General features: G+C 53.6%; 54 protein-coding genes, 1 tRNA gene and 1 pseudogene (1 of these 56 running past the window's edge). 29 read left to right on the forward strand and 27 right to left on the reverse strand.

Annotated elements, in window-relative coordinates; all coding sequences use genetic code 11:
* Positions 1 to 147: 147 nt before the first annotated feature.
* From FCS96_RS16240 to FCS96_RS16260, 5 genes are all read right to left on the reverse strand, one after another.
* Positions 148 to 1116 (reverse strand): PIN domain-containing protein, encoded by a 969-nt coding sequence (locus FCS96_RS16240; RefSeq protein WP_323053716.1) that lies wholly within the window; start codon positions 1114 to 1116, stop codon positions 148 to 150.
* A complete protein-coding gene (locus FCS96_RS16245; RefSeq protein ID WP_138437829.1) occupies positions 1091 to 3499 on the reverse strand; it encodes a hypothetical protein in 2409 nt (802 codons plus the stop codon). Before FCS96_RS16245 ends, FCS96_RS16240 begins: the two co-directional genes overlap by 26 nt.
* Positions 3492 to 3821 carry a GapS6a family protein gene (gene gapS6a / locus FCS96_RS16250; protein ID WP_138437830.1) on the reverse strand — a complete coding sequence of 110 codons (330 nt, stop codon included), beginning with the start codon at positions 3819 to 3821 and terminating at the stop codon, positions 3492 to 3494. Before gapS6a ends, FCS96_RS16245 begins: the two co-directional genes overlap by 8 nt.
* 485 nt (positions 3822 to 4306) lie before the next feature.
* Positions 4307 to 4921: a tyrosine-type recombinase/integrase gene (locus tag FCS96_RS16255; protein WP_138437831.1), complete on the reverse strand. Its 615-nt coding sequence runs from the start codon at positions 4919 to 4921 to the stop codon at positions 4307 to 4309.
* A gap of 244 nt (positions 4922 to 5165) precedes the next feature.
* Entirely contained in the window at positions 5166 to 7049 is a 1884-nt protein-coding gene (locus tag FCS96_RS16260) for a sigma-54-dependent Fis family transcriptional regulator (RefSeq protein WP_069183785.1), read from the reverse strand.
* A gap of 209 nt (positions 7050 to 7258) precedes the next feature.
* Here FCS96_RS16260 and FCS96_RS16265 point away from each other — a divergent pair, with 209 nt between their 5' ends.
* The 4 genes from FCS96_RS16265 (at position 7259) to FCS96_RS16280 (ending at position 12890) form a co-directional block, all read left to right on the forward strand.
* On the forward strand, positions 7259 to 8182 hold the full coding sequence (locus FCS96_RS16265; RefSeq protein ID WP_069183784.1) for a transporter: 924 nt from the start codon (positions 7259 to 7261) through the stop codon (positions 8180 to 8182).
* 39 nt (positions 8183 to 8221) lie between these two features.
* Positions 8222 to 10333 carry a PQQ-dependent dehydrogenase, methanol/ethanol family gene (locus FCS96_RS16270; RefSeq protein ID WP_069183783.1) on the forward strand — a complete coding sequence of 704 codons (2112 nt, stop codon included), beginning with the start codon at positions 8222 to 8224 and terminating at the stop codon, positions 10331 to 10333.
* Between the two features lie 14 nt (positions 10334 to 10347).
* Complete coding sequence (locus FCS96_RS16275; protein ID WP_069183782.1) at positions 10348 to 11862, forward strand: aldehyde dehydrogenase family protein; 1515 nt, start codon at positions 10348 to 10350, stop codon at positions 11860 to 11862.
* A 251-nt stretch (positions 11863 to 12113) separates the two neighbouring features.
* Positions 12114 to 12890, forward strand: a complete 777-nt coding sequence (locus FCS96_RS16280) for a LuxR C-terminal-related transcriptional regulator (protein WP_083231811.1) — start codon at positions 12114 to 12116, stop codon at positions 12888 to 12890.
* Positions 12891 to 13408: 518 nt separating this feature from the next.
* Here FCS96_RS16280 and FCS96_RS16285 read toward each other — a convergent pair.
* The 10 genes and pseudogenes from FCS96_RS16285 to FCS96_RS16330 all read right to left on the reverse strand — a co-directional run bounded on the left by FCS96_RS16285 (position 13409) and on the right by FCS96_RS16330 (position 24908).
* The gene (locus FCS96_RS16285; RefSeq protein WP_138437832.1) at positions 13409 to 15586 is read right to left on the reverse strand and encodes an AAA family ATPase; all 2178 of its coding nucleotides are present in this window, start codon (positions 15584 to 15586) and stop codon (positions 13409 to 13411) included.
* On the reverse strand, positions 15579 to 16019 hold the full coding sequence (locus FCS96_RS16290; RefSeq protein ID WP_127332576.1) for a VPA1267 family protein: 441 nt from the start codon (positions 16017 to 16019) through the stop codon (positions 15579 to 15581). Before FCS96_RS16290 ends, FCS96_RS16285 begins: the two co-directional genes overlap by 8 nt.
* Complete coding sequence (gene gmtX / locus FCS96_RS16295; protein ID WP_138437833.1) at positions 16012 to 16647, reverse strand: gamma-mobile-trio protein GmtX; 636 nt, start codon at positions 16645 to 16647, stop codon at positions 16012 to 16014. The genes FCS96_RS16290 and gmtX overlap by 8 nt, the downstream gene beginning before the upstream one ends.
* Positions 16640 to 19927, reverse strand: coding sequence for a gamma-mobile-trio integrase GmtZ (gmtZ, locus tag FCS96_RS16300; protein WP_138437834.1), 3288 nt, complete (start codon positions 19925 to 19927; stop codon positions 16640 to 16642). The genes gmtX and gmtZ overlap by 8 nt, the downstream gene beginning before the upstream one ends.
* Positions 19917 to 21332, reverse strand: a complete 1416-nt coding sequence (gene gmtY / locus FCS96_RS16305; RefSeq protein WP_323053715.1) for a gamma-mobile-trio recombinase GmtY — start codon at positions 21330 to 21332, stop codon at positions 19917 to 19919. Before gmtY ends, gmtZ begins: the two co-directional genes overlap by 11 nt.
* Before the next feature lie 90 nt (positions 21333 to 21422).
* A pseudogene (locus FCS96_RS20150) lies at positions 21423 to 21539 on the reverse strand (radical SAM protein); the annotation flags it as partial.
* 42 nt (positions 21540 to 21581) lie between these two features.
* Positions 21582 to 22031: a SixA phosphatase family protein gene (locus FCS96_RS16315; protein ID WP_138441445.1), complete on the reverse strand. Its 450-nt coding sequence runs from the start codon at positions 22029 to 22031 to the stop codon at positions 21582 to 21584.
* A gap of 24 nt (positions 22032 to 22055) precedes the next feature.
* Entirely contained in the window at positions 22056 to 23123 is a 1068-nt protein-coding gene (locus FCS96_RS16320) for an NAD(P)H-dependent glycerol-3-phosphate dehydrogenase (protein ID WP_138441446.1), read from the reverse strand.
* Between the two features lie 70 nt (positions 23124 to 23193).
* Positions 23194 to 23685 carry an STAS domain-containing protein gene (locus tag FCS96_RS16325; protein ID WP_138441447.1) on the reverse strand — a complete coding sequence of 164 codons (492 nt, stop codon included), beginning with the start codon at positions 23683 to 23685 and terminating at the stop codon, positions 23194 to 23196.
* 14 nt (positions 23686 to 23699) lie between these two features.
* Positions 23700 to 24908: a PP2C family protein-serine/threonine phosphatase gene (locus FCS96_RS16330; RefSeq protein WP_138441448.1), complete on the reverse strand. Its 1209-nt coding sequence runs from the start codon at positions 24906 to 24908 to the stop codon at positions 23700 to 23702.
* 115 nt (positions 24909 to 25023) lie between these two features.
* Between FCS96_RS16330 and FCS96_RS16335 the strand changes: the two genes are divergently transcribed.
* Positions 25024 to 26517, forward strand: a complete 1494-nt coding sequence (locus FCS96_RS16335; protein WP_138441449.1) for an HD domain-containing protein — start codon at positions 25024 to 25026, stop codon at positions 26515 to 26517.
* On the opposite strand, the gene FCS96_RS16340 is transcribed toward FCS96_RS16335, so the two are convergent.
* Positions 26514 to 27533, reverse strand: a complete 1020-nt coding sequence (locus FCS96_RS16340; protein ID WP_138441450.1) for an NAD(P)/FAD-dependent oxidoreductase — start codon at positions 27531 to 27533, stop codon at positions 26514 to 26516. The two genes, FCS96_RS16335 and FCS96_RS16340, sit on opposite strands and share 4 nt — an antisense overlap.
* Positions 27534 to 27663: 130 nt before the next feature.
* Between FCS96_RS16340 and FCS96_RS16345 the strand changes: the two genes are divergently transcribed.
* From FCS96_RS16345 to FCS96_RS16390, 10 genes are all read left to right on the forward strand, one after another.
* A complete protein-coding gene (locus tag FCS96_RS16345; protein WP_138441451.1) occupies positions 27664 to 28620 on the forward strand; it encodes an acyl-CoA desaturase in 957 nt (318 codons plus the stop codon).
* Positions 28617 to 29084 carry a nuclear transport factor 2 family protein gene (locus tag FCS96_RS16350; protein ID WP_138441452.1) on the forward strand — a complete coding sequence of 156 codons (468 nt, stop codon included), beginning with the start codon at positions 28617 to 28619 and terminating at the stop codon, positions 29082 to 29084. The genes FCS96_RS16345 and FCS96_RS16350 overlap by 4 nt, the downstream gene beginning before the upstream one ends.
* The gene (locus FCS96_RS16355) at positions 29081 to 29866 is read left to right on the forward strand and encodes an SDR family NAD(P)-dependent oxidoreductase (protein WP_138441453.1); all 786 of its coding nucleotides are present in this window, start codon (positions 29081 to 29083) and stop codon (positions 29864 to 29866) included. Before FCS96_RS16350 ends, FCS96_RS16355 begins: the two co-directional genes overlap by 4 nt.
* Positions 29867 to 29881: 15 nt before the next feature.
* Positions 29882 to 31147, forward strand: coding sequence for an NAD(P)/FAD-dependent oxidoreductase (locus FCS96_RS16360; protein WP_138441454.1), 1266 nt, complete (start codon positions 29882 to 29884; stop codon positions 31145 to 31147).
* A gap of 2 nt (positions 31148 to 31149) precedes the next feature.
* The gene (locus FCS96_RS16365; RefSeq protein WP_138441455.1) at positions 31150 to 32034 is read left to right on the forward strand and encodes a DUF1365 domain-containing protein; all 885 of its coding nucleotides are present in this window, start codon (positions 31150 to 31152) and stop codon (positions 32032 to 32034) included.
* Positions 32022 to 33296 carry an SAM-dependent methyltransferase gene (locus FCS96_RS16370; RefSeq protein ID WP_138441456.1) on the forward strand — a complete coding sequence of 425 codons (1275 nt, stop codon included), beginning with the start codon at positions 32022 to 32024 and terminating at the stop codon, positions 33294 to 33296. Before FCS96_RS16365 ends, FCS96_RS16370 begins: the two co-directional genes overlap by 13 nt.
* The gene (locus FCS96_RS16375; protein WP_138441457.1) at positions 33293 to 33814 is read left to right on the forward strand and encodes a DUF2878 domain-containing protein; all 522 of its coding nucleotides are present in this window, start codon (positions 33293 to 33295) and stop codon (positions 33812 to 33814) included. The genes FCS96_RS16370 and FCS96_RS16375 overlap by 4 nt, the downstream gene beginning before the upstream one ends.
* On the forward strand, positions 33811 to 34557 hold the full coding sequence (locus tag FCS96_RS16380) for a hypothetical protein (RefSeq protein WP_138441458.1): 747 nt from the start codon (positions 33811 to 33813) through the stop codon (positions 34555 to 34557). The genes FCS96_RS16375 and FCS96_RS16380 overlap by 4 nt, the downstream gene beginning before the upstream one ends.
* 81 nt (positions 34558 to 34638) lie before the next feature.
* The gene (xthA, locus tag FCS96_RS16385) at positions 34639 to 35451 is read left to right on the forward strand and encodes an exodeoxyribonuclease III (RefSeq protein ID WP_138441816.1); all 813 of its coding nucleotides are present in this window, start codon (positions 34639 to 34641) and stop codon (positions 35449 to 35451) included.
* Positions 35452 to 35469: 18 nt separating this feature from the next.
* On the forward strand, positions 35470 to 36099 hold the full coding sequence (locus tag FCS96_RS16390; protein WP_138441459.1) for a TetR/AcrR family transcriptional regulator: 630 nt from the start codon (positions 35470 to 35472) through the stop codon (positions 36097 to 36099).
* A 50-nt stretch (positions 36100 to 36149) separates the two neighbouring features.
* Here FCS96_RS16390 and FCS96_RS16395 read toward each other — a convergent pair whose 3' ends face one another.
* Positions 36150 to 36560 (reverse strand): phasin family protein, encoded by a 411-nt coding sequence (locus FCS96_RS16395; RefSeq protein ID WP_138441460.1) that lies wholly within the window; start codon positions 36558 to 36560, stop codon positions 36150 to 36152.
* A gap of 342 nt (positions 36561 to 36902) precedes the next feature.
* On the opposite strand from FCS96_RS16395, the gene FCS96_RS16400 reads away from it, so the two are divergent.
* From FCS96_RS16400 to hemH, 4 genes are all read left to right on the forward strand, one after another.
* Entirely contained in the window at positions 36903 to 37340 is a 438-nt protein-coding gene (locus FCS96_RS16400; RefSeq protein ID WP_138441461.1) for a YeeE/YedE family protein, read from the forward strand.
* 4 nt (positions 37341 to 37344) lie between these two features.
* Complete coding sequence (locus tag FCS96_RS16405) at positions 37345 to 37770, forward strand: DUF6691 family protein (protein ID WP_138441462.1); 426 nt, start codon at positions 37345 to 37347, stop codon at positions 37768 to 37770.
* Between the two features lie 97 nt (positions 37771 to 37867).
* Positions 37868 to 38296: a TIGR01244 family sulfur transferase gene (locus FCS96_RS16410; protein ID WP_138441463.1), complete on the forward strand. Its 429-nt coding sequence runs from the start codon at positions 37868 to 37870 to the stop codon at positions 38294 to 38296.
* A gap of 41 nt (positions 38297 to 38337) precedes the next feature.
* Entirely contained in the window at positions 38338 to 39447 is a 1110-nt protein-coding gene (hemH, locus tag FCS96_RS16415) for a ferrochelatase (RefSeq protein WP_138441464.1), read from the forward strand.
* A gap of 154 nt (positions 39448 to 39601) precedes the next feature.
* On the opposite strand, the gene FCS96_RS16420 is transcribed toward hemH, so the two are convergent.
* Positions 39602 to 39692 (reverse strand) — tRNA-Ser (locus tag FCS96_RS16420).
* A 208-nt stretch (positions 39693 to 39900) separates the two neighbouring features.
* On the opposite strand from FCS96_RS16420, the gene FCS96_RS16425 reads away from it, so the two are divergent.
* The 5 genes from FCS96_RS16425 (at position 39901) to FCS96_RS16445 (ending at position 42128) form a co-directional block, all read left to right on the forward strand.
* Positions 39901 to 40599, forward strand: a complete 699-nt coding sequence (locus tag FCS96_RS16425) for a Bax inhibitor-1/YccA family protein (RefSeq protein ID WP_041338365.1) — start codon at positions 39901 to 39903, stop codon at positions 40597 to 40599.
* A 92-nt stretch (positions 40600 to 40691) separates the two neighbouring features.
* Positions 40692 to 41132: a sulfurtransferase complex subunit TusD gene (gene tusD, locus FCS96_RS16430; protein WP_138441465.1), complete on the forward strand. Its 441-nt coding sequence runs from the start codon at positions 40692 to 40694 to the stop codon at positions 41130 to 41132.
* A 2-nt stretch (positions 41133 to 41134) separates the two neighbouring features.
* Positions 41135 to 41485, forward strand: coding sequence for a DsrE family protein (locus FCS96_RS16435; protein ID WP_138441466.1), 351 nt, complete (start codon positions 41135 to 41137; stop codon positions 41483 to 41485).
* A 34-nt stretch (positions 41486 to 41519) separates the two neighbouring features.
* The gene (gene tusB / locus FCS96_RS16440) at positions 41520 to 41801 is read left to right on the forward strand and encodes a sulfurtransferase complex subunit TusB (protein ID WP_138441467.1); all 282 of its coding nucleotides are present in this window, start codon (positions 41520 to 41522) and stop codon (positions 41799 to 41801) included.
* A 3-nt stretch (positions 41802 to 41804) separates the two neighbouring features.
* Positions 41805 to 42128, forward strand: coding sequence for a TusE/DsrC/DsvC family sulfur relay protein (locus FCS96_RS16445; protein WP_138441468.1), 324 nt, complete (start codon positions 41805 to 41807; stop codon positions 42126 to 42128).
* A 3-nt stretch (positions 42129 to 42131) separates the two neighbouring features.
* Here the strand turns inward: FCS96_RS16445 and FCS96_RS16450 are convergent, their stop codons facing one another.
* From FCS96_RS16450 to nfuA, 3 genes are all read right to left on the reverse strand, one after another.
* Positions 42132 to 42506 (reverse strand): hypothetical protein, encoded by a 375-nt coding sequence (locus FCS96_RS16450; RefSeq protein WP_138441469.1) that lies wholly within the window; start codon positions 42504 to 42506, stop codon positions 42132 to 42134.
* A 23-nt stretch (positions 42507 to 42529) separates the two neighbouring features.
* Positions 42530 to 43741, reverse strand: a complete 1212-nt coding sequence (locus FCS96_RS16455; RefSeq protein WP_212747101.1) for a hypothetical protein — start codon at positions 43739 to 43741, stop codon at positions 42530 to 42532.
* A gap of 279 nt (positions 43742 to 44020) precedes the next feature.
* A complete protein-coding gene (gene nfuA, locus FCS96_RS16460) occupies positions 44021 to 44608 on the reverse strand; it encodes a Fe-S biogenesis protein NfuA (protein ID WP_138441470.1) in 588 nt (195 codons plus the stop codon).
* A 242-nt stretch (positions 44609 to 44850) separates the two neighbouring features.
* Here nfuA and metH point away from each other — a divergent pair, with 242 nt between their 5' ends.
* The 4 genes from metH (at position 44851) to FCS96_RS16480 (ending at position 51421) form a co-directional block, all read left to right on the forward strand.
* Positions 44851 to 48549, forward strand: a complete 3699-nt coding sequence (gene metH / locus FCS96_RS16465) for a methionine synthase (protein WP_138441471.1) — start codon at positions 44851 to 44853, stop codon at positions 48547 to 48549.
* Positions 48550 to 48630: 81 nt separating this feature from the next.
* The gene (locus FCS96_RS16470) at positions 48631 to 48885 is read left to right on the forward strand and encodes a DUF2970 domain-containing protein (protein WP_138441472.1); all 255 of its coding nucleotides are present in this window, start codon (positions 48631 to 48633) and stop codon (positions 48883 to 48885) included.
* Positions 48886 to 49269: 384 nt separating this feature from the next.
* The gene (locus FCS96_RS16475) at positions 49270 to 50922 is read left to right on the forward strand and encodes a nitrite/sulfite reductase (RefSeq protein ID WP_138441473.1); all 1653 of its coding nucleotides are present in this window, start codon (positions 49270 to 49272) and stop codon (positions 50920 to 50922) included.
* A complete protein-coding gene (locus tag FCS96_RS16480; RefSeq protein ID WP_138441474.1) occupies positions 50915 to 51421 on the forward strand; it encodes a DUF934 domain-containing protein in 507 nt (168 codons plus the stop codon). The genes FCS96_RS16475 and FCS96_RS16480 overlap by 8 nt, the downstream gene beginning before the upstream one ends.
* A 73-nt stretch (positions 51422 to 51494) precedes the next feature.
* Here the strand turns inward: FCS96_RS16480 and FCS96_RS16485 are convergent, their stop codons facing one another.
* Both FCS96_RS16485 and sohB read right to left on the reverse strand, forming a co-directional pair.
* Complete coding sequence (locus FCS96_RS16485) at positions 51495 to 52493, reverse strand: YhdH/YhfP family quinone oxidoreductase (protein WP_138441475.1); 999 nt, start codon at positions 52491 to 52493, stop codon at positions 51495 to 51497.
* A gap of 35 nt (positions 52494 to 52528) precedes the next feature.
* Complete coding sequence (sohB, locus tag FCS96_RS16490; RefSeq protein ID WP_138441476.1) at positions 52529 to 53593, reverse strand: protease SohB; 1065 nt, start codon at positions 53591 to 53593, stop codon at positions 52529 to 52531.
* Between the two features lie 227 nt (positions 53594 to 53820).
* On the opposite strand from sohB, the gene FCS96_RS16495 reads away from it, so the two are divergent.
* Positions 53821 to 54135, forward strand: a complete 315-nt coding sequence (locus FCS96_RS16495) for an SCP2 sterol-binding domain-containing protein (protein ID WP_138441477.1) — start codon at positions 53821 to 53823, stop codon at positions 54133 to 54135.
* Positions 54136 to 54201: 66 nt separating this feature from the next.
* Here FCS96_RS16495 and FCS96_RS16500 read toward each other — a convergent pair whose 3' ends face one another.
* The 4 genes from FCS96_RS16500 to rnhA all read right to left on the reverse strand — a co-directional run.
* On the reverse strand, positions 54202 to 54849 hold the full coding sequence (locus FCS96_RS16500; protein ID WP_138441478.1) for a multidrug transporter: 648 nt from the start codon (positions 54847 to 54849) through the stop codon (positions 54202 to 54204).
* A 3-nt stretch (positions 54850 to 54852) separates the two neighbouring features.
* Positions 54853 to 56559 carry a chemotaxis protein gene (locus FCS96_RS16505; RefSeq protein WP_138441479.1) on the reverse strand — a complete coding sequence of 569 codons (1707 nt, stop codon included), beginning with the start codon at positions 56557 to 56559 and terminating at the stop codon, positions 54853 to 54855.
* A gap of 230 nt (positions 56560 to 56789) precedes the next feature.
* Entirely contained in the window at positions 56790 to 57500 is a 711-nt protein-coding gene (gene dnaQ / locus FCS96_RS16510; protein WP_138441480.1) for a DNA polymerase III subunit epsilon, read from the reverse strand.
* 26 nt (positions 57501 to 57526) lie between these two features.
* Positions 57527 to 57671: the 3' portion of a ribonuclease HI gene (gene rnhA, locus FCS96_RS16515; RefSeq protein ID WP_138441481.1), read on the reverse strand. The gene runs 299 nt beyond the window's last position; the window shows 145 of its 444 coding nt (coding positions 300–444); its start codon lies beyond the right edge, outside the window; the stop codon is at positions 57527 to 57529.

Raw genomic sequence — 57671 nt, forward strand, 5'->3', positions numbered from 1 at the left:
AAAGGGGGGCGTGTGTCCGGACAACAGAAATTGATCAGTTATTAGTCAATCTCGGCCGCAAATGAGCGGTAATGGCGGTATCCTGCACAGTCTGCGAGACTTGCCGGGGACCTATGAGAAATCCGGGCTAAGAACGGGGGATTACTATTACTCGCCTTTAGCACCAGATTGAAGATCGCCTAGACAACTATTGATCTCAGTAATTGATAAGAAATGTCCTTTGGCATACACACTTCCAGCTCTTCTTACTAGGTTGATTAAAGACGGCATTTCGTGAATTGTGTCGAACAACTCAAGGAAAAATCGTGCAAGACGCTCTTCACGGGAAAGTTTTTCATCATTTAGTTGGATAGTAGACGCGATAAGACAGCATGTATAAAAAACGGACAGGGTACCACTACCGTGCCGGAGTTTTAGCCGGCCTTCAGAATCGATGACCTCCCCGGCGCGCATCGCACCTATTAAGTTTGCGATACAAATTTTCTTGATTATTGAAAGCGCGTTTGGAATGCAACTAAGTTCGTCCTGATACCTTATTAAGGCATCTTTCAAAATCTCGTCATGAGCGACTTCTTGACTGAAAGCAAGTTGGATTAAGTGCTCAATAGTTATCGAACAGGGAAAGTCATGGAACAAATGAAGTTGAATTGCAGTGGCCATAGCTTCAATTTCGCGATTTGCACCAAGCTGCACCGAAAAACGAGAGACATTGACTGAACGCCCGCCTTTCCCACCCAGCAATCTTGCAAAAAAAGGATCGATCGACATCCAATCTAAATCGTTTGAAAACGCGAGAATAATACTCGATTCAACGGACTCATCGATTAAATCTCGACACTCATTAATTTCCTCTGGAAGGTCAACTGAATTAGGCGATTGGATTTCGGATGATTCGATAATAAATTTCATCCACTCCTGAAGATCAACGGTACCGTTATAGATTTCTGTACTACCTGACCGGATCAATTCCCCGTCGTCGGTCAAATCAATCGTCAAGTAATCGTCGCGATTAACATCATCAATCCAATTCTCTATGATAGCCTTAGTTTCTCGTGTAATAATCGTCGATATTCCGCTTGACCTAAACGTCTCAGAGAGTCCAGAATAAAAAAATATAAGTTATTGACCATATATCTAGAATTATTTCTGTAGGATTTTCAGAACCAAAACTTGGGATGCCCGAGTTTTTGTATTTACGATCGAAAAGTATTGCGATCATACCCTTAATAGGATTAGAGAGGTCGAACCGCTTACCTCTCATGTATATTGGAATGTCTGAATTTTCTAAGATAGGATCAGCATCTTTCTTAAGAAACTGCATCTTCTTCTTTATACTGCTTATAAACTCCTCAGGGTCCGCTGGCATCGTGAAACTTTGAAATGAATCGGTACCATCATTGATTGAACTCCTAATCTTCGTAGAAATACGAAAAACACCAACATATGGAGGAAGGAATTCGTTTACCTCATACTCACTCATACCAATATTAAATTTGCTGCCTTTGCTTGAGTTGAGCAGGGCATCACCTAAAGGAGTACGAGAGTCTATGAACGCTGAGTGTTTGTATTCTGGATTTTTAACTATGAGTTTCAGCTGTTGTTCACCATCGACTGTATAACTGACGGCCAACACGCAATCGTCAACAGTATCACGAAGATCAAGATTCTGCCCCTTCATTTCTATTACAGAAAGATGGAAGTCAGTGATAAGCCTTGCCGACCCTTCTGGGTCTTCAAGAAACCATTTGATCAACTTGGTTTCCATCAGTTCAACGTGCCCTTGGGCAAGGAATTCAGATAAAAGCCTAGCCGCATTTTCTGAAGGCTTGTCCAAAATATCGGTAGATATTAAATCAAGTATACCGGCAATCTGTGAATCATCAGCACCTTGTCGTCTATTTAAATAAATCAAATTAAACCATGATTCGATCGACGTTGGTTTAAAGTGTAAGGCATTTTTTATAGCACCCACTGCATCTGGTAAATGGTTAAGAGTCTCCTGCTTTTTCGCCTCAATTCTCCATACATTATAATTCCAATATTTTTTTGGAATTCGATCCAGTGTCACACTTAAAGTATCCAGTTGAGTACTGTGTAAGAGCGCGTGCAAATACAATTCGACGAGTGGTGAGAGCCAGAGGTTACCCGTTGGTATAAAATGACTCAGTATCTTGCATGCAGGCGTACTTAAGTTCGCTTTCAGGAGATGGTGACAAAGTGCGTGAATTCTGAAAGGATTAATATCTTTTAGGGAATCTTTGTGATCGTCCAAGAATCGATCACTTTTCTCTCGTAACTGCAATCTCTCTTTTGGGTTGCTTTCCAGCACAAATGCATGCAACTCAAGCTCGACAAAGTCTTTAAGTAAAGCGCTATCTTCAGTAACGCCCCCGCCACTGTTAATCCACTCCTTTATTTTCTCCTTATCGCCAACATTAAGAAGAATCGCAGATTCATCAATGCTAATATAATTGCTTTTCAGTATCTCTGAAACTTTGTTTCTTCGAAAAATCTCATCTCTTTCGCACTTCCCAATCAAAAATGGTAGGCCATCTGAGTAATCAAAGTTTCCCGAGTTAAAGCCACGAATTGCCTTAGCTATATTTGGAGTTGTTTTCTCAATGGTGGCAATGAAATCAGTACAAATATCTAATAAATCAGAAATTTCACCGGCAGAAAATTCTAGGAGGTTGGCCGACCAAATAAATAGGCGATGCTCCTTCCCTTCAGTAAAATTTATTAAATCAATGATCTCATTGCAAATCCCAAGAAGGATTTGGTAGTTGTCATGATTTAATGTCCAAAAATTTTGAACGCCCTCAGTTTTAAAAAAGGATTGTATTCTACATGCAATATTAATCGTTTTACTATTGACACTATCATATTGATCTACCAGGTGGTCAGATAACTCCTCAGCAACTTCTGGCTCACCAACTCGTAGCAACCCCCTAATGAGCCCGCAAAGCACAGGCTCAGAAAATTCAAACCGCGTCCTCTCTGCTTCTTCACTGAGGCGGTCGATGTCTGCGACATATTCAAGATAGGCTTCCTTGCTTAGAAATTCTTCTTCAAGGGGGATTCTGATACCTGAAAAGTCCGGGGAATCCCTTGTAGCAATCGCTCTGATCAAAGTAGCGTTCGCTAAATCCTTTGCGAACGTACTCTTACACCCCGTCCTTAGCTCATTTAGTTTCTTGAAAGATGCCTTGGTATCTTTACCTACGGCAAAGTCCGTCAGGATCTTTATTAACTCCAGCAATTTCCTGGCCTCGCCCTCTAAACGCGACGAACCCTCTAGAGCTTCTACTGCCGCTTCGGCAGAATCGGTGATCCGATGCCGGATAAAAACTAAGATCTGTACCACTGAGCCTTCGATATCATCTACCGAAATACCGGGGGAATATATTTTATCCCCAGCTACATTGTCCCCTTGCCCTTTATGCTCTTGAGTTACTTGTGCTTGGCAACCGGAAGAAGTATGGGGTTCACGCTCAATCATCCTTCACCACTTTATCTCGACCCACGTTGTCACCAGTTCCATTGTGTATTTGGTTAATATTTGTTTGATTTGAAGGCTGTATTTCTTTCATTAATTGGGTCAAACGATCTGAATTCTGAATTTTCCTCTTGATAGCAGCTTCACTCATGTCCTGATTTATACCTATTCCATTGATCTCATTGGCAATTTCGTCAGCCGAGTCATCATCGAGAACCCACTCTTTGAGGCGGCTTTTAAGTGCTTGCCCTGTGACCTTCGCCTGGTATTTAAGAACATCATAGATTACGCCGGATAACACTGCTGCTGACATTAAATCCAACATTTTACTTTGTACTCCAGTTCGTGGTGTCTTGATTTATATGGCACGGGTTTCGTTCATATTGACAGGTTATTGGGCGGACAGATTTTAGCATCGGTATTGGATCGACCCTTTCCCGCAGACTGGTTCGATGTCTTTAGCAGAATCTCGTACCCAAAAGATGGTGTGAGAAGAATTCTAGTCTACATAACCGGTCTTTCTAGCCCAAGTTTTGACAGGCAGCTCAAATCCGGTCGGACGGGAGATAACTTTGGACTTACCGCAACAACCTGGATACGCACCATCAGTTAACCCTCTCGAACTCTGGCTGATTCTGCACCCCTTTTCGTGGCCACGTTGAGAAGGAGCTTTTCAGGATATCTTTCTAAAGGCAAATGTTCGCTTTTGTTTAACGACTGGAGAAGCCTGATCGAAACCCGAGGGTGATCATCGACCGGGGCTGGCAGCGTCTGCGGCATCCACAGTGACCAAGGAAACAAGTTACGCAGCTAGATCTCAATACTCTCAGCTATCTCCAGAGCATCCTCGACCTCGACACCAAGGTACCGCACGGTGCTCGACATATTTGTGCGTCCCAACAGCAACTGGACGGCTCGAAGATTCTTGGTCTTCTTGTAGATCAATGTCGCTTTGCTACGTCTCATTGAATGGGTTGCGTAGACTGAAGGATCAAGTCCAATGCTGGTAATCCACTTTTTGACAAGACGGGCGTATTGATGAGTGGTGATATGGTCATACTTTCGCATCCGGCTCGGCCACAAATAATCCATACCCGACAGTCCGCGCAACTCGATCCATGCTTCGACCGATTCGCGAGTCTTTTTGGTTATCTCAAACTGAACAGGCTGACTAGTCTTCTGCTGGATGACTTGCGCCCGATCCAGAACCTCACCGTTTCTGGAAATATCTCGAACCAAAAGCTTTACCAGATCGCAGGATCGAAGTTTGCAGTCAATAGCCATGTTAAACATCGCCAGCTCGCGGATGTTCTTCGCTATCTCTAGACGAATACGGACAGCCCATATTTGTTCGAGTTTGAGCGGTAGCTTCTGGCCGACGAGCTTCCCTTTGTTCCAGGGAGCTTTGCTGGTAGGAACCGTCATGACGTGGCCCTCTTCGGAGGGTAAGGGCCTTTAAGTATGGTTCAGAAAATTGTTCCCTGCTGGCCAGCCTGGTCGCAAAGCGGACATTTAGAATGGGCGGACAACGACCGGCACAGCCAAGCTAATGCCCCACAACTAAAAGCCGGATACACCTGACAAACTGTAATGCCCAGGCGCTTACTCGCTGAAAAGAGCGGCGCGTTTTATCCCCTCATGAGAAATTCGGGCTAGTCCACGAATTACCTCAGAGGACAAAATGTTTAATTTTCCGATAGAGAGTGGCTCGTGTTATTCCTAATTCTCGAGCCGCGGCACTGACGTTGTGATTGTGTTTCTCGAGCACACATCGCACCGCTTGGCGCTCCGCAGCGGCGAGTGTGCCGCCCTCGCCTACGTCCACATCCGCAGTATCATTTTTGGCCTTGATGTCCTCGGGCAAGTGCTCAACATCGATAATTCCCTGAGTAGAAAGCGCCTGGCCAAGATTCAGTGCCTGCTGGAGCTCTCTAATATTGCCTCTCCACGAATGGTGCCTTAAGAGATTGCGAGCCTCAGCTGTCAGAATTGGCGGGGAATCTTCCTGTGACATTGATGCCAGCAAGTGATCAATTAAAGCATCGAGGTCTTCACGCTCCCGCAGAGCAGGGAGCTGCACCCTGAGGCCATTGATTCGGTAGTAAAGATCGCTCCGAAAGTCCCCACTCTCCATAAGCTCATCAAGGTTCCGATGTGTCGCACAGACCAGAGAAAACGAGACGGGCCGAGACTTCTCTTCTCCAAGCTTGGTGACAATGCGTTCTTGCAAAACACGTAACAACCGTGCTTGAAATTCTACCGGCATATCGCCTATTTCATCCAGGAAGAGCGTACCGCCGTTCGCTTCCTCAAATTTCCCCTTGGCACCCCCACGTCGGGCACCAGTAAAAGCGCCGTCTGCATAGCCAAACAACTCTGATTCTATCAGGCCGGCAGGAATAGCCGAGCAGTTCACGGCAACAAACGCGCCTTTTGAAGAAGGCCCATTGGCATGTAGCGAGCGCGCTAAAACCTCTTTGCCTGTTCCGGTTTCCCCAGTCACCAGAACCGGAACTCCAAACTGAAAGGCCCGATGCGCCTTGTCAAAAAGTGGTTTTGTTGGCTCGCCCACATAAAAAGACTGACTGATGTCCGGCCGTCTTTGCGGTGGCGTCGATTTGACGCTCACGAGCCCTTTCCGAAGACTTTCAACCTTAAGAAAAAGCCTTGCCCCATTGTGACATTCCACCTCAACAGGGCTTTGTTGTGATCCCTCGATCTCGGCAGCGCGACATGAAAATAAGTCTTTGAAACAGACCTGACTCTGCGTCTTCTCGAGAGACTCGAGATCCAGCATCTGTCTGGCCGAGGGGTTTGCACCTAAAACTTCACCATCCTCGCCGAAATGTATCAACCCACGCATGGGTGACTGTGTAAGCTCCGGGCGATAGTGAAGGGCGAGGACCAAGGCGCCACGCAAATCGTCGACCATTCGATTCTCAACAGACCGAGTTGCGAGCGCAACTGCTTCAAGAATCCCGACCGGTCGGCCATCATAAGGTTTCGAAGCATTCAAAGCCCCGACCAGCGTCCCTGCAGGGTCAAAAATGGGCACTGCCACGCAGGATAGATCGCGGAAAGAATGCAAGAAATGCTCACTTCCACACACAAGCGAAGGCCTGCCTTCTATCAAAGCGCAACCGGGAGCATTGGTTCCAGCTATATCCTCTGAAAGGTCCATACCAGGATTCAAAGCGGCTCCCAGCAATTCGTAGCAGGGACTGTCATTGCCGAAATATTTAATGCTGCGGCCTTCTCTTTCCAGACACGCCAAAACCCAACCTGCAGAACTGATTGCACGAAACAACCGATGCATTTCAGGCTCGGCAAATGTCATGAGACGCTGATGTTGATTGCGGATATAAGAAATCTGGTCGAATTGCGCGGCCTCAAGTAAGAACTGACCAGAGGGGGACACGCCATGTTTTCTGCATCTTAGCCAAGAGCGCAAAACCTCATCCCGCACCCACTGGGACGGTACAACATGCCCTTCGTCAAACAACTCACGGGCTTGCTGGACCTGAGTGTTCAGATCAACGATCTTTTTATGCATAAGGACACCCACCACTCTGTATTTTTTTTATTCAACCATCCAATTTTAGTGTATTGAAACGATCCACTTTTTTCCAAAAACTAAAACATAGATGCTATAAAGCCGCATAAGTAATTGTTTCATAATAATTTCCTAAGGAGCAATCGATCTGGCATATTGATTGCTTCACGTCGAGTGCAATACCAACAAAACTAATAAGAGGCTGCACTATGTCATCTGTATCAAACTATAAGCAAAAAAGTTTACTCGGTTCCAGAAAGGGGAATTTCAGCGTCGCTTCTGTTGGATTAACCACCATGTTGCTGACTTCCGGTAATGCAGTAGCTATTGACGTTGATGCCGGGGATTACACGGCACTGCCCGCCGGAACCAATCTTGGAATGGTCTACTATCAATACGCCACTGCAGACTCACTCTACTCGGATGGCGACAAAGCGCCCATTAATGCTGGATTAGACTCACAGGTAGGAATCCTGCGTGGGGTGCATTTCACTGAAATTGGCGGTTACACAGTAGACCCTCAATTTCTCCTCCCATTTGGCAAGGTGGAAGGAAAAGACGATACCTCTTCCCTTGGTGACACCAGTGGCATCGGCGACCTGATACTTGCGGCGACAGTTTGGCTTGTAAACGAGCCCGAAAGTAACACCTATTTCGGCATTACTCCGTTCCTGTATGTTCCGGTAGGGAGTTACGATCGAAATGACACATTAAATCTTGGCGAAAACCGGTGGAAACATACATTACAGGCGGGTTACATAACTGGCCTCACTTCTAACATCTCATTAGACCTGGTTGGTGACGTCACTTTTTTCGGCAAGAATGACGAACTCGGTGCCTCCAAGGCCACTCTGGAACAGGACCCCTTGTATCAGCTCCAAGGCTTCCTGCGTTATAACGTAACGCCGCAATGGGACCTTCGCACCGGTATTTCTCATACTTTCGGCGGTGAGACACAGATAAATGATATTAACCAGGACAATGACCTTGCCACCACCAAAATGACAATCGGTACGGCATGGTTTGCGAATCCGGGACTGCAACTAATCGCAAATTATGGAAGCGATTTGTCCGTAGAAAATGGATTTAAAGAACAACATCGACTCAACTTTCGGATTCTAAAGGCGTTTTAAAATCTTATAAAACAGTAATAAAAACGAAAGGACATAGAAATGAAGCTGATTAATAGTCACTACAAAAACCGTTTCACAAAAAAAGCGATAAGTAGGGTATTAGTTCCATTTTTAGTAATCGGAGCCAGCACCGTTATTGCCGCCGATCAGGTTAACCAAAGCTATATCATTGAAAATGCCAAAACCGGCAAGGACTGGCCCACCCATGGTTTTGATTATGCGGAGACGCGCTTTAGCCCTCTTTCCCAAATTTCGGCGGACAATGTCGAAAACCTCGGGCTTGCATGGTCCTACAACCTTGGGTCTGAGCGAGGTGTCGAGGCCACTCCACTTGTTGTGGATGGCGTGATGTATGTCTCTGCCTCCTGGAGCATTGTACATGCACTTGATGCAAAGACCGGCAAAAAACTCTGGACCTACGACCCTGAAGTACCTGGGGAGGCGGGCTCCAGGGGTTGCTGTGATGTTGTAAACCGTGGCGTGGCAGTGCACTACGGAAATGTCTATGTTGCATCCTACGATGGTCGACTGATCGCCATTGATGCAAAAACCGGCGAAAAAGTTTGGGAAACGAATACTCTGCCCGACAACGGCATGAGCTACACGATTACCGGCGCACCTCGGATTGTTAATGGCAACGTGATCATAGGCAATGGTGGGGCCGAATTTGGAGTCAGGGGCTACATCACAGCTTACGACGCCAAAACCGGGGCACAGAAATGGCGTTGGTATACTGTGCCGGGAAATCCGGACGAACCGTTTGAAAACGAGGCCATGGCTCGCGCCGCAAAAACCTGGGACCCGAGTGGAAAATACTGGGAGGCCGGTGGCGGTGGCACTGTATGGGACTCTATCGTTTTTGATCCGGACCTGAATCTCTTATATATCGGCACGGGTAACGGATCTCCATGGTCACACAAGAAGCGTAGTCCGGAAGGTGGGGATAACCTCTATCTCTCCTCGATTGTTGCTCTCAATGCCGACACTGGTGAGTACGTATGGCATTACCAAGCAACGCCCGGGGACAACTGGGACTATACTTCAACGCAGGACATGATTCTCAGCGAGCTCACGATTGATGGAGAGCGTCGCAAAGTTATCATGCAAGCTCCCAAAAACGGCTTCTTTTTTGTTCTCGACCGGACAAACGGTGAATTCATATCGGCCGACAATTATGTCGATGTTAATTGGGCCACGGGATACGACAGCAATGGTCGTCCAATAGAAGTTCCTGAAGCACGATCCATGGACGAACCCTTCGATATCGTCCCTGGGCCTTTTGGTGGCCATAATTGGCACTCAATGTCTTTTAATCACCAAACCGGCCTGGCCTACTTCCCGTCTCAGCACATCCCTATCACAATGGTCGAGGACCCCTCCTGGGAAAGCATAGAAAGCAATGAGCCGGGACAACCCATGAGTGGCATAGGTTGGAACACCGCTTTCCAACTCAACGTAGCGCCACCATCAAGCAAGCCATTCGGGCGACTTACAGCCTGGGATCCCGTTACGCAGCAGGAAGCCTGGCGTTACGAGCACGTCTCTCCCTGGAACGGCGGAACCCTGACAACGGCCGGCGATCTGGTATTTCAGGGAACCGCAGACGCTCGCTTTATGGCGTTCAACGCGCAAACGGGTGACCACCTATGGGAATCCCCAATGGGTACCGGCGTCATTGCAGCGCCCATAACCTATGAAGTAGACGGCACTCAGTATGTCTCTATTGCAGCAGGCTGGGGCGGTGTTTTTGGACAATCCCAGAGAGCCTCCGACCTCAAGACCGCCGGTACTGTTTATACGTTTGTCCTGAACGGTGATGCCGAGATGCCTGAGTTCACCAAGTATCAGCTGAACTCACTGGTTTCCGGCGTTGACTATAATCCCGACTTTATTGGAGAAGGCACGGCTCTCTACGTCAGTAATTGCGTGTTCTGTCATGGTGTTCCTGGTGTAGACAAGGGCGGTAATATTCCAAACCTGGGCTACTCAAAGAAATCAGTTATTGAAAACCTGGACGCCTTCCTGTTTCACGGTCCATTCGTTTCCCGTGGCATGCCTGATTTTACCGAAACGCTGAATGAGATAGATGTCGAGAAAATAAAAGCGTTTATTCAGGGTACTGCAGATGCTATCCGTCCGAAAAGTCAGTGATTTGAGGGAAACCAATGAATACGTTCACAAAACATCCACATGATTTAGAGAATAAAACCCGGGCGTTCCTGGCTCGTCAAAATCACCGTATGCTGATAGGCGGACAATGGGTTGATGCTCTGGAAAACAAACGTATAGAGGTAGAAAACCCAGCTGAAGAAACGGTTATAGGAAGCATACCCCTTGCACATCCTGATGACGTTAACAAGGCCGTTAGCTGTGCAAAAAGTGCGTTCAATGGTGATGACTGGGGCCGAATGAGACCCTCCGCCCGTCAGAACATGCTTCTCAAACTTGCAGATCTGATTGAGCGAGATGCCAGAATCATTGCTGAGCTGGAAGCTATCGACAACGGCAAGTCTGCTGCTATTGCCGAAGCTGTTGACATAAGCCTGGGTCTGGAATTCTTTCGCTACATGGCCGGGTGGGCAACAAAAATTGAGGGCTCGACTCTTGATGTGTCCATGCCCTTTGCCCCGGCTGACTCTGACTTTTCTGCATATACCCGACGCGAACCCGTCGGTGTTGTTGCCGCAATCATACCGTGGAACTTTCCTTTTCTGATGGCCTGCTGGAAGCTGGCTCCGGCACTTGCAGCGGGTTGCACGGTTGTGTTGAAGCCTGCGGAACAAACTTCCCTTTCTGCCCTCTATCTGGGCGAGCTGATCGGAGAGGCAAATTTTCCTGACGGGGTTGTCAATATCATTACTGGCGAGGGCCAGAGCACTGGGTCGGCACTGATAACTCATCCTGACATCAACAAGATTAGTTTTACGGGATCCACTGAGGTGGGTCAGATCATAGGCCGTGCTGCGATGGATAATATGGCGCGAGTTACCTTAGAGCTGGGGGGCAAGTCTCCAATGATTGTCCTGGCTGACTGTGATCCGGAGAAGGCTGCGCAAGGGGCAGCGGCAGCAATCTTTTTCAACCATGGACAAACCTGCAGTGCAGGCTCGCGACTTTACGTTCACCGAAGCATTTCTGACAAGGTCCTGGATCGGCTCGCCGAGTTAGCAGAGGCAATCCCCCTGGGGCCTGGCCTGGATCCAGCTGCGCAAATGGGACCACTCGTGTCCAGGGTTCAGCTAGACCGGGTCTGTCGCTACATTGAGACGGGCCGCCAGGAAGGTGCCCGCCTGGTTACCGGTGGCGAACGTGCTGACCGCAAAGGTTATTACGTCAAGCCCACCATATTTGCGACCGAAGACGACTCTATGGTCATAGCCAAAGACGAGATCTTTGGTCCCGTTCTGGTGGTCATCCCGTTTGATGATATCGAGGATGTCGTAGACCGGGCCAATGATAGTCGCTATGGCCTGGCAGCGAGTATCTGGTCAAACAATCTTTCTCAAGTGCAACGCTTAATCCCGAAATTAAAGGCAGGCACTGTGTGGGTAAACGGGCACAACATGCTTGATGCAAACATCCCATTCGGGGGCTATAAACTCTCCGGGGTTGGACGTGATATGGGTAAACAGTCACTCGATTCATATCTTGAAACAAAGTCGGTTGTCATTGCCCTCTAGGACGAATGCTAAACCCCAGCTCTGAGAAGCAGGGGTTTAGCCTAGATAGGTCAACCATTCAATTTCCGAGAGTCGAATAACACCTTCCTCACAGGTGAGCCACAAAGCTTCACCGATATGGGGATGAAGAGAATGACGCAGGTCTGCTTTAAGGCTCCTTGCGCGATGCCGCTCGAAATAGTCAATCCATGCGGCGAGGAGTGCGGGCGGAGCACCGGTCAATGTATGTACAGTTTGGCGAGGAATAACAAATGCTAAAAGAAGCCAATAACTTCAGAAGCTTGGCAAAGAGCCAAGCTACGCTGCACTCGCTTCCAGTTCCTGACATTGGGCAGGACGAAGTTGAAATGGCGCGATTGCCCAAGGTCATGATTGCTGATCATCAGCCGCTTTTTCGCGACGCCATACGCGACATTATTTTAGTAAATCATCTTTGTGAACATGTCTTCGAGGTATCCAGCTTGAAAGATGCCATGGAAATCGTGAGTGAGCATGGCAGCCTTGGTCTCATCTTCTTCGATCTCGACATGCCGGAAATGCAGGGGCTTGGCGGTCTCGCTAGCTTAAATGAGATCGCACCTTCGCTACCCATCATAGTTATGTCGGTTAGAGTAAATAGGTATATCACTTCTCAGGCGATTGGCCGGGGGGCCATGGGAGTCGTAGCGAAAAATGCATCAAAAAATGAAATTGTCGACGCTATTCGACAGGTTTTGGATGGCAAGATTTGCATTTGTGCAGGCTCTGACGAATTCGAAAGTGGTAATGGTCTTGCTGCTGGCCGGGCCGGATCAGAAGCAGAGATAGATCGCAGCCAGTTTCAATCTTTAACAAAGCGCCAGTTGATAGTTTTAGAGAGAATAACACTTGGAGAGTCCAACAAACAGATTGCGTACAACTTACACCTGGCCGAAACGACCGTGAAGGCTCATGTTTCGGCTGTTTTACGTAAGCTAAATGTTCAGAACCGCGCGCAGGCGATCCTTGCAGCGAGTTGTCTCGACCTAGTTTCCCGAATGCGCAAATAGCCGGGTGTTTCGCTTCAGGGCAAACCTAAAACGGGGCCGGAGTCGAAAACTGACTGAAAAATCAAATCAGCCGGTGGGTGCTGAGAGAGTTCCAACTGACAGTTTTCGGAACGAATGTCAGGAACATTCGGAGCTTATGTAAACATCCCTGTTTTAGTTGCACCGCGGATTAGGGTTCTCCGCACGGTTGTGTTTTGCCAAACATTCCAATGTCGGAGGGTCTTTCGGTGACTCGTGGGGGGGAAGGCAACCAGGTCACGCGGCCGAAGAAAAGGTCCGCTTTATTGTTCAATTCGGTCGTTTCTGAATGTCCGCTTTTGTTTAGAAACAAACGTTTTGGATCGCTTCAAGTGCTTTCATGAACACAATTTGATGAACAGGAACAGGGCTCTGCCTTCTCGCCGCAAGCGGCGATTCACCAGAGGTATTTAAGGACCAGGGATGATCCGCTAAGCTGGAAATGCGGCACAGCCTGAGGCCCCATTGGCCGCGACCGGCGATGAGGGGGTAGTGCTCTGTCAGACAACCCCCGAATCCCTTTTCCTCTCTGTCAGTAGTTCTCTCAAAAAACTCGCTCGCCGATTCGCATGGCTTTCCGCTTTTGTTATTACCTCGAAATCGCTAACTTGCCCAACAATATGGATTTCTGCCTCGGCGCGGGTAATCGCGGTGTAAAGCCATGCTCGGTCGGAAATGCGGCCCTTCTGTACTACCACGATAATTCTTGGGAACTGGCTACCCTGAGCCTTGTGGAGCGTGATCGCATAGCCAAGTTCCATGCAGTCGAACACATCCTCGGTGATGTCTATCTCCTCTCCGGTATCCAGAGTTACGACACCAAATGTCTCCTGGTCGCCTTGAAAAGCGCGGTCTGCTGAGGATAGGACACCAAGAGATCCGTTCTGGATGCCGACAGTATAGTTGTTCCTAGTGAATAGGATCGGGTCGCCTACCCTCAGATCAATAAAGAAATCATCCCCATGCAGCTTGAACTCCAGCCTCTGGCCGCCTGGATTGATTAGCCGTTGACATTCCAGGTTTAACTCGCCAACCAGGGCCTTCGTTGCACCGATAATCTGGGTATTGTGAGCGGATTCGGCATACAGGGTCTTGCACTTATCGACTACACGCTCCGGAGGCGTCTCGTGGAACGTGATTGCACCAAATGATAACGATGGAGGAACATCGCCCCGGTTGATGGTGGCAGAGTATTCAGGGATACCCGTTGAGCCTTCCTGACGCTTCACGATATTCAGCTCAACATTGGCAACTGCGCCAGATTCGATTATGTCTGAGAGGACTTTGCCACAGCCTATGGGCGGCAGTTGGTTTGGGTCGCCCGTCAGAATAATACGTACCGACGGATCAAGGTGCGTGACGATCCGGTACATGGTCGGCAGGTCGATCATGCTGCTTTCGTCGATAACCAAGAGGTGCTTGGGCTGAACCAGAGAGGGTGAGATCGGCTCCTCCCGCAACATGCGAGCAATCGTCATGGTGAAAAAACCGATGCTTTCGTGCAGTCGCATGGCAGCCCGCCCAGACAACGCCACGGCGTGTATTTCATAGCCCAGTGCGGCGTAAGCCTTTAATACGGTCCGAAGCACCGTGGTTTTTCCAGTACCGGCACCGCCCGTAATGCAGGACACACCGTTGGTGAGACTGGATTCAACCGCCTCCAGTTGATGCTCAGTAAGATCGTAAGGCAACTCCCGGGCGGCTTCGGTCAGTGCTTTGAAAACGGATTCATCTTCGTCCGTGATGGTTGCCAGTGTTTTGAGCCGCTTGGCGACCACCGATTCCATTATTATCTGTGCAGTCGGGTGATAGGTGCCGGTCTGTGGCCTGAGAATGAACTGGCCATTGAGATAGCCATTGGCAAAGACCTCGGCAACCAGGTCTTTATCGCCCAGAAGCTTTATGATCTCGGGCCTTAAAACTTGATGCGTTGCGTAGGTGTGACCTTTTTCGACCTGCCTGCGGATTGCGCTTTCCAGGGCAGCTGCGAGCCTCACCGGAGCTGATTTCTCAAAGCCCAATTGCTCGGACATCGTATCGATGTCGGCGAACGGCATCCCAAAGCCCAGCAGAGCCCAGGGATTGGCTTTTAGGATATCGACAGTGCGCTCATCGTGATATTTGAGAATACGCTGCTGAATACGCAGCGGAATGCCCAGTGAAGCGAGCCAGTTCGCGTGTGCGAGATTCCGATACTTGGCGTAGCCGTTATACAGGGCTTCAATTGATGCGTCGCTCAGAACGTCTCTAAGACACTCTCTGTGCTCTTCCGTGTCCGTTTGGAGCAACGAGTGCAGGTCGCTCCCGAAGGCTTCCCAGAGGGCGCGAGCTTTCGACTCACCAATTCCAGTGAAGGCTTTCTCGGTAGCGATGAAGCGAATGAGCGCTTCACCCGTTTCCGGCAGCGTGCATTCCATCTCAGCCGGATCGTTATACAGATGCTGCTGAAGCTCATAATCGCCCGCCTGGACGGCCTTAAGGGCCCGCTGGCCGCGAACCCGCCACTGCTGCCCCACCGAAGGCTGGATCGGTAGAGACTGGTTTTCGCATCGGATGCTGACAATGTATTTGCCCGAATTGATTTTGTAACTGTCGGCTTTGATGGGGATGCCTGTGAAGATCGTATACTTTGAGCCACTGTGTTGGCAGCTGGTAACACGAAAATAGTCTTCATGCATCGGGCGCTACCCCGAACTCGGTTAGTACCTCCGATAGCTCGCCGTAACGTTTGAGCTTGGCTTCGAGGGTTGCCACACGAGCTTTCAGCTCGATGTTTTCCTGCTCCAGTGCCGAGAGACGCCGGGACTCCAAAGCTTTCTGGTTGACCGTGGGATCATAGCGTTTAGGTTGAGACCTCTGAACCGAAGCCTCCTGAGTAAGTGGTGGCAGTACACCCCGCTCACGTAGACCTTGCTCTAACGTTTCCAGTGCGTCCTTGATGGCTGGATTCTGACGCAGAGCGCTTTTGCCGATGCCAATGGCTTTCGCTAGCTCGCCACGGTTTAACTGGCCCCGGTGAACGATTTGCTCAAAATCCTCGTCCGTTTGCGTGGCCGCCCAGCGTTGGAAGCCAACGAGGTTCTGGCGAGCTTTCTCTTGTCCATTAGACATGCTTTAAACTCAGCACTTTTTCAATGATGTCAACGAAGCCATTACGGAAGATCACCTTGCCGTTTTGGTCCTTGATACTTCCACGTTCCCCTCGAACCCAACCCTGTCGCATCAGGAACTCATCAGAAATCGCTTCCTTCAGTGCGTCCAACTCATGACTCAGGAAATTTGGAAGTTGTGATTCAACCGCAACTTCCGAACCGGAACGGCAGTCAATTTCCAGCTTTTTAATCGACGCAAACCCTTTATTTTCGGCTCTCAGGTGACGCACTTGCGCAATCAAATCGAGGACAAGGTAACGGTGAGTCGGGTTTCCCAGATCATCCACCCAATCATATTTCCCAGACGGCGTCATGCGACCTTTGATTTCTTTTTTCTTCTGATCGCCAAGCGCCTGCCATGCATCAATCAAAGCTCGATACGGTTCGCCCGTTTTATTCCGGATCGTTTGAGCACTCGGAACCCCACGGTTATCGCCGAGCTTGGCAATCGTTGCGATTCTAAAATCAACGGCACCCGAGCTATGATGCTCCTGACAGACCTCATGCAGTGCTTCCAGGGATTTTCTTGAGCGAGCGCTTTTTAGTTGGCTCAGTACCGCCTCGTAGACTTCGTTTGGATCACTCATGGCAGCTCTCGATTCCTAACGCGAATTTCAGAGACCCATTCATGACCGATTCGATCTCTTTGCGTATGTCAGCGAATCTCAATGGTTCAGCCAGGTCTTCCAGCGAGATTTGACCGTTCACCAACCTGTCAGCAAGGTGCCAGTCATTCCCTGTTTCCTTCATAAGCAATTGAACAACCTGGTTGGCAGCCTTGAGCTGTTGGTCTTCGGTTAGCCTGAACATTGCCGGAGCGATCCCATTGGTGTCAGCAAGTTTATCTAACATCTGACTGAGCAAAGGCTGTGCTCTGGACGCACTCGCGCTTTCGTAGATTTCGGCGTTCGCGCAAACTTCAGCCAATAGCCTGAAATCGCTTTGCTGCTCTTCCAGATGCATGCCCATTTCCACGTAATTTTCGCTGACAATCAATTGCTGTTTATCCGTCTCAGTTTTGCTCAAGAGTGCCGTAGATTGAGTGATGAGCCGGTATAAGTGCTGGAGGTCGCACGCCAGCATGTCGAGTTTTTTGGCTTTTTCTTCGTAAGCAGCAGTGACTTTTTTGAGTTTTCTTGCGTTCCCAAACACCTTGCCTGCACTCTCGGCATCGTACCGCTCGTCATCGAACGCCTGCCTTTGTTCCTCCAGCTCGTGGTATTCCTTGCGGATGACGTTAATTTCGAGAATGACTTCGTTGGCGATGGCCGATAAGCCCCCAAGGAAAGCTGGGCCCGTGATGAAGAACCGGCATCGGGGGCAGTTTCTCGTTCCCAGATAGCCACTGGGAACCGGCGCGTAAAAAGCCTCGGCCTTCCGCTCGACCAATGGTTCACCACCTTCGTCACACTTGGCTCCGCCCACGGGACAAATTCCGATACTCATCAATTGAAAGGCGGCGGCCGGCCAGTCCGAATTCAAACACTGATCCAGAGTGGTTCGATCTGTGGCAATGAGCTCTGGTCGAGCCTCATCAATCTTCTTCTGGATGATGAGGTCCTGGTAGCGGTCCAGACTTTGTTCGATCGCCCGTTTCTCGGCAGCAGCCAACTCCTTTCGCATCAGGCTATGGCCAACTTTCGTGTAGTAAATTGTCATTACGAGTGACGCATGGCCAACCAACTTTGAGATCACAGTGATGGGCATTCCCCCATCGACAATGTACGCCGTAATCAGGCTGACCCGCAGAGCGTGGGGGGTAAATTGGCTCTTGTACTCCACACTGTTCTTTTTCTCAATTTTCTCAGCGAGGTCTTCCCCTAGTTTCTGGCTATAGAATAGCAACGCAGGCAAGGTGCGTGCGAAGGCGGTTGTCGTGAACATGGGCGAAACTTTGTCTTCGCAAGCCAACGAAGCCGGATCGCGAAACAAAAACGCCTGCGTCCCCCTTCTCTTGAGGATGTCCTTGTTAGTTTTTTGTCGAAGTTTGATTGCAGTCCAAGGGGTTAACCTTTCGATTGGGTTGTACTTGGCTTGCCATTCCCGTAATTGGATCACCCAGTAGGCCAGGTCATCGGGCATATAGGGCACGCTGTAGCCCCCGAGTTTCTTTCCGGTTTTGTTCGTCGTGATGTAGGAACTCAGTTCCCCGTCTTCGCCTCTTCGCAGGAAGCCCTGGTTGCGCTTCGGAGTGGCAAGATGACTGGTATTTTTGACCCATCGAACCTCACCGTCGTGCCAGACAGGAATGATCTCGTCGCCCTCGCCACTGTCCAGCCAACAGATTTGCTGCCCGCGCAGCGGCATCGACAACAACATGTAGTTCGCCACAACCTTGACCGGCGACCAGAGTTCGACGGCCTCCTCAAAATACCGCTCACCATCCGACTTTCTACGATCCTTAGTCACGGTCCGATAAATGCAGTTTGGATCGGTCTCATCAATTAATTCGGGATCGCACTCAAACCAGCAGTCCTCCAAAAAGCAATGTAACTGATGCAGATCGCGGAAAGATTTGATCTCCGAAGGAATCAGATGCTTTCTGGCGCGGACGATAGAGTCCATTGGGAGCGGCGGTTTGTTGGACTCGCTGCGTCTTATGGTTGGCAACTGGTCCAAGTAGCCTTTGAGAACGGTCCGCAATGGGTTGCGATATCCTGGCAAGAGAAGCAGCACGCCCTCATCGTCCTCATCGGAACAATAGGTGTCTAAAGCCCAGTCAAAGAAATCCGCACAAATGTTGTGCCTTGTCCTTTTTTGGGTATCTCCCGTCGACTGGACGAACGCCTCATAAATGCGTTCGTTGAACGGTATGTCCTTCGACAGCATGGCGCCGGGATTGTCAGGTAGGTTTTGCTTCGCAACAACGTCTTTTAAGAAGGCTCTTAACTGATAGTATTTAGTGTTTTGGTTGGTCCCTGCTTCCACATATCTCTGGATTGCTTCCCAGAACCTCGGATAAACGGTGAGTAATTCTGGATCGAACGCGCTTTCGTTTCCCAAAAAGCTAAACCAGCCTACCCACTCATCGGCGTACACCTGGTCGGGGCGACCCGGCAGCTTGGGGTCGTTCCGATACCCCGCCTGGTATTTATTTATACTTTTGAAACCTTGCGCCTGCGCGGCCTGAGACGCTTCGGCCAAGGTGGCATATTTCTCAGCCGGACGCTCTGTTCCCAAAAACTCGCACCAGTCCACCCACTCATCCGGGTAGGACTGCTGGGGAAGGTGCGGAAGCTTTGGATCGTCCCGGTACCCCGCCCGATATTCTTTCGAACTCTTGAAACCTAGCGCCCTCGCGGCCTGTGACGCTTCGGCCACGGTGGCGTATTTCTCAACCGGACGCTCTGTTCCCAAAAACTCGTACCAGCCCACCCACTCATCGGGGTAGGACTGCTGGGGAGTGCGCGAGAGCTTGGGATCGTCTCGATACCCCGTGTTGTATTCTTTCTGGCTCTTGAAACCTAGCGCCCGCGCGGCCTCTGATGCTTCGGCCAGGGTGGAGTATTTCTCAACCGGACGCTCTGTACCCAAAAACTCGTACCAGCCCACCCACTCATTGGGGTAGGACTGTTCGGGGCTACTCGGCAGTTTGGGGTCATCTTTATACCCCATGTAGTATTCTTTCTGACTCATCAAACCCAGCGCCCGTGCGGCCGCTGACGCTTCGTCGAGGGTAATGTATTTTTGTTGTGCATTACGGAGAAAATGAGGCCAGCTTACCCACTCATCTGGGTAGGCTTTGTCCGGCATTCTTCGCAGCCTGTCGTCTTCCTTATAGCCCTTTTGGTATTCTGCCGCCGTCTTAAAACCCAACTTCTGCGCGGCCTCGCACGCTTCGGCGTAGGTGGCGTATTTAGTCGTCATGTGAAATTCCCTTCGAAATGGCAGATATCGAGTGCTGTTCGGGTGAGAGCCTCTTCAAGTGCGCTCGCATCTGTTTCTCGGACAGTTCGGTGTATACTTGCTGACTTTCTATCGATTTATGATGGAGAGCATTTTTAATGATCAGGGAGCTGGATTTGGCGTCAGACAACGCCTGCCCGTATGAGTGACGATGGGCATGGGCCGTCGTTCCAGCTTCTTTTGAGAATGGCAGGCCGATTCGTTCTACTGCTCTTTTGAGCGACTGGTTGTAGCCTTTGATCGAGTGAGGAGCCCCAGTGCGTGTTGTAAACGCAAACGGATGATTGTCATCGTCCGAATACCGCTGATAGGTCAGGTAAAGCCGCCATAACTCATTGAAGGTTTCGCCCGCAGATTGTGGAAACCACCAAACCTGTAAGAAGTGCCTATTTTCATTGTCTTCTTTCGGATCTTTCCAGCCCGCATGCAGGGTGTGGGATTTCGGGTACTCGAATCGCGGCTTTAGGCCGAACCGCTGACGCAGTTCTTCTCGCCTGCTTGGGCTGTTCTGACCGACTTTTCCTTTGTCGGGGTGAAAGACTTTTACAAGCGCCGTTCCATCTTCCCAGGGGATAATGTCTTCTACCCAAAGGTGAAAGCATTCGCTAAGGCGCAGCCCTCCATAGTGCATCAGCATCGTGATCAGTACATTTTTTAGGTCGAGCCGCTCATGAATCCTATCGCTGGTCTCGAAGCCGTATCGAACGAATCCATCCCAAAGCAAATCATCAATCCGTCCTTCCGGAAAACTTTTCTTGCTTTCGGTACCCTTAGAGCCAGAAACCTTCCTGGGCATGACATATCGAGAATAAGAGGGATCCGGATTGTTTGCCCAAAGATGGGATAAAAAGGCACGGCGCTTTTTCTGATAGTGGGCTGCCAACCCCATCCATTCCTCGTAACGAGTTGGTTTGACCTTCGGGTTTATCTGGAATTTTTTTTCTTCGTGTTGGCGAGCCAACCAGTCGGTGTAACTTGTAATGAGCTTGATCAAAAAGGCCGCATCGTTATCTGAGCGTGGTTTCCAGCGCAACCAACTGGGGTCATTACCGTCCTCGCCAATCGTTCCCGTGTAAAGGCTGTTGGAAAACTCTCGAAAAAGTTCATAAGGTTTATCGAAGCAGCCCTCATTTTGCTTCGTGTAATCGATCAAAAGCCGGACTGCGAAGGCGCTTCTGTCTTTCCAACTCCGTGACTTATTCCGATGGACGATCAAATAGTCCAGATAACTTCTCAGCAGGCCATCGTGCGTCACGATTACCGGAAGACTGACCTGGAGTCCGGTGTTATCCATTCTGATGTTCGCTTCCACACAAACACTATTAAGCACATTTTTCTCGTATTTGTAGTATATTTTTAATAGCACTATAGTGTGCTTAAAGAAAAAAAGAAAGTGCGGATTAGGAGCTATTGGGGATTTTTAAGGGGTTTTTAGTACAGAAATTTAATTCTACTAATCGCAGAAGGTGCATTTATTCCAGGAACAGCCGTTGGTAACTGGCAAAATCAGTGACTTGGCTTCACTGGGTGGCCGAAAGACTGGCTCGACATAATCAATGGGAAAACTGTACATAAAAAGACTCAGCACATGACAATGGGTGCGATAGAACGGAAATCAGGGCAGAAACTGGGCTTTCAAGTCCGCACACCCGGGGCCAACCACCGGCATATCCAATACCACCGCCTGGGACGTCATGAACGGGATGCCATGACGATGCCCATCAACCAGCAAGGTGGACAGGCTTCCTACCAAAGGCATGTGTGCGACCAGTAACAGCGGGGAGACCTGGTGCTCTAGCAGCGCATCCAGGCATAGACCCGGGTCATCGTCCGGGGTCAGGAACGGCTTCTCCTCGACCGGGCAGTTCAGGATCTCAGACACGATGGCCGCGGTCTCGCGCGCTCGCACATACGGACTGGTCCATATCAGCTTCGGCCGCCAGGGCGAATCGGCAATTTGAGCAGCACACTCGGCAGCGTGGAGCCGACCGACTTCCGTCAGCTCTCGCTCCTGGTCCAGGGTATGCCAACCTGCTTCGCCATGACGCATCACGAGCACTTGCACGGGCAATCCTCCGGTGCGTGGATATTACTGACTGATGGTACGGGGCAGGATGAATTCCACGTCGGAGTTCTGCACCGCCATCATCAGGCTGTTGATGACCGCCTTGATTGACGCGTTGCCGTAAAGAATTTCATACAGACCGCGAACCAAAGGCATGTAAATGCCAATCGCCTCGGATTTTTCCTTAACCAGCTTCAAGGTGTATATGCCCTCGGCTACCTGGCCGAGCTCGGCAACCGCATCATCCAGATTCTGGCCCTTACCAACGGCGAAGCCAACCCGGTAATTCCGGCTCTTATGGGACGTGCAGGTAACGATGAGGTCGCCAACACCCGCCAGCCCCATAAAGGTCATGGGGTTTGCCCCAAGGCTGACGGCAAAACGACTCATTTCTGCCAGGCCACGGGTGATCAGCATCGCCTTGGCGTTCTCGCCCATGTCCAGAGCCGATGCCAGGCCCGCAACAATGGCGTAGATATTTTTCAAAGCGCCAGCTAATTCAACACCATAGATATCAACGTTCGCGTAAACCCTGAAGTATTCACAACCCAGCAGGTCTTGGGCAGTGCGCCGCACATCCGGGTCCTTGGCGGCAATAACGGTGGCAGTCAGGTCACGATTGACAATTTCTCCCGCAAGGTTGGGACCGCTCAACACGCCAATACGGCAGCGGGGGATCTCCTCCTGGAGGATCTCGCTCATCAGCTTGAAGCCGTGCTCTTCGATGCCCTTGGTCAGGCTGATTACAATCTGACCGTCGCGAAACTCATCGCAATGTTCGCGAATAACAGCACGGAAAGCTTTGCTGGGAATGGCGACAAACACGATCTCGGCCTTGCCGACAGCTTCCGCAAGATTAGTGGTCGGGAGCACATCACCGATCAGTTCAACATCGGGCATGTATCGGCTGTTGATGGAAGTGGTGCTGATTTCCTCAACCTGGGCCGCATCGCGCATCCAGAAATGCACGCGATGACCGTTTTCCGCCAGCACCTTGGTCATGGCCGTACCGAAGCTACCGCCGCCGAGAACGGCTACATCGTGCACCGGAACGGCGTCCCCATTGTCTTGAGGTGCATTTTTCTCAGGCATAGTTAATCCGTTGTGTTATCTAGTCGGGTGAGAATCCGGAAGATTCCGAATCGGCGAAACGACACTGCCTTTAACCGGTCTCTTCACACTCAAGAGCACGTACCAGATTCTTGAACTCTTCCCTGTTTCGACTGTTCAGTCCCATCAGTACCTTGTGAGCATCAAGGACTTTATCTCGAACCTGCTGTTCGCTGGCTTTCAGTACCGGGATTTCTTCAAGCTCTTCAATGCGGGACGCAGGTTCCCGGACAATGATGAAAATCTTGTCGAACCCCATGGAAGTGATGATGCGGGTAATATCCGGATTGGTAGAGATCAGTGTGGGCAGAAAGTTGCTCTGTTGCTGAGCGGCCATGGCGATTTTGGCTAGCAGGCCCAGTGTGGTGCTGTCGATGATCTCGGTTTCAGTGAGATCAATCACCACGGTCTTGAATTCGGGATCCTGGGTAATGGACTCAACAAGGTTGTCCAGCGTTGAACAAAGGTTCAGCCGGATTTCTCCAATAAACTTCAGGACATATATGCCCTGCTTTTCAGCTTGCAGGATCTTATAACCAGCCATGCTTCACACTGCCACTATGTCGACGACCTGTTGACTGAATCCATTATGGCGTCAGTTACCGAGACGATCGCTATATCATCCGGCAATTCCGTGATCTCGTCGAGATTCAGAGCCTCGCTCAAGGAGGCGATAGTGTGACGGCCTCCAGACACGAGTTCAAGTAGTGTCCTTTCCTTTTCATCCAGGCTTTTTGCCGGGATGACCTCCAGTATTCCATCCGAGAACAGGGTTAACCGGAACGGTTTATCCAGTGGAGTCTCGTAAACCTCCCATGTTGGCGTCTCGAAAAGCCCCACTGGTAGACCACTTCCCTCAAGAAACGCTGCTTCTCCACCCTCAAAGGACAGGATCGGCATGGGAAAGTGGGCCCCAACTGCATACTTCAATGTACGCTCAGCAACGGAAATAATGCCAACAAATACGGTTACGTGTTTGCCGAGACCCGTATCGAGCAGCTCTGAATTGATGCGTTCCAGAAAACGGTCGGGGTAAAGAATGTCGTCGCTTGAGTGCCTTCGAAGATTGCGCTGCAGACGGTTGGTAAGGTTTTTCAGCAACACCGTGACGAACGCCGAACTGGCGCCATGGCCCGAAACGTCGGCAATGTAGACCAGAATCTGGTTTGGAGAAATCTGAAAATAGTCCAGAAAATCGCCGCTCAGGTACAGCGATGGTTTGATTAGGTGGTCTACTTTCAGGCCGATCAAGTCCTGAACCCGGTCCGGAAGCATTCTCAGTTGCACTTTTCGGCCAGCCCGCTGATCCGCCCGCAGTTCGGCGATGCCATTGCGCAGGTCGCGATTGGCTTCTTCCAGCTCATGGCGATACAACTGGTTAAGTCGGTTTACCCGAACCCGGTCGAACAGCTTTTCGATAACGTCATCCAACGCGCCCTTGTCATTATTGCAGGGTTTGAGGACAAAATCGGCGGCCCCGGCTCGAAGCGCCCTGACGACGTCGGCACTGGACTCACTGGTGGAACAACAGACTACGGGAGAAAATACGTCCGCCTCTTCCAGCCTGCTGGCCAAATCTCTAATTGCTGCCGGCGGCAGATCTGCAAAGATGACGTCGGGCGCATCGTCATCAAACAGAGTTTTGGCGGAGGCGAGGCTGGGAGAACCGGAAACGTAGAACCCTCTAGCTTCCAGATAGCGGGACAGATCCGTGCGAGCCTTTTCATCGGCGTCAATTATGAGTATGCGCTCGGTGCGCGAGGTCATGGCTACTGCCCTAAACTACCAGCGATAAAAGGAAAAATGGCGTTAATAAGCCTATTCTGGCACGACCCTGTGATATAACAAGGCCAGTTTGATGAATTTGGGGGGGAATCCAGCGATGAGACGAGCGGTAAACGACTTACTTGGCGCTTATGACAAGCTGATTATGGATCCAGTGCATGGCGGAATCCCACTCTACCGGCATGAAATCCAGGTGATCGACCACCCACTGTTCCAGCGCCTCAGGAACATCTGCCAGAACGATATCTTGAGCCTTGTCTTTCCTGGGGCGACCCATTCCCGCTTTCTGCACAGCATCGGCGTGATGCATGTGGGCAGCCGGATGTTCCGGTCCATGATTGACGCCTACTTGCGGGAGCGTCAGCTCAGCGATCTTACCGATCTCAGTTTGAGTCAGCTCGATGCCATCGACTACCTGGCAAAAACCATCCGGCTTGGCTGTCTGCTGCACGACAGTGGCCACTCCAGCTTTTCTCACCAGTTTACCCAGGCTCGTCGCATCCGGGCATTGATGTCACGTCCTGAGCGTTTTGCTGACCTTTGGCAAGGTGTGGATTACTCCGCCTATCACAGCGATGAGCCCGCGGAGCTTGAGCACGAACACTATTCCGTCCGCGTGGCCCATGACGTCCTTACCGCCGTAGAGCTCGAACATGCCGGACTCCATGTACTGGATGTCATCGGCATCATGGAAACCACCGATGTAGCACCGAGTGAGACCTTTTGCCGCCATGCCCAGACGTTTTGGGCCTTTATTGCCGGTGACGACGCAGAATCTGCCTCACTGATTGGTCGCGATGTTCCGCGGATGGTCATGGACCTGCTCAAATCGATTGTCTCCGGTGAAATTGATGCCGACCGCGCCGATTACATGCTCCGGGACGGATTCCACTCCTCAGTAACCATCGGCGGCTTCAATCTGGACCACCTGCTGAGCAACTTGCGTTTTGGCTGGGACGTGTCCGAGCCCTGGCTGGGCCTGGCGATCACTCAGAAAGGCCTGGGCGCCCTGGAGGATTTTGTTTACAGCCGGCACCAGATGTATCGGAAGGTCTACGCCCACAAGACCGCGTTAGGATTTGACTGGCTGCTACGGGAAGCAATTAATGAAGTTCTCGAAGACCCCGAGAATTTCGACTGGGTGGATACCTGCCTGAGCGATATGCACTACTTCGCGGAACTGACCGATAACTTTTTCTGGGAAGCCTTCCGGAAAGTTGCCCGCAAACATCCCGGTAGCTTTTCGTTCTGCATCGTAAACCGGATCAAGCTGGACCACCTCGACACCCGGGAAGATCTGAGCCAACGTGGCATCGACCGCCACAGCGCTTGGCTGACGCAGGAGTTAGGGCTGGATGCGGAGAAGGTGGTGACCTGCTCGATGCGAGCTCGGTTTTCGAACATTCAGGACAACTTCAATGGCATCAAGGTGTTAACCCGGGACCCCATTAACCGAAAGCGATCGGTCAAGAGGATCACCGACGTCAGTGCTTTCTTCAGCAAGTTTCACGATGGCACCATCACACATTTCTATGCCCGGCCGGCGGTAACTGCCACAGACGACCGTGATCTTTCCGGCAGCGAGTTCTAACGACCTGCTGTCATCGCCGCTACCAGGCTACAGGCGCTGTTGAAGGCGCCCTCCACTCGCCCACCGGATAGCCAGTCTCCGGCGATACCAATGCTGTCATCAGCAAACCACAGGTGCCCAGGCTGGTTACCATCCCGAGACCGGGCGTACAGCCACCGGTGCGTGATCAACTCGTCCGGCTCGGCATTGGTCCCGGTAAGGTTGCGGAAGGCATCAACCATCAGTTCCGCAACGCGCTCGGCCGGCGTACTTACATGCTGTTCGGTCCACTCTGGGTTGGCATGAAGAACCCACCAATGGCCGTCGTCATCGCGACCAGGTTTGCTGGAATTATTGGCGAGCCAGTAAAGCACCGGATGCTCAACCCTGATGCCCTCGTGTTGGGACCAAGGTGCCTTCTCGAAATGGGCAGCAACCGCCCAGCATGGCAGTACTTTCTGTACCGGCTCCTCCAGTTCCCCCGCCAGCTCGGGAAGCTGACTGTTAGTCAGTATGGTTTGGGCCTGAGCGGGTGGCGCGGTAATGATCACCTGATCAAATTCACCTAGGGAGTTGCCTTCGGTATCGACCAACAGCCATTGATGGCCTGAGCGTTCAAGTCGCTCGACCCGGGTTTCAGCGGAGACATCCAAATGGGCAGACAGTGCTCGGGTGATTGCGGTCATTCTCGGAGTACCGACGTAGCGCGGCTCATCCGGAAAACTACCCCAATTGCCGGTCTCATCAAGGAAACCAAAACGACCTGGCCAGATGGCGAAGCTTTGATCACCAGCAAATTCCCGGAGAAAGGGTAAAAACTTGGGATTTCGGGAAGTGAAATACTGGGCGCCCACGTCGGCGGAGCCGCCCGGCACCCGCTTGGCAGCAAACCTGCCACCGGGACCTCGGCTCTTTTCGAACACCTTGACCTCATGTCCTTGTTGTTGCAGCCGAATTCCGACGGTCAAACCGGACAGTCCTGAACCAACGATGGCCACCCGGCGTATAACAGGCATCTGAGCTGACTGATTATTCATGATCTATGGTGCATCCAAAGTAACAAGTTAAAACGTACAACCCTGCAAGCGTTTCGTTCGGCCCTATTGTCGGCCATCTCGAATGACCACGCTCTTCAGATTCATTTTAGGAAACAAAGGCAAACAGGGTATGACCCGAGTGCAAAACTGGCTTACAAACATTCTGAGGTGGTTCGACGCCTCTGCGGGTTCGGATCACATTGATACCAACTCCCGCTCCTTCAACTTTATTCGTGTAATTCCGTTCCTGGCGCTGCACGCCGCATGCTTTCTGGCGCTTTACACCGGGGTCAGCGCCTTCGCAGCGACGTTCGCGTTCGTGTTTTTCCTGATCAGGATGTTTGCCATCACCGGCTTCTATCACCGGTATTTCGCTCACAAAACCTTTAAAACCAGTCGGCCGACCCAGTTTTTCTTTGCCCTGCTCGGTGCCAGTGCGGCCCAGCGCGGGCCACTGTGGTGGGCCGCTCATCACCGGCATCACCACCAGCATTCCGATCAGGAGCAGGACCTGCACTCACCGCACCAAGGCGGTTTCTGGTGGTCTCACGTGGGCTGGTTCACCTGCGATGCAGGCTTCGCCATGGACGAGCGCAGGGTAAAGGACTGGATAAAATTTCCGGAACTCCGGTTTATTAACCGGTTCGACGCAGTCGTTCCTGCCGTTGCCGCCGTCAGCATCTTTGGGCTCGGTGAAATCCTGGCACGTTGGGCGCCGGGTTTGGGCACTAACGGTTTGCAGTTGCTGGTCTGGGGCTTCTTTATTTCAACCGTGGCTTTATTCCATGCCACCGTCTCGATCAACTCGCTGTCCCATGTCTGGGGCAAACGCCGATTTGAGACGTCGGATGGTAGCCGAAACAACTTCTGGCTGGCACTGCTGACACTCGGTGAAGGGTGGCATAACAACCATCATCGCTGGCCTCAAACCGTACGTCAGGGTTTCCGTTGGTATGAAATCGACGTGACCTGGTATGGACTGTGGCTACTCTCTCGCTTCGGTATTATCTGGGAGCTAAAACCGATTCCCAAACACATTCAGGAAGAAACCCGCCAACTGGACAAAGCGAGGAGGACTCGAGCATGAAAACCGCCTCAGCCATAGAAGTCGGATCCCAAGATTTTGCTGTTCCAGCCACTCTGGCTCAGTTCACGCAGTTGTTTAACGAATTGGACAAAGGAAACCTTTATAAGCTGCCAGAAGTCTACAGCGAAGATGTGCAGTTCCAGGATCCGCTCGGCGCTGTTCGCGGTCTGGACCAGCTTACACAGTATTTCGCTGGCGCGTATGCCAACGCTATCAGTTGCCGCTTCGATTTCTCCGAATCGGTCGTGCACGAGGATAGCGCCGCGATTCCCTGGGTCATGCACTTGCGCCACAAACGGATTAAAAAGGGCCGTGAAATCATGGTGGATGGAATCAGCCACCTGCGGATACGGGATGGCAAGGTCTGTTACCACAGGGATTATTTCGACGCCGGTCAGTTGCTGTACGAGAACCTCCCACTCGTTGGCCGCATCATCCGTTTCATTAAGGGATACGCCGGATGAGTGAACGTCTGCAAAGCAAATCCAACATCTGGATCACTGGAGCGAGCTCTGGCATTGGGGAGGCCGTAACCCAGGCGCTCACCCGTGGTGGTCACAATCTGGTCATAACCGGACGTCGCCAGCAGCCTCTGGAAGATCTCAAGGCCGCGGCACCGGAGAGGATCATAGCCGCCACAGGAGACACCACCAGCAAAGAGGACCTGAAGTCGATCGCCAACGTGCTCGAGGATCAAGGCGATCTGCACATGGCGATTCTGAACGCGGGTACCTGCGAGTATCTGGACATCACCCACTACGACAGTGACGTGATCGAAAAGAACATTCACACCAACGTAATCGGCACCGCGCGCTGTGTAGACATTGCCCTGCCCGCTCTGCGACGAACCCGTGCCAAAGGCTTGCCGGCAACGCTGGTGATTGTCAGTTCCTCAGCGTGGTGGTTTCCGTTCGGACGGGCCGAAGGCTACGGCGCCTCCAAGGCGGCGTTGAGTTATTTTGCCCAGGCCCTGAGAGCGGACCTGGCTAAAGAAGGCATCGACGTGGTTGTGGTATCCCCGGGCTTTGTAAAAACGCCCCTGACCGACCGCAATGACTTCCCCATGCCGTTCCTTGTGTCCGCCGACAATGCTGCAGAGCAGATCGTGGCCGGCCTGGCCAAGGGCAAGAACGAAATTGCCTTCCCGAAACGCTTTACCTGGATGCTCCGCACCCTCGGGGCAATGCCGCAGAGGCTGATTGATCGCATGGCGGCGAGCATGGCACGGAAGAGCACGAACAAATAACTAGGAATCCAGTGAATGACTAACGAACGTCAGCGTATTGCTGTCATTGGGGCCGGCGTCTCCGGCCTCACCGCAGCCTGGCAATTGGCTGAAAAACACGACGTGCAGCTGTTTGAGGCTGGCGATTACGCCGGCGGCCATACCAACACCGAGCAGGTAGAAGCAGGCGGCCGCACTTGGCCAGTCAATACTGGTTTTATCGTGTTTAACGACTGGACCTACCCGAACTTCATCAAGTTGATGGACCGCCTGGGCGTAGCGTCTGAGGTGAGCGACATGAGCTTCAGCGTCGATTGCGACTCCTCAGGCCTCCAGTACAACGGTACCAGTTTGAACACCTTGTTTGCGCAACGCAGAAATCTGCTCAACCTGCCGTTTCTGAAAATGATTCGGGAAATCCTGCGGTTCAACAAGCAAACCAAGGAAGCTCTGGATTCAGGTGCCATCGACGATGACGAAAGCCTGGGCGAGTACCTGAACCGAAATTGCTATTCCCGCTACTTCCGTCGCTTTTACATCGTGCCCATGGGAGCGGCGATCTGGTCAGCACCGGAGATCGTGCTCGAGCAGTTTCCCATTCGCTTCTTCCTGCAGTTTTTCAACAACCACGGCATGCTATCCGTGGATGACCGCCCCACATGGCGGGTTATCTCAGGGGGCTCGGCCCAGTATGTCGCCAAGATGATGGAGCGCCTGGGCGATCGCACCCACCTGAATAGCCCCGTTGAACGAATTCAGCGAGACGACAACGGTGTCGACGTAACCGTGGGCGGCGAAGTGCACCGGTTTGACCAGGTGGTACTGGCTTGTCACAGCGATCAGGCCCTGGCCATGCTGGACGATGCCACCGAAAAGGAAAATGAAATTCTGGGCGCCATTCGTTACCAGCAGAACGACGTGGTGCTGCATACCGACAGCAGCGTTCTGCCTGATACCCGGCGCGCTTGGGCCGCCTGGAATTACTACATGCCAACCCACAGTACCGAGCCGGTCTCTGTGACCTACAACATGAACATACTGCAGAACTTTGATGAGGCTCCGGAAACCTTCTGCGTGACCCTGAACCGGAGTCACGACATTGCCCCGGACAAAATCATCAAACAGTTCAGCTATGCTCACCCGGTTTTCACCATGGATGCCGTGGCCGCTCAATCCCGTTACGACGAAATTGGCAACCAGAACCGCACCCATTTCTGTGGTGCGTACTGGTTCAACGGTTTTCATGAAGACGGCGTACGCAGCGCCCTGCGTGTGACCGAGGCGTTCGGGCTGGAGTTGTAGCAATGAACAGCCAATGGCTTGAGGGTACAGTTCGCCACCGTCGGAAATTTCCGGTCAACCACGAGTTCCAGTACAGCACGGGTATGCTTGCGCTGGATCTGGACGAATGGGGCCGCGTCACCGAAACCAGCCCCCTGTTTTCTCTGGAACGCTTCAACTGGCTGTCACTGCGTCGCAGCGACTATTTTCAGCCGGAGGCTGGCTCACTCTCCGATGCGGTCCGCGATCAGGTTGAAACAGCCACCGGCTGGCGTCCCGACGGAGCCGTCGAGCTGGTGACCCACCCTCGATACTTTGGATACGTGTTCAATCCGGTCAGTTTCTACTTCTGTTACCGCCCGGGCGATAACCCGCTGGATGGCCCGGTGCCGAAAGTCATCATGGCCCAGATCTCCAACACGCCCTGGCACGAACGTCATGTGTATTGCATGGAAACCCTGCACGAAGGCGCCAATGCCCAGGGCTGGCACAGTGAACGGTTTGAGTTCAGCAAGCGCTTTCATGTATCACCGTTCAACGGCATGGAGCAGCACTACCAGTGGACGTTCAGCTTCCGGGGGCCTGATCTTCGCATTCACATGAATGTGCTGGAGGCCGATAAAAAACATTTTGATGCCACCCTGGTAGTCCACCGCACCCCCTTAACCCGTAAAGAAGTGCATAGAAGTTTGCGAAAGTTTCCGATGGAAGCCATCAAGGTATCAGCCGGGATTTACTGGCACGCTCTGAAGCTCAAAGTGAAAGGCGCGCCTTTTTACACCCACCCGGACAAACTCGCCGCGGACAATCCAGCCCACAATCGGGGCGCCAGCGATGCAGGACTGGACGTTACCAGTGCCGAACGCAGTAACAAAAAATGTGGAAGGGTAAGTTCATGGAGAACCTGAATACATCAGTACAGGCCAGCGAAGAGCGGGCGACCAGTAAACCATTGGTTAGCCGCATTGCCAAAAGCCTGGTTGTACAACAGCTTAGTCGGCTTGAAGATGGCTTGCTGACCGTGCGGGAGTCCGGTTATGAAGATCTGGTGTTTGGCGACGGCGACACCCGCCACCAACCCGCCGAACTGATCATTCATGATCACAGCACCTGGCGGGATCTGCTGACCGGCGGTAGCGTCGGCGCGGCCGAAGCTTATGTAAGCGGTGACTGGTCGACGCCGGATCTGGTTGCCCTGCTTCGCTTCTTCACCCGCAATGTCGATCGAATGAACGAATTTGAAGACCGGTACAGCTGGATCACCAAACCCGCGCTGAAGGGCCTACACTGGCTCAATCGTAACACCCGGGAAGGCTCCAGAAAGAACATCAGCGCCCACTACGATCTGGGCAACGATCTGTTCGAACGGTTCCTCGACCCGACCATGATGTACTCATCGGCCATCTATCCTTCTCCGGAAGCTACTCTGGAAGAGGCTGCCGTTCATAAGCTGGACACCATCTGCCGAAAGCTGGATTTGCAGCCCGGTGACCGGGTTATCGAAATTGGCACCGGCTGGGGCGGGTTCGCGATTCACGCCGCCAAACACTATGGCTGTCACGTAACCACCACCACAATTTCCCGGGAACAGCTGGAACTCGCTAAAGGACGAGTCGTTGAGGAAGGACTGGAGCAGCAGATCACCCTGCTGTTTGATGATTACCGGGATCTGGAAGGCCAATTCGATAAGCTGGTGTCCATCGAGATGATCGAAGCCGTTGGCCCACAGTTCCTGGACAGCTACATTGCCCAGGTCAGCGGCTTGCTGAAGCCGGATGGGATGGCGCTGATCCAGGCCATCAACATGCCGGAACAGCGCTACTCGCGGGCGCTGTCCAACGTCGATTTCATCCAGCGCTTTATCTTCCCAGGCAGCTTCATTCCCTCATTCGGCGCGATTTTTGAGTCCGTGCGCAACCAGAGCAACCTGGTGCTGACCCACGCCGAAGACATCGGTTTCCATTACGCGCGCACTTTGAACGACTGGTGTGAGCGGTTCATGGCCCAATCCGATGAACTGGACAGCGCCGGTTACGATCTGGCATTCAGGCGCCTCTGGCATTTCTACTTTGCCTACTGCGAGGCCGGTTTCAGCGAACGCGCCATCGGTGTTTCCCAAATCCTGCTGGCAAAGCCTGGCAACAAACGAGCGAACATTCTTAGCCTATGATCCGCTCCGAAACCGCCCGCAATGCTCTGAACTTTGTCATCTTCCAAACCGGCTGGCTGATCTGTGTCCTGTATCCGGGCCTGGCAGCGGCCGGGCTGGTGCTGGCCTTTCTGGTGCTGCACTTTGTGCTGGTCAGTCAGAAACGCATGAGTGAGCTCCAGTTCATCGGGGTTGGTACGGTCCTGGGGGCCGCACTGGACCTGCTTTGGTTCCGCACCGGCATTCTGGCGAGCGTGGACGGTGAAGTGTTACTGACACCGCCGTGGCTGGTAGCAATCTGGGCCATCTTTATGACCACCCTGAACCATTCCCTGAGCTGGATCGGCCGAAAAACCTGGCTGCCCTTTGTGCTGGCGCCAATGGCGGGACCGTTTGCTTATTGGTCTGCCGCCCAGCTCGGCGCGGTCACCTTGCCGGCGCTAATTCCGTCGCTGATTGCCCTGGCGGTGGGCTGGCTGGTGGTGTTCCCACTGCTGCTGTTCCTGAGAAATTCGCTGTATCCGGAGCTTCAGCCATGAGCAGCACACCAATCAAGACTCTGATCTGCTTGGTAGTTTCCTTGGCTATCATGCCTGTGCTGGCAGCCGACATGGAGTTCACTGGCACGGCAAAAACCGAAACCGGGGCTATTCTCTACCAAGAGAAACACCATGTGTCCGGCACTTGTCAGGAGGGCGTATTCCGGCCCAAGGACCACCAGATTGGCTATCACCGCACAGAGGCGGCTGAAACCTTCGCCTCAAAGGATCTGGCCTACCCGGATTCGGTCATCCGCCCAACCGTCGAGTTTCTCCAGCCTGATTTCAGCGAATCGCTTTCGATTCAGTATACCTCCCCGGACACCTTGGCCATTGAGTGGCAGAAGCCAAACAAAGAGCTCAAACGTTATGACGTTACCTACAACCAGGACGTAGTGGTGGATGCTGGCTTCGACACCCTTGTCCGCCAGCATTGGGCAGAAGTAACCAATGGCGAATCGGTGAATTTCCGGTTTCTGGCACCAACGCGGGGGGAGCACTACGCATTTGTCCTTGAGCCTATAGAGAGTGCCAGAGTGGTGTCTGATCATGTACTGCAAATCCGCCCCACCGGCATCGTGCTGCGGTTTCTGGTGGAACCGATCATTCTGGGTTACAGCGAGGACGGTGCCCTAACCGACTATTACGGCCTCACCAACATCCGGAAAAACCTCGACACCAACCACACCGCACACATCCGTTACTCGGTCGAAAACTACCCGGATTGTGCACTAACTCCCTAAAACCGTCGCCTGAGCCAAGGAATACCCCGGCATTCAATGTGTTAAACTCCGGACGGAACCAACGCCGGAGACCCAGTGCCCATGATGTTTGTGTCGTTTAACGTCAACAGTATTCGCACTCGCCTGCACCAGCTCGAAGCGGTGATCGCGAGCCTGAACCCCGACTTTATCGGCCTTCAGGAAACCAAGGTTCGGGACGAGGAGTTTCCCGTGGAGGCCATCCGCGAACTGGGCTACCACGTGCATTTCCATGGCCAGAAAACCCATTATGGCGTGGCCCTGCTCTCCCGGATGGAACCTGACGAGGTCATCAAAGGTTACCCATCCGACGGTGAAGACTCTCAGCGCCGCCTGATCACCGGAAAGTTCACGGTGAACGGGGAGCGCCTCACGGTCATTAACGGCTACTTCCCCCAGGGCGAAAGCCGGGACCACCCGGTCAAGTTCCCGGCGAAGGAGAAGTTCTACGCCGACCTGATGGCTTATCTGGACGAGCTTAGGCAGCAAGATGGCCACGTTGTGGTGATGGGCGACATGAACATCTCACCAACGGACAAGGACATTGGAATTGGCGCTGACAACGCCAAGCGCTGGCTCAGAACCGGCAAATGCAGTTTTCTGCCCGAAGAAAGGGAGTGGCTGGGCCAGGTTGAGGGCCGCGGCTATACCGATGTGTTCCGGCACCTGCATCCGGACGAGGCTGACACCTTCAGCTGGTTTGATTACCGCAGCAAGGGCTTTGAGCGCGAGCCCAGGCGGGGGCTTCGCATCGACCTGATCATGGCCAGCGACAGCCTGTTGCCCAAGGCCAGTGAGGCGGGCGTTTCCTACGACATCCGTGGGATGGAACGCCCCTCGGATCACTGCCCCGTGTGGGCGAGCTTCGAACTCTAGGACCGGACTGTCCGCAACATGGCCAAAATTAAGACCCGCGATCGCATCCTCAACACCAGCCTGGCGCTGTTCAACAGTGTTGGGGAGCCAAACGTGACCACTCTGCTGATCTCGGACGAGATGGACATCAGCCCGGGTAACCTCTATTACCACTTCAAAAGTAAGGGTGACATCGTCGAGGAGCTGTTTGGCCATTTTGAAGCAGAAATGCTGGACCTGCTGGCGGTGCCAGAGGACGTTGATATAAGCCTGGACCAGCAGAGCTTTTTCCTGCACCTGCTGTTTGAAACCGTGGCGCGGTATCGTTTCATTTATCAGGATCTGGTCAACGTCCTGTCCCGCTATGATCAATTGCAGGTTCGCTTTCGGCGGTTGCTGAAAAAGAAAACCGCCGCATTCCGCGCGATCTGTGAAAGTTTTCGACGCCAGGAAAAGATGGGCATAGACGTTGAGCAACTTGACTCATTGTGCGAGCAGCTTACGTTAACCGCCTGTTATTGGGGAAGTTTCGATACTTTATCCCATCTGGACAACAGGGATAAGGTGGATCCGGGCCGGGGGGTATACCAAATGATGCACCTGGTGATTCCATATCTGGCGCCAGACGAGCAAGCACATGCCCGCCTGGTCAGTCGCGACTATCTATAGCCTATACCGATCTACAGCTATAGCGATGTTTAGCCACGGCTCGGTGAAAATCACTCTTCCTCGTCGCGATCCCCGCGCAGACGCATCAACTCCGTTTCCAATGCCGCGATACGGTGCTCCAGCGCCTCAATTTCCTCTCGACGATGAATACCCAGGCGCCGCAATGCACCGGACACCCGCTCGTCGAACAGGGTCTCGAGCTTGTCCCAGGTGCCTGTGGCTCGCTCACGGACGCCACCTACCCGGTCCTCAACTGTCTTAATCTGCTTTTCTACGACACCGCGGGTCTTATTCTCAAGCTGTTCACCCTCCTGCACCAGACGCTCGAAGAACTTACCGGTGTCTTCTTCGGCCTTGGTGTACGCCCCGAGGCCGGCCAGCCAGATCTGACGCGCAGAATCCTTGATCTTTGCGGCCAGTTGCGGATCGTTCTCCGGCTTTTTGTCGTTCTCGTCAGACATACTAAAACCTCAGGGGAAAAATTACGGTGAACGCCCAGTATATTACACCCCGAACCCAATTTCAGTTCGCCTGAAAGCCGCACCGGAACAGGCCGCAGTATAAACAGGCATTCCATATGACAAAATGTTTTCAAACGAAATGAACTGCGACTTGAAGTGTTTAAAATATAGACAATACTTCCCTATACCGTCGTCCCTGCTGACGCCGGTTTGTCTGGAAGTCTTTCATGGATACTACTCGCACGCCTCTGCCCGGCCCACATGCCGGGCTTTTTTTTGCTAATATTCCCCGCCTTCATACCTGATATTCAGAACCCCATTCCTTACCCCTGGAGACTCCCGATGATCGATGTTGCCTGGAGCGATTTTACGCCCTGGACGGCCCTTACGGGCGGCCTGCTCATCGGCCTTGCCGCTGCCCTGTTCCTGCTGCTGAACGGTCGAATCGCCGGCATTAGCGGGATACTGGGCGGACTACTCTCCCCCACCCGCGGCGACATCGTCTGGCGACTGGCCTTCATTGGCGGACTGATTGGCGCTCCGTTAGCCTGGATCATGATGGCCGACCTGCCGCCCATTGAGATCAACGCGGGTTACCCCAGCCTTATTATTGCTGGCCTATTGGTGGGTGTGGGCACCCGTTACGGCTCTGGCTGCACCAGTGGTCACGGCGTGTGCGGGCTTTCCCGCCTCTCTCTTCGGTCACTGGCGGCGACACTGAGTTTCATGGCCGCCGGCTTCATCACTGTTTACATCATTCGTCATCTGCTGGGAGTCTGAGATCATGAAATACACCCTTGCTTCCTTGCTTGCCGGGCTGATCTTCGGTTTCGGGCTGATTATCTCTGGCATGGCCAACCCCGAAAAAGTACTCGGATTTCTGGATATTACCGGACTTTGGGATCCGTCTCTGGCCTTCGTTATGGCCGGCGCCATTATTGTCGGGATCGGAGCGTTCGCCATTGCGCGTCGGCGAACCCTGTCTTTCCTTGGGTTTTCAATGAAGATCCCGACCAGCAGCCATATCGACAAGCGCCTGATCTTTGGTGGCCTCAGCTTTGGTGTGGGCTGGGGGATTGCCGGATTCTGCCCTGGGCCGGGGTTGGTCGCCTTGGGCGCAGGGGAGATCAAAGCGGCGGTTTTCGTCGTATCCATGGTGGCAGGCATGGCAGTGTTTGAGCTCATCGAACGACAGCGGGTAAAAGCCTGATCGATTCTGCTAACGTGATAGCCCACCATTCTGACACTTACTGTGGTCTGTGCGATCATAGAGTTAGATCCAACAGCGTTTCTGGAGGCAGTAATCCATGGATATCAGAAAGATCGATGACACCATCTCAGTGGCACCGCAAATTACTGCGAATGACGTCGCCGAGATTGCCAGGCTCGGTTACAGAACACTGGTTGCCAACCGGCCTGATCAGGAAGAATTTGGCCAGCCGGCCATGGCCGACATCGAAGCGGCCGCACAGGAGCATGGGCTCAGCTGGGTCTTTATGCCGGTGGAGTCCGGGAACATCACCGATGAGGACATCGACCAGTTCGCGCCAATGATCCGCGAGGCCGACAAACCCGTATTGGCCTTTTGCCGATCGGGAACCCGCTGCACTGTGCTATGGGCACTGAGTGCAGCGCGTGATACGTCAGCCCAGGAGATTGTCTCCAAAGCCCGCAATGCCGGCTACGACATCAGCGGGCTGGCACCCCGGATCGCCCAGCAAGCCGGCCTGAAATAGTCGGATCCGCCCCAAGCCACACGACCAACCAGGAATTACCTATGCAGTTCAAAGGCTCTGAGACCTTCAGCCACAGTCAGCCGGAGCGGCTTGGCGTGCTCGTTACCAACCTGGGCACCCCGGACGCACCCACCACGTCCGCGCTTCGACGTTATCTGGCTGAATTCCTCTCAGATCCGCGCGTTGTTGAACTGCCCCGCCCCCTTTGGTGGCTAATTCTCCACGGCGTCATTCTGAGGATTCGGCCAAGGCGCAGTGCAAAGGCCTACGCCGGCGTGTGGCAACCGGAAGGCTCCCCCCTTCTGACCCACACCGCCAAACAGGCGGAAGGCATCCGAGTGGCCCTGAAACAGAGGTACGGCCCCAATGTGGTGGTTGGGTTCGCTATGCGCTACGGAAACCCGGCAATTTCCAAGGTGCTGGATGAAATGCAGGACCAGGGCGTGCGCAGGCTTCTGGTGCTACCGCTTTACCCCCAGTATTCAGCTTCAACCTCGGCCTCGACCTTCGACGCCGTCGCCAAGGACTTCGCAAAACGCCGATGGCTACCGGATTTCCGATTTGTCTCGCACTACCCGGATTATCCGCCCTACATCGAAGCCATGGCGCGGCACATTGAAGCGCACTGGGCCAACCATGGCCGAAACGACAAACTGATCCTGTCCTATCATGGTGTGCCTCTGAAATACCTGTTGAAGGGTGACCCCTACCACTGCGAATGCCACAAGACCTCACGCCTCCTCGCGGAACGTCTCGGACTGAGCAGTGAAGATTACCTCACCACCTTCCAGTCCCGATTTGGGCGGGAGGAGTGGCTGAAACCCTACACCGACGAGACTCTAAAGTCCCTTCCGGGTAAAGGCGTACACTCTATCGACGTGTTCTGCCCCGGCTTCTCATCCGACTGCCTGGAAACCGTCGAGGAAATTGACGAAGAAAACCGTGAATACTTCATGGAAAGCGGGGGCAAAGCCTTCAGCTATATTCCGGCACTGAATGCCACGCCAGGCCACATCGAGGCTCTGGTACAGCTAATCGAGGAAAATCTGCAAGGCTGGCAAGTGCCGAAGAATGATGCGGACGAGCTGGCAGAACGTCAGAGATTGGCGGATGAGCGCAAAGAGGCTACGTTTCCCGGCCGAGACTTGTAATCGCAGGACAGAACGTCAGCCGTACCGAGTCACAATTGACAGCGACGTGCGGCAACGTTCGTGCTCAGCGTGAGTAATGATTCAGTATGTGCTACGGCTGGGTATTTTCGAACAGGGAAAAGAGAACTTGAGGTATTCGAGGGGAGAGGAAAAATGGCGGTGGGCCAGGGATTCGAACCCCGGGAAGGCTACTAACCTTCGGCGGTTTTCAAGACCGCTGCATTCAGCCACTCTGCCAGCCCACCGTTTTTCCATTACTGCCTTGCGACAGCGGGGAGCATGATACCGGAATTGCCTGCGCTGTCAACGCCTCACCTGAAACCCGCTTCAATTTCTAACATTACCGGCATTTAATGAAATCCACACAGCAGTTTCGTGTCGTAAACGATTGAAAGTTGCGATTCTGACACTATGATGGAACACAGTATCCAGACGTTATCAACGGAGAAGACAATGGAAGACAGACGATTCGGCGCTCAGAACAATCAGGGAGCTTATTCAGCACCTCAGACCGAGCGGGCGACGACCGGTATCAGCGCAGATGCCATGAATGTGTTGCGGAACACCTACATGCTCCTGGGCATGACTCTGGCGTTCTCGGCACTGACCGCATTCCTGAACATGAACGGCACCCATCCTGGTTTTCTCATCACCATTGTGGGTTACATTGGCCTGCTATTCGCCACCTATAAGCTGAAGAACAGCCCCTGGGGCATCGTTACCACGTTCGCACTGACCGGCTTCATGGGATACACCCTGGGCCCGATCATCGGCGCATTCGTGGCCGCTGGCGCTTCCCAGATCGTTGCTCAGGCCCTGGCCCTGACAGCTGTCGCTTTCGTGGGTCTGTCCGCAACTGCGATCATCACCAAGAAAGACTTCAGCTTCCTGTCCAGCTTCCTGACGGCCGGTGCTTTTGTCCTGATTGGCGCCATGCTGCTGGCTTTCTTCATGGAAAGCTCCGTACTGCAACTGGCAGTATCGGCAGGCTTCACCATCTTTGCCTCGATCATGATCCTGTTTGAAACCAGCCAGATCATCAAAGGCGGTGAGCGCAACTACATTATTGCGACCGTTGGCCTGTACGTGTCCATCTACAACCTGTTTGTCAGCCTGCTGCACCTGCTGTCTGCATTCAGCGGCGACGACTGAGCCCAGGCTGAGTCCATCGTCAAGCGAGCCCCGGCCTTTGCCGGGGTTTTTGCTTTCTGTAAACTGAATTCTTTCTGGCCAGATTCATCATCATGACCCATTCCACGACCCACGCCACGACCCGCACCGCAACTCCGTCGTTTACCCTGGTTATCACTGGAGCGCCCTACTCTTCCCAGGCGCCGCAAACCGCGCTCAGCTTCGCCAAGGCCACCGTAGCCGCTGGCCACACTATTGACCGGGTCTTTCTCTATGGCGATGGCGTGCACCTCGCCTCAGCCCTGGTGGCAGCACCGTCTGATGAGACCCACTGGCCGAAGCGCTGGGCAGCATTCCTAGAGGAACATGAGATTCCTGGAGTTGCCTGCATTGCATCGGCATTGCGCCGGGGACTGGTCGACGGCGACGAGCAGAAACGTTACCAACTCGGTGCCAACAACCTGCTGAAACCCTTCACGATCGCGGGGCTTGGGGAATGGGTTGAAGGCAATATCAAGTCAACCCGGACCATCTACTTCCACGCGGGAGCCTGACTATGGGTATGCTCATCATCATCGATCAGCCGCCCTACGGCACTTGGGCGGGCCGTGAGGCGCTGGATATGGCCTTTGCCCTGGCCGCCTTCGACCAACCGGTCAGCCTGCTGTTCTCTGGCGCTGGCGTGAACTGGCTGCGCAAAGCGCAGGACACTGCGGGTATTGAGCAGAAATCCGTGGAGAAGAACCTGGCAGCCGCCCCCATATTTGGTATTAAAGCCATCCTGGCCGACCGGGCTGCCTGCGAGCGCTACAACCTGGACATCAAGACCATGATCGATGGCGCGCAGCTCACCGACGCCAACGCAGAGCTGATGGCACAATACTCCCAAGCCGCATTCGCGGGTTAACTTGCTTGCTGAACAACCACTCGGACAGCCAACAATGAACCGATTGCACACCCTGCACATTCTGAACAAAACCCCGGACCACCCCCGATTTAGCGAGTGTCTGGGCACACTCGGCCCGGATGATGCGGTGGCATTAACCGAGAACGGCGTACTCGGGCTGGTTTCATCCAAGGCACTCAGCTCGGTACAGACCTACGCGCTGGCTGCCGACCTGGGCGCTCGCGGCTTGTCCGAGGACAACCTTGGGGCGGCACCCATCGACTACGCAGAGCTGGTCAACCTGACCCTGCAAGCAGAACGCGTCATCAGTTGGTGAATCATGACTAGAACCACCCCCGAGAGAAACAACGAGGGTTTTCTCGAAGACGCATGGGCCTGGAGCCCGGACGTTGCGGTTGAAATTGCCGCCGAGGACGGCCTGGAGTTAGACGAAAAACACTGGGAAATCATCACGTTTTTAAGGGAATTTTATAAAGAACACGAGATCTCACCGCCCTCAAACAGGCTGTTCGTGAAAGCGGTAAAAGATGCCATGGGAGAGGAAAAAGGCAACAGCATCTACCTGATGCACCTGTTTCCCGGCACCCCCGCAAAAACGGCCTGCCGGATTGCCGGCCTGCCAAGGCCGACTAACTGCCTTTGATGCTCAGGACTTAGTGGGGCTGTTTCTTTGCGGTCTTGCGCTGTCGTGCGCGGACTTACGCTCCAGATCCGAGGCAGTCCCAAGGAAACTGCTCAGGCCATTCTCAAACAGCCCGGAACCGAATTTCAGGAACTGACGGGTCGACTCCCGAACCGTGCCATCCAACGCACTCTCCGGCAGATCCCTGACGGCCTCGGAAACGCCTCGTTTAACGCCACGAGTCACTTTCGGCTCAATGTCTCGGGTTGCCTCGATCAACTCGGCCACCTTACGGTCCAGGTGCGGACGAGCGATCAACCGCCAGAAACCGGCCAAAACCAGACTCACCGTCGCTGCTGTAATCAGTACCTGTAGTGCTATGTCTGCCCAAGCCGGCATAACGCTTCTCCCGCTCCACGAGCCTAGATGGGTATTCGGATGTTCAGGGACACCAATGACAAAAACTGGACTAGCCCTGCCAGGGCGCCAAAGGCACCGCCGACCAGCATCAGTCGGAACTCTTCCTCGCGAAATGCCGGGCGCAGGATGTCCTGAAACTCCCGAGGCCCAAGCGCCCGCATCTGTTCTGAAAGCACTCCGGCGACGACCGGTGCCCGCTCACGATTAAAGGCCGGGTCGCCAAACACGTCCCGGGTTGCGAGCACGGCCTTCTGGTTCATTACTTTCTTCAACTCGGTATAGCCGGTCATACCCACGGTCACCTGGGCTGTCAGCTTCATGACTGCAGAGTTATCAAGCAAGGGTCGCAGGTGCTTTTGAATAATCGCGCGGGTGCGGTCGCCACGCGCCCCGTTGAGCATGGCATCGGCAACCTTCTCTACGGTAATGAGCTCTTCTGCCACCAGCCTGGCCCAGACATCGCTGATTTCCGGCTGACGCCTCAAAAACAGGCCCTGAACCTTCCAAAACAGGATTCGCCGGGGCAACAATGGCGCGAAAATGAGGTTGATGGCGAGCCAGTTGGTGATAAAGCCAATGGCAAAGCCGCCGACCGGCAGCAACCAGGGTTCGGGATACCAGGTCCACAAGGGGATCAGTGCAGTTCCCAGGAGCCCGCCAATAATCGCGCCCCGGTTGATCACCGACCGCAACTCAACGGCTCCGGCCTGCTGAAAGATGCGATTCATAAGATCCGGGTGCTGGCGAAGCTCGCGGCTCAGCAAGGTCTTCAGATCAACGAGATCGTCCAGATCGTCACCAAAATCCTCGACCAGCTCTTCTATCCGCGACGGCAACTGTTCCCTTGCCCATTGATAGATACGTCTTTTTAGAAACAGCGGCAGATTGTCCCAAAGCACCGGCTGGATCTCGTACATCACCTCGTCGATGTACTCATCCAGTCGTGGCGTCACTTGCGAAATGACCTGCTCGACAATCCGCTGGGGCTCCAGTTTCTGATACACCGACTGCAGATTGCCAAACTGCTGGAGCGTACGATCAATGCAGATGTGTGCCATTTTCTCGGCCTTGCGAGGGATCACGCCCTGCCAGCCGATAAAGCCAACGCCGATGAACTGCACGGGATAAAAGGACATCTGGATGGCCAGCCAATTGGTAAACCAACCAACGAGGGCAGCCATTATGGGCAGGGAAAGCAGCGCAATGTCGAACAAGTGAAACCCCGATTCCGGATGTTGCGACCGATACTGAGGATGGTGATGGCCAAGGTGGGGCTATCGCCTACGAACTACAGCCATAGAGCTACAATATGCCACCCTTGCCTGTGCATCACTGTGACGTCAGTATAGGTGACTGATATTGCAGTGTTTGAAACTGGGAGACATTGGCCGTGCAGCCAGGAAAAACCCGGTTGTTCGGCAGCACCCCTCATTGGGCGCTCAGCGGACGCCGACCCGCTGCCCATCGAAGGGTAGCGGGTGCCGGCAGTACGACTACTGGTAGTAGGCGTTTTCGGTGTTGGTATGGTCGGTCACGTCGCGCACTGCGGTGATTTCCGGAACACGCTCTTTCAGCGTGGTTTCAACACCCTGCTTCAGGGTCAGGCTGACAGCCGAACAACCCTGGCAACCGCCACCAAAGCGTAACACCGCCACTGACTCGTCAACGATCTCCACCAGGGAAACGTCACCGCCGTGAGCGGCCAGATTCGGGTTGATCTCGGAAGCCAGGACGTAGTTGACGCGATCCGGCAGCGGAGCGTCATCGTCGACATTCGGCACCTTGGCGTTCGGAGCCTTGATCGTGAGCTGTCCGCCCATCTGATCCTTGGAGTAGTCCACAAACGCCTCTTCCAGGAACGGAACCGAGTTGTGATCAAGGTACAGGGTGAACTTTTCCAGATCGACCTGTTCGTCGGTCGGAACTACCTCATTGGGCGGGCAATAGGCCAGGCAGGTCTCGGCGTTTTTGGTGCCAGGCTGGGTCACGAAGATACGCACCCCCATGCCTTCAACGTCCTGCTTATCGATGAGTTGTGCAAGATAATCCCGTGCGGAATCTGTCACAGTAACCAATGCCATGTTGTAAACCCGTTTGAAAGTTTGCATTTATTTTAAGGGACTTCGCCGGAACATGAAAGACCAAGTAAAATACTAGGTCTTTATGGGACTAATGACTTCTACCTACGCCAAGCTCTGGCTGCGCCTCGAAATTAGGCACTTGATAATCGTCATTCGTACTAAGACGGACTTGCGCATTTTTGCTATGATCCCGCGCCATTGACTCAAATACGACGTAACAAACGACTTCCGGAAGTATTGATATGACCGATCGCAACACCCGCCTGGACCAGCTCCAAACCGCGCTAGAGCAACGCATCGTAGTACTTGATGGCGGCATGGGCACCATGATCCAGAACCTCAAGCTGGACGAACAGGCGTTTCGCGGCGATCGATTGGCAGACTACGACCGTGAGGTCCAGGGCAATAACGACCTATTGAACCTGACCCAGCCTGCCCTGCTCCGCACCATTCACGCGGATTACCTGGATGCCGGCGCCGACATCATCGAGACCAACACCTTTAACTCCACCCGCCTGTCACAGGCGGACTATGGTCTCGAGAGCATTGCCAAGGAATTGAACATAGCCGCCGCAAAGCTTGCCCGCGACGTTGCTGATGAGTTCACTGCCCGCAATCCGGACAAGCCACGTTTTGTGGCCGGTGCCGTTGGCCCAACGTCGCGCACGGCGTCGATTTCTCCAGATGTGAACAATCCCGGTTACCGTAACGTTGATTTCCAGACCCTGGTCGACAACTACTATGAGGCGGTCGAGGGCCTGGTTGAAGGCGGATGCGATCTCATCCTGATTGAAACCATCTTCGACACCCTGAACGCCAAGGCGGCCATTTATGCCACCCAGCAATATTTCGAAGACAGCGGCATCGCCCTGCCGATCATGATCTCTGGAACGATCACCGATGCCTCGGGCCGCACGCTGTCTGGCCAGACCACAGAAGCCTTCTGGAATTCTGTTGCCCATACCCGCCCCATCTCCGTAGGACTGAACTGCGCGCTTGGTGCGGATGCGCTCCGTCCCTATGTTGAGGAACTGTCGGCCAAGGCGGAAACCTACGTCAGCGCCCACCCCAATGCCGGCCTGCCCAACGAGTTTGGTGAATACGACCAGACTCCGGAGGAAATGGCGGAGATCATTGAAGGCTTTGCCCGCGATGGCTTCCTGAACATCATCGGTGGTTGCTGCGGCTCGCGTCCTGAGCACATTGAGGCCATCGCCAACACGGTTGCCAAGTACCCGCCCCGGAAGATCCCGGAGCGCAAAAAGGCCCTTCGGCTGTCTGGCCTGGAGCCGTTTACCGGCGATGAAAACACCCTGTTCATCAACGTGGGCGAGCGCACCAACGTTACCGGCTCCAAACGTTTCCTGCGCCTGATCAAAGAGGAGCAGTACGAGGAAGCCCTGAGCGTTGCCCGGGACCAAGTCGAAAACGGTGCCCAGATCATCGACATCAACATGGACGAAGGCATGCTGGAGTCCAAGGAGGTCATGGTGACCTTCCTGAATCTGGTTGCCTCTGAGCCTGACATCTCTCGTGTGCCCATCATGATCGACTCTTCCAAGTGGGAAGTGATCGAAGCAGGTCTGCGCTGCATCCAGGGCAAAGCCGTGGTGAACTCCATCAGCCTGAAAGAAGGCGAAGAAGAATTCATCAAGCGCGCCAAAGACTGTATGCGCTATGGTGCCGCCGTGGTCGTCATGGCCTTTGATGAACAGGGCCAGGCGGATACCTACGAGCGCAAGACCGAAATCTGCAAACGCTCCTATGACGTGTTGACCGGGATTGGCTTCAATCCCGGGGATATCATCTTTGACCCCAACATCTTTGCCATCGCCACAGGCATTGAAGAGCACAACAACTACGCAGTCGATTTCATCAACGCCACGCGCTGGATCCGCGAAAACCTGCCGCACGCGTCCATCTCCGGCGGCGTCAGCAACGTGTCGTTCTCGTTCCGTGGTAACGATGTGGTGCGCGAGGCGATTCACTCGGTGTTCCTGTACCACGCCATCAAGGCCGGTATGAATATGGGTATTGTGAACCCGGGCCAGCTGGTGATTTACGATGAAATCGAACCGGAGCTGAAGGAACGGGTCGAGGATGTAGTGCTCAATCGGCGTGAAGATTCCACCGACCGACTGCTGGAAATTGCCGAGCGCTTCAAGGGCAAAGGTGGCAAGACCCAGGAAGAAGACCTGGCCTGGCGCGAATGGCCGGTAAGAAAGCGGCTTGAGCATGCTTTGGTGAAGGGCATCACCAACTACATCATCGATGACACCGAAGAATGCCGGCAGGATGCTACTCACCCCATTGAGGTCATCGAAGGCCCCCTGATGGACGGTATGAACGTGGTCGGCGATCTGTTTGGCGACGGCAAGATGTTCCTGCCCCAGGTGGTGAAAAGCGCACGAGTAATGAAACAGGCGGTCGCGCACCTGATCCCCTATATCGAAGCGGAAAAGACAGAGGATCAGAAGGCCAAGGGCAAGATCCTCATGGCGACGGTTAAAGGCGATGTTCATGACATCGGCAAGAACATCGTCGGGGTGGTGCTGCAGTGCAATAACTACGAGGTGATTGATCTGGGCGTTATGGTGCCCTGCGACAAGATCCTGGAGGCCGCCAAGAAGGAAAACGTCGACATCATCGGTCTGAGCGGCCTGATCACGCCGTCGCTGGATGAGATGGTCCACGTCGCCCGGGAAATGCAACGACTGGATTTCAACATCCCGCTGATGATCGGGGGCGCAACCACCTCCAAAGCGCACACCGCGGTGAAGATTGAACCCCAGTACAAGAACGACATCGCCCTGTACGTGTCCGATGCCTCACGCTGCGTGAACGTGGCCTCCCAGTTGCTGAGCAAGACAAGCAAAGAAGGCCTGGTCGAGGCCGCCCGTGTGGAATATGACGAGATCCGCGAACGCAGAAAGAACCGTGGCGACCGAACCAAGCTGGTTTCGCTCAAGGAAGCCCGCGATCGTGCACCGGAGATCAACTTCGACGACTATATTCCGCCGAAACCTGCCTTCACCGGTATCAAGGTGTTCGAGGATTATGATCTGAATGAATTGGTGGACTACATCGATTGGACACCGTTCTTCATTTCCTGGGACATCGCCGGCAAGTATCCCGGTATCTTCGATGATCCGAAACGTGGTGAGGCAGCCCGAACCCTTTTCGACGACGCCCAGAAGATCCTGCGCCAGATGATTGATGAAAAGCGGGTCCAAGCCAGTGGCGTTATTGGTTTCTGGCCCGCCAATCGGCGCGGTGACGACATCGTGGTGTACAAGGACGAAGATCGCTCCGAGGAATTGACTGTGCTGCACCACCTTCGCCAGCAGGACGAAAAAGCACCGGGCAAACCGATGATAGCGTTGTCTGACTACATTTCGCCTGAGGGTTCCGAGACCTGTGATTACGTGGGTGGCTTCGCAGTCACCACCGGCATTGGCGCGGAAGAGTTCTCGGTGGAGTTCAAAGACAATAACGACGATTACAACGCCATCATGGTGAAAGCCCTTGCCGACCGTTTGGCGGAAGCCTTTGCCGAGCGCATGCACGAGCGGGTTCGTCAGGAATTCTGGGGCTATGCCGGCGACGAAACGCTCAGCAACGAAGATCTGATCAAAGAGCGCTACCGGGGTATTCGCCCTGCCCCTGGCTACCCGGCGTGCCCTGAGCATACCGAGAAGGCCACGCTGTTCAGCCTGCTTGAAGCCACATCAAGAGCCGGCATCGAGCTGACCGAGCATTTTGCCATGTATCCAAGCGCTGCTGTTTCTGGCTGGTATTTCGCCCACCCAGAGTCGAAATACTTTGCGGTCGGGAAGATTGGCGCCGATCAGGTTGAAGACTATGCTGAACGCAAAGGTATCTCCAAGGCAGAAGCGGAGCGCTGGCTGGCACCGAGCCTCGCCTACGACCCGGCCGAATGACAGGTAACTGACAACGGGTAAACTGGAGAGCCGACGGCACGAAACTTACGCGGTTAGTGTAGCTTTTAGGGAGCCCAAAACATGACAGACACCTCCGAAAGGGATGACGCCAGGAAACATGATCCGGACCGTTCAGGCCGGCCGAGCCGCCCGGGGGTACTGAAAATCATGCAAAGCATCCTCGCCGGAGCTTTTGGTGTCCAATCGGATAAGCGTCGGCAAGAGGATTTCGCGAGTCAGAGTCCGTGGCCCTACATCATCGCCGGGGTGTTATTCACCGTGAGCTTTGTCGTAGGGCTTATCCTGATTGTTCAGGTGGTTCTAGCGGGCCAGTAATCTATTGCCCCGATACCCAGACCACCGCAAACGCAACCACCAGCAACACCAGCAGAACGGAAGCGACTGCATCAACCTGACTGTCTGAACGTGCGGATTTCTTCATCGGATGTACCTCACTTGGATTCGCTACTCAGAATTTTTTTATTATTCAGAAGGGACCGCAGCTTTACTCCGATCCTCTCTAATTAAAGCCCTCAAACAGCCAATCGTCCAGTTTACCCACAGCGTCCGCTTATCGCCTGAATCGATAAACATATTTTGAAATAATCATTTTAAGAATAAAAACACGGTGCTATCCTCGCGGGCAGATATAAGGCACAACCCGCTATGACTCCGGTCGCGGAGCTAGCCGCAACAACGTTTTCAGGCAGGATCTTCCATATGTACGTATACGATGAACACGATCGGCAAATCGCAGCCGAACGGGTTGCGCAATTTCGGGACCAAACCGAGCGCGCCCTGGCGGGAGAACTGGCCGAGGAAGAGTTTCTTCCCCTACGCCTGCAAAACGGCCTTTATGTCCAGCGCCTGGCACCCATGCTCCGCATTGCCGTGCCCTATGGAATGCTGCGTGCAGGTCAATTGCGCCGACTGGCTCGCATCACCCGGGATTACGACAAGGGTTACGCCCACTTCACCACCCGGCAGAATGTTCAGTTGAACTGGCCAGCAATTGAAGACGTGCCCGACATTCTCGCCGAGCTGGCTGAGGTAGAGATGCACGCCAACCAGACCAGTGGCAACTGCATTCGCAACACCACCACCGACCAATTCTCCGGGGTTCAGTCCGATGAAATCGCGGACCCGCGCCCGTATTGTGAAATTATTCGTCAGTGGTCCACCTTCCACCCTGAATTCGCTTTCCTGCCACGGAAATTCAAGGTAGCTGTGAATGCCTCTGAGAAAACCGACCGCGCAGCCATCCAGGTGCACGACATTGGCCTGCAAATGGTACGTAACGACGCCGGCGAACTGGGGTTCCGGGTGCACGTAGGTGGCGGCCTAGGACGCACACCGATGGTTGGACCGGTTATCCGTGATTTCCTGCCGGAAGCGGATCTGCTGACCTACCTCGAAGCCGTTCTGCGCGTGTATAACCGCTATGGCCGCCGCGACAACAAGTTCAAGGCGCGCATCAAGATTCTGGTAAAGGCACTGACCCCGGAAGCTTTCGCCGAGAAAGTTGAGGCCGAGTGGTCACACATCAAGGATTCACCAAGCCGCCTGACCCGCGACGCCGTAGAGCGCATCCAGGGATACTTTACCGAGCCGGATTACCAGAGCGTCGACAATGCCACCGAGCTGCTGGCCAAGCAACGCTTTGAAAATCGCGGATTCGATCAGTGGCTGAGCCACAACGTGGACACTCACAAAAAGCCCGGCTACGCGATCGTGACACTGACCATGAAAGAAACCGGCACGCCGCCGGGCGATGTCACCGACCGCCAGTTGGAACAGATTGCTGACCTGGCCGATGAGTTCAGCTTCGGAGAAGTCCGGGTAACTCACCAGCAGAATGTAGTGTTGGCCGACGTTCGCCAGGATCGCCTGCTGGAACTCTGGCAGGCCATAGTGCCCATGGGTTTTGGCACCGCCAACCTGAACACTCTGACCGACGTTATCTGCTGCCCCGGTGGTGATTTCTGCGCCCTGGCGAACGCCAAGTCCATTCCGGTGGCGGAAGCAATCCAGCGCCGTTTTGACGATCTGGATTACCTGTATGACCTGGGCAACATTGACCTGAACATATCCGGTTGCATGAACGCCTGTGGTCACCACCACGTTGGCAACATCGGTGTTCTGGGTGTCGATAAGAAAGGTGAAGAGTTCTACCAGATCAGTCTGGGCGGCTCTTCCCACCACGACGCAACCATCGGCAAGATCCTCGGGCCCTCCTTTGCCCGTGAAGACATGCCAGATGTCGTCGCCAAGATCATTGATGTTTACGTCGATAAGCGGACCGAGGAAGAAACCTTCCTGGATACCTATCGCCGCGTTGGAATTGATCCCTTCAAGGAGCGGGTTTATGCCTGATGTAATTTCCCAGGACGGCAGCATCCGACAGGATGACTGGATCGTTGTGCCCCGCCCGGCCGAGGGCGAATCTCTCGACATTCCCGAGCAAAGCAAGGCTCTGATCCCCGCCGACCTGTGGCTGGCCGGGTATGAGCACTTTACCGGTCGCGATGACATTGGCGTGTGGTTTGATAGCCACGATGAGCCGGAAATGCTCGTTGGAAAATTCCAGGAGTTACCTGTAATTGCCGTGAACTTTCCGAAGTTCAGCGATGGCCGCGGATACAGCATTGCCCGCTTGCTGCGTGAACGATTTGGCTACGAAAACGAGTTGCGCGCCATTGGTGATGTGCTGCTGGACCAGCTCCAGTTCATGAAGCGCTGCGGCTTCGACGCCTACGTGCTGCGCGCGGACAAGGACATCAACAAGGCTGCCCGCTGCCTGAACTTCTTCAGCCAGGGCTATCAGGCCGCAACCGATACCGACCTGCCCCTGTTTCGTCGCCGGGCCTCCTGACAACGTATTTCAGGACGGGACAACGCAAATAAAAAAGCCTGCCAATTGGCAGGCTTTTTTAATGCCGCAGGTATTAGCGACTGTGATCAAGAACAGTCTTGCCAACCGAAGCTCCACCCAGAAACGCCTTGAGCGCCGCATCCAGTTCGGAACGACCGATATCCCGGGCCGACTGTTCGGTTTTCGGACAGGCCCAGTCACCGGAGAACTTGTCCCAGACCGCCTGCTTGTCCGCCAGCGGAATTTCTACCGAATCCACCCCAAGCAGATTCACGCCGCGAAGAATGAAGGGCAGCACGGTCGTCTGCAGCTGCGGGCCTGCTACCAGGCCACAACAGGACACAGAGCCGCCCGGTTTGATCTGCTTCAGTAATTCCGCCAGAGGCGTCCCACCCACGGTATCAACAGCATTGCCGTAGACCGGCTTCAGCATCGGTTTCTTCTCTTCAGACAACGCCTCACGACCCACTACGTCGCTTGCACCCAGCGCTTTAAGATCGGCGGCGTGATCTGCCTTGCCGCTGATAGCGACAACCTCAAAGCCCAGCTTGGCGAGCAATTCCACCGCCACACTGCCAACCGCTCCACTGGCACCGGACACCGCTACCGGCCCCTGGGCAGGTTGAGCACCCATGGTCAGCAGCTTCTGCACACACAACCCGGCGGTCAGGCCGGCGGTACCGTAGATCATTGCCGTTCGGGCGTCCCATCCGGCCGGCATCGGCACGCACCAACCTGTGGGCACGCGAATGTATTCGCCAAAACCACCATCGGTATTCATGCCCAAATCAAAGCCGGTAACAAGAACGGCCGTGCCCGATGCAAGCTTGCCTGAGGCGTCTTCCACCACTTCACCGGCGGCGTCGATGCCGGGGGTATGTGGGAAGCTACGGGTCACACCCTTGTTACCGGATGCGGACAAGGCATCTTTGTAGTTCAGGGATGAATGGGAAACCCGAATCAAAACCTCGCCTTCCGGAAGATCGGCGGTATTCAAGGTCTGTTCGCTGCCTACGTAGCTGCCGTCATGTTCCTCGACACGCCAAGCTTTGAAATCGGTGTTCATTGTCATCGTTGTTTCCCACCCTTCATGAACTGTTGAAAGAACTATTGGATTTTCTGGTTCCGGAAGGCACTCAAAACCCGCCAGACAGTGTGTTCCAGCGCGGCACTGGTCGCCAGACCAAGTTTTTCCGGAAGCGTGCGTTTCCGCTGGTACGCTACCGAGACTACGTCTGCCCGATCACATGCCTCAATAAGATATTCGTCGGAGGTCTTGATCTCATCGATCAACTGGACATCCAGAGCGCGCTTACCAAACCAGATGTCACCATTGGCAACCGCGCTGATATCAACCGCCGGACGCCTCTCACCCACGTATTCCTTGAACAGAACATGGGTGTCTTCCAGATCTTCCAGAAACTTCTGCCGGCCCTTATCGGTATTCTCCCCAAAAACCGTCATGGTGCGCTTGTGCTCGCCCGCGGTCAGCACCTCAAAGTCGACGTCGTTCTTCTTGAGGAAACGATGGAAGTTCGGCAGCTGGGCAACGACACCGATTGACCCGAGAATGGCAAACGGCGACGCAATGATGCGATCCGCCACGCAAGCCATCATATAGCCGCCACTCGCCGCGACCTTGTCGACACAGGCTGTCAACGGAACGCCCTTGCTACGAATTCGATCGAGTTGAGCCGCTGCCAGGCCATACGAATGCACCAGTCCGCCGCCGCTTTCCAGCCGAACCACGACCTCATCCCGCTCTGGGTCAGCAACGCTGAGCACGGCGGTGATAGATCGACGCAGTGGATCGGTGTCGCTGGCCTTGATGTCGCCGTCGAAATCGAGCACAAACACTCGTGGTTGGCGCTCCGGCTCCGTGGTCACCTCCTTCTGCTTGGCCTTATCGGCCTTTTTCTTGGCTTTCTGCTCTTTTTTCTGACGCTTCTCAAACGCCTTGCGCTCAGCATCGGACATTAGCCGGGCCTGAATGGATTCCCGAAGTTTGTCGTACTTTTCGTTGAGCTTGCGAATCTTCAACTCGCCGTCGCCGCCATGGTCTTCCCGCTCTTTCTGTGCCGACGCAATGATCACGGCGACCACAACGATCGCGGCAACGGCAAAGGTGACGACCTTCGCCAGGAACAAACCATACTCAGTCAGGAACTCCAAAGTGCTTCTCCGTGTGGTTGAAACGTGAATGTGTAACTTACCGAATTTAGGTTAATAAGCAGAGTAAAAAAATTAAAACAAGCGTTCGATCGATCTTGACACAGCCTATCACTCACCATAAAGTCGCATAGCAAGGTCGGCTCCGGACGGGTTCCCGCTCAGGCTCATGCAGCCCGGGACATCGACGCCGTCACCATGACAAGACAACCACCATTAAGGGTATAAAAATGTCGGTAGCTCAGGTATTTGAACAATTCGAACAGAACTTCAACGCAGACGCAGCGCAAGGCCTGGACCTGGTATTCCAGTTCGACATCGAGGACGACAAGACCTATCACCTGGTCATCAACGATGGCACCTGCCAGAAGCACGAAGGCGAACACTCCGATCCTTCTGTTACCCTTATCATGAGCTCTGAAACCCTGCACGGCATCGTTTCCGGCGAAACCGACGGTATGCAGGCATTCATGGCTGGCCAGCTGCGCGCCGAAGGCGACATGATGCTTGCCACCAAGCTGGGCGAGCTGTTCAAGATGGGCTGATTGCCCTGGCGAACGGTGAAAAAAAACCTGCGCAATGCGCAGGTTTTTTATTGGATGAACAAAGCGCTATTCGTCCCATGCTTGAATTGCTTCCCGGGCCTGATCGTTAACGGGCACCGCCACCAACCCTGAGGCCGACAGGCGAATATCGAACATCGCACCATCACGCATCGGCATAAAGGTCGCGTTACCATATACCCCTTCGACGAACGGCACATTAAAGGTTTGGTCCAGCTCCCACAAATCGGGCCAGGATGCCTCGCCCAGGCCAATCACCGACCTTGGCGCCGATCGCTCCTGCTCAAGTGACGTATACCGTCCACTCAATCGCTCCAGCCGGTAACCCGGAGCGACCCCAAGCCAACGCAGCGGCCCAGAGAAGCGAATGATACGAGCGTCCACCTGCCACTGGTCACCGGTCAAGGTTTCGGCCACGGTGTTTTTACCTGGAGATTGGAGCCTCACGTACCAGCGCTGGTCAGCCTGACGTTGCGTAGACACCGTTGCAACCGTCTGCATACCTTCAAGTGACTGGTAGCCGGCAACGTTGATGGCAATGGCGAGGGTGTAGACGCCTACCAGCATCAAACCGAACACGGCCATGCCCTTCAACCATCCCAGTAGCCATCGCGGTCGCAGGAAGAACAGCAGACCCGCAATCACCAGGAGCGCGCCAAATACTGTCAGCACTGCGGTTGCGAGTTCGTTAGACACAGCTTAAAGACCTACATCGTCCAGGGACGTTTGTGCCAGTTTAAGAAGATCCGGATTACGCTCCTCGCGCCGACCGATACTTTCAATGTAATACTCAAGGGACGTCAAGGCATCTGCCAGTGCTTCCAGAACCTGCATGGACGGGGCTTCGCGGGCATCCAGAAGCCGCTCCTGAATGGATCCTGCCACCCGCTCCAGTACCGATGCTGCCGCGGGATCATTGACCATGTGCAGCCCGCCCCAGATGCTGTGCAGTGTGGCGGGGAGATTGGCCAAGTGCAGCTTGTCGTAGTCGGACTCCATGAACGCCGTAATAGCGCGCTTCGCCAGTGTCAGTGCGCCGCGCGCTTCGTCGGCCACCACGAACAGGGCCTCACTCAGGTACACTGATTCATCCCGCGTACGGAGACCGCGTGCCAGAGCATCGGTTTCCGAGGTAATACCCCGCGTGACGATCTGCATCACGGCATCCTCAATACTCAATACCGAATCGGCCAGAACGTACAACTCATCATTCTCGGGCAGACGGGATTCGGCCTCCCAGCCACGCAACCGAGAGGCTTCTTCCTGGGCGACCGCTGCCAACTTGTTGAGATCCAACATCACCAGGGTATTGGCGAGACGCTCAAGCGCGTCTGAAATAGATGACAGTTCTGCCAGATCAGGCTCGATACCTCGCTCAATGATATCAAGCTTGTCCTTCAGTTGATTTAGTTCATCCTGCAGGGCTTCAGCAAGGGATCGGAGCACATCACTGCCCGGGCCGTAAAGTCTGCGGGCGTGGGCTTCCAGCATGGCATCTGGATAATCGGCAGGAGTGAGCTTATACGCCGACAGCACCTGGGTTATCTCGGGATTGGCGGAGCCACTGCGATACAACAGGTAAATCAGATCACGCACCAGAGAATCGGGCGCATCCTTGGCGGTGGCGACCTTACCGACATACACTACTTCACGGGCGTACTTTTCAATGCGCATGAACATGCGCTTGCGGGCCTTGGTGAACGGCATTGCGCGGTCGAGCATGGTGTCGGCCACAATTGAGACCAGACACCACAATTGCCCCATCGGAGCATCCTGGCACAGACGAGCCAGACCACGGGAGGCCCGGGCGATCAGCTTCTTGCTCACCACGTCATTGCGATCACGAAGAATGCTGAGGAGCGCCACCTGGAAGGTCAGGCGCATCCGTCGCGCCATTACCTCGAATTCCGAATTGTCACCTTCAAACGCCTGAACCTGGAGCCCGGCACAGAAATCAGGCCGCTCCTTCACATCAACATCAAAAAAGCAGGATTCCGGGTAAGGTTTTTCCCGGCGGGCTTCACGCAGTTCGTTGATGACCGGCAACAACAGCTCCGGATGATCTTCCCTCTGCTGGTGATAGTATTCGACGTATCGACGGAGGATGAAAAGCGCGCTGTTCAGGGTGGTGAGCAGGATATTCTTGTCGTCATTGGCCCCGACAGGAACATCGTTGGCCATACTGACGGCTTCCTGGCATAGCAAGGTGCCACCACGAAGCTCGACAAGGATGAAGATACCGCGAAGCTGATTGATGAAGTCGACACAGTTCTGAAGGTCTTCACCACTCTCACGGTTTTCCTGAAAGCGTTCAAGGCTGGATTCTGCCTGTTTGATGGTTTGCTCGATTTCACTTTTAACCAGATCAAACGACTGCGATTTCGTCGCTAGAGACGATTGAACCATAAACGCTTCCTGTTAATTTGCGGAGACTACCGCTCCCTAATATGACTGCGCCCGTCAGGTAGAACGACAGGTGTTGTTGTTAGAAGCCAGCTCAATCCTCGCTGGCTTGTGCGCGCCGAAAAGTAAATAATTGTTCGCGAAAACTGGCGAACTAACCATTACTTATAACACAAAACTCAAGTACCTCAAGAAAGCCGGAATGTAACATTTAGTACAAAACAAACCCGCTCTCAATCACTTTGTTGAAGCTTGCCCCACACCGTTTCTCCGGCCTGCTTCTCCAGCATTGCCATGAATTCCTCGTGAGCGCCGTGCTCGTCTTCAGAAGCGCGAATAACATTCAGCGCGGGACGCTTGGCCGGCAACCGTCGAATGCCAGTGCCGGAGCTGCCCTCTTCGGCTCCGGCATCCAGCGACAACGCGGTCTGACCACCGGTCAGCAGCAGGTAGACGTCGGCCAGGATCTCCGCATCGAGCAAGGCGCCGTGCAGGTCCCGGTTACTGTTGTCCACACCGTAACGCTTACAGAGTGCGTCAAGGTTGTTCTTCTGTCCGGGATGCTTCTTTCGGGCAATCGCCAGGGTATCCACAATCCCACAGTGGTCCGCGGTTTTCCGGACCGGCTTCATTCGGGCAAACTCGGCATCCATGAAGCCGACGTCGAACGCCGCGTTGTGAATGACCAGCTCAGCTCCTTTGATGAACTCAAAGAAGTCGTTGGCAACCTCGGCAAACTTTGGCTTGTCTTCCAGGAACTCGTTGGTGATGCCGTGGACGGTTATGGCCTCGGCTTCTACCTCGCGTTCAGGGTTGATATAGACATGGTAATTCCGCCCCGTCAGCTGACGCTCGACGAGTTCCACGCAACCAATTTCGATGATCCGATGGCCATCGTTTGGATCAATACCCGTGGTTTCAGTATCCAGTACAATCTGTCTCATGACTCACTCGATTCAATAGGTCGTGCTCAGGCGCGAGCCAATTCGGCTACGCCTTGATTGGCCAGCTCATCGGCCAGTTCGTTATCGGGGATACCGGCGTGGCCTTTGACCCAATGCCAGTTAACCTGATGTCGGGCCACCTCGGCGTCCAGCTCGCGCCAAAGGTCCTCG

The sequence above is a fragment of the Marinobacter alexandrii genome (assembly GCF_005871205.1).
Classification (GTDB): domain Bacteria; phylum Pseudomonadota; class Gammaproteobacteria; order Pseudomonadales; family Oleiphilaceae; genus Marinobacter; species Marinobacter alexandrii.

What these genes read in the sequence shown, in the direction of transcription:
- FCS96_RS16245 (WP_138437829.1), bottom strand. Translation starts at nt 3,499, where the DNA reads ATGATTGAGCGTGAACCCCATACTTCTTCCGGTTGCCAAGCACAAGTA.
- gapS6a (WP_138437830.1), bottom strand. Translation starts at nt 3,821, where the DNA reads ATGTTGGATTTAATGTCAGCAGCAGTGTTATCCGGCGTAATCTATGAT.
- FCS96_RS16255 (WP_138437831.1), bottom strand. Translation starts at nt 4,921, where the DNA reads ATGACGGTTCCTACCAGCAAAGCTCCCTGGAACAAAGGGAAGCTCGTC.
- FCS96_RS16260 (WP_069183785.1), bottom strand. Translation starts at nt 7,049, where the DNA reads ATGCATAAAAAGATCGTTGATCTGAACACTCAGGTCCAGCAAGCCCGT.
- FCS96_RS16265 (WP_069183784.1), top strand. Translation starts at nt 7,259, where the DNA reads ATGTCATCTGTATCAAACTATAAGCAAAAAAGTTTACTCGGTTCCAGA.
- FCS96_RS16270 (WP_069183783.1), top strand. Translation starts at nt 8,222, where the DNA reads ATGAAGCTGATTAATAGTCACTACAAAAACCGTTTCACAAAAAAAGCG.
- FCS96_RS16275 (WP_069183782.1), top strand. Translation starts at nt 10,348, where the DNA reads ATGAATACGTTCACAAAACATCCACATGATTTAGAGAATAAAACCCGG.
- FCS96_RS16280 (WP_083231811.1), top strand. Translation starts at nt 12,114, where the DNA reads ATGCTAAAAGAAGCCAATAACTTCAGAAGCTTGGCAAAGAGCCAAGCT.
- FCS96_RS16285 (WP_138437832.1), bottom strand. Translation starts at nt 15,586, where the DNA reads ATGCATGAAGACTATTTTCGTGTTACCAGCTGCCAACACAGTGGCTCA.
- FCS96_RS16290 (WP_127332576.1), bottom strand. Translation starts at nt 16,019, where the DNA reads ATGTCTAATGGACAAGAGAAAGCTCGCCAGAACCTCGTTGGCTTCCAA.
- gmtX (WP_138437833.1), bottom strand. Translation starts at nt 16,647, where the DNA reads ATGAGTGATCCAAACGAAGTCTACGAGGCGGTACTGAGCCAACTAAAA.
- gmtZ (WP_138437834.1), bottom strand. Translation starts at nt 19,927, where the DNA reads ATGACGACTAAATACGCCACCTACGCCGAAGCGTGCGAGGCCGCGCAG.
- FCS96_RS16320 (WP_138441446.1), bottom strand. Translation starts at nt 23,123, where the DNA reads ATGCCTGAGAAAAATGCACCTCAAGACAATGGGGACGCCGTTCCGGTG.
- FCS96_RS16325 (WP_138441447.1), bottom strand. Translation starts at nt 23,685, where the DNA reads ATGGCTGGTTATAAGATCCTGCAAGCTGAAAAGCAGGGCATATATGTC.
- FCS96_RS16330 (WP_138441448.1), bottom strand. Translation starts at nt 24,908, where the DNA reads ATGACCTCGCGCACCGAGCGCATACTCATAATTGACGCCGATGAAAAG.
- FCS96_RS16335 (WP_138441449.1), top strand. Translation starts at nt 25,024, where the DNA reads ATGAGACGAGCGGTAAACGACTTACTTGGCGCTTATGACAAGCTGATT.
- FCS96_RS16340 (WP_138441450.1), bottom strand. Translation starts at nt 27,533, where the DNA reads ATGAATAATCAGTCAGCTCAGATGCCTGTTATACGCCGGGTGGCCATC.
- FCS96_RS16345 (WP_138441451.1), top strand. Translation starts at nt 27,664, where the DNA reads ATGACCCGAGTGCAAAACTGGCTTACAAACATTCTGAGGTGGTTCGAC.
- FCS96_RS16350 (WP_138441452.1), top strand. Translation starts at nt 28,617, where the DNA reads ATGAAAACCGCCTCAGCCATAGAAGTCGGATCCCAAGATTTTGCTGTT.
- FCS96_RS16355 (WP_138441453.1), top strand. Translation starts at nt 29,081, where the DNA reads ATGAGTGAACGTCTGCAAAGCAAATCCAACATCTGGATCACTGGAGCG.
- FCS96_RS16360 (WP_138441454.1), top strand. Translation starts at nt 29,882, where the DNA reads ATGACTAACGAACGTCAGCGTATTGCTGTCATTGGGGCCGGCGTCTCC.
- FCS96_RS16365 (WP_138441455.1), top strand. Translation starts at nt 31,150, where the DNA reads ATGAACAGCCAATGGCTTGAGGGTACAGTTCGCCACCGTCGGAAATTT.
- FCS96_RS16370 (WP_138441456.1), top strand. Translation starts at nt 32,022, where the DNA reads ATGGAGAACCTGAATACATCAGTACAGGCCAGCGAAGAGCGGGCGACC.
- FCS96_RS16375 (WP_138441457.1), top strand. Translation starts at nt 33,293, where the DNA reads ATGATCCGCTCCGAAACCGCCCGCAATGCTCTGAACTTTGTCATCTTC.
- FCS96_RS16380 (WP_138441458.1), top strand. Translation starts at nt 33,811, where the DNA reads ATGAGCAGCACACCAATCAAGACTCTGATCTGCTTGGTAGTTTCCTTG.
- xthA (WP_138441816.1), top strand. Translation starts at nt 34,639, where the DNA reads ATGATGTTTGTGTCGTTTAACGTCAACAGTATTCGCACTCGCCTGCAC.
- FCS96_RS16390 (WP_138441459.1), top strand. Translation starts at nt 35,470, where the DNA reads ATGGCCAAAATTAAGACCCGCGATCGCATCCTCAACACCAGCCTGGCG.
- FCS96_RS16395 (WP_138441460.1), bottom strand. Translation starts at nt 36,560, where the DNA reads ATGTCTGACGAGAACGACAAAAAGCCGGAGAACGATCCGCAACTGGCC.
- FCS96_RS16400 (WP_138441461.1), top strand. Translation starts at nt 36,903, where the DNA reads ATGATCGATGTTGCCTGGAGCGATTTTACGCCCTGGACGGCCCTTACG.
- FCS96_RS16405 (WP_138441462.1), top strand. Translation starts at nt 37,345, where the DNA reads ATGAAATACACCCTTGCTTCCTTGCTTGCCGGGCTGATCTTCGGTTTC.
- FCS96_RS16410 (WP_138441463.1), top strand. Translation starts at nt 37,868, where the DNA reads ATGGATATCAGAAAGATCGATGACACCATCTCAGTGGCACCGCAAATT.
- hemH (WP_138441464.1), top strand. Translation starts at nt 38,338, where the DNA reads ATGCAGTTCAAAGGCTCTGAGACCTTCAGCCACAGTCAGCCGGAGCGG.
- FCS96_RS16425 (WP_041338365.1), top strand. Translation starts at nt 39,901, where the DNA reads ATGGAAGACAGACGATTCGGCGCTCAGAACAATCAGGGAGCTTATTCA.
- tusD (WP_138441465.1), top strand. Translation starts at nt 40,692, where the DNA reads ATGACCCATTCCACGACCCACGCCACGACCCGCACCGCAACTCCGTCG.
- FCS96_RS16435 (WP_138441466.1), top strand. Translation starts at nt 41,135, where the DNA reads ATGGGTATGCTCATCATCATCGATCAGCCGCCCTACGGCACTTGGGCG.
- tusB (WP_138441467.1), top strand. Translation starts at nt 41,520, where the DNA reads ATGAACCGATTGCACACCCTGCACATTCTGAACAAAACCCCGGACCAC.
- FCS96_RS16445 (WP_138441468.1), top strand. Translation starts at nt 41,805, where the DNA reads ATGACTAGAACCACCCCCGAGAGAAACAACGAGGGTTTTCTCGAAGAC.
- FCS96_RS16450 (WP_138441469.1), bottom strand. Translation starts at nt 42,506, where the DNA reads ATGCCGGCTTGGGCAGACATAGCACTACAGGTACTGATTACAGCAGCG.
- nfuA (WP_138441470.1), bottom strand. Translation starts at nt 44,608, where the DNA reads ATGGCATTGGTTACTGTGACAGATTCCGCACGGGATTATCTTGCACAA.
- metH (WP_138441471.1), top strand. Translation starts at nt 44,851, where the DNA reads ATGACCGATCGCAACACCCGCCTGGACCAGCTCCAAACCGCGCTAGAG.
- FCS96_RS16470 (WP_138441472.1), top strand. Translation starts at nt 48,631, where the DNA reads ATGACAGACACCTCCGAAAGGGATGACGCCAGGAAACATGATCCGGAC.
- FCS96_RS16475 (WP_138441473.1), top strand. Translation starts at nt 49,270, where the DNA reads ATGTACGTATACGATGAACACGATCGGCAAATCGCAGCCGAACGGGTT.
- FCS96_RS16480 (WP_138441474.1), top strand. Translation starts at nt 50,915, where the DNA reads ATGCCTGATGTAATTTCCCAGGACGGCAGCATCCGACAGGATGACTGG.
- FCS96_RS16485 (WP_138441475.1), bottom strand. Translation starts at nt 52,493, where the DNA reads ATGACAATGAACACCGATTTCAAAGCTTGGCGTGTCGAGGAACATGAC.
- FCS96_RS16495 (WP_138441477.1), top strand. Translation starts at nt 53,821, where the DNA reads ATGTCGGTAGCTCAGGTATTTGAACAATTCGAACAGAACTTCAACGCA.
- FCS96_RS16505 (WP_138441479.1), bottom strand. Translation starts at nt 56,559, where the DNA reads ATGGTTCAATCGTCTCTAGCGACGAAATCGCAGTCGTTTGATCTGGTT.
- dnaQ (WP_138441480.1), bottom strand. Translation starts at nt 57,500, where the DNA reads ATGAGACAGATTGTACTGGATACTGAAACCACGGGTATTGATCCAAAC.